Annotated in this window: 54 protein-coding genes and 1 tRNA gene (1 of these 55 running past the window's edge); 33 read left to right on the plus strand and 22 right to left on the minus strand. The window is 40.3% G+C overall.

Features of this window, described 5'->3' with window-relative positions:
- Positions 1–327: 327 nt before the first annotated feature.
- Together H6G74_RS18085 and rnhA are read left to right on the plus strand one after the other, a co-directional pair.
- On the plus strand, positions 328–1,878 hold the full coding sequence (locus H6G74_RS18085; protein WP_190968990.1) for a YcjF family protein: 1,551 nt from the start codon (positions 328–330) through the stop codon (positions 1,876–1,878).
- Positions 1,879–2,108: 230 nt separating this feature from the next.
- On the plus strand, positions 2,109–3,017 hold the full coding sequence (gene rnhA / locus H6G74_RS18090; protein WP_190968991.1) for a ribonuclease HI: 909 nt from the start codon (positions 2,109–2,111) through the stop codon (positions 3,015–3,017).
- Positions 3,018–3,115: 98 nt separating this feature from the next.
- Here rnhA and cruG read toward each other — a convergent pair whose 3' ends face one another.
- Positions 3,116–4,303 (minus strand): 2'-O-glycosyltransferase CruG, encoded by a 1,188-nt coding sequence (gene cruG, locus H6G74_RS18095; RefSeq protein ID WP_190968992.1) that lies wholly within the window; start codon positions 4,301–4,303, stop codon positions 3,116–3,118.
- 208 nt (positions 4,304–4,511) lie between these two features.
- Here cruG and pstS point away from each other — a divergent pair, with 208 nt between their 5' ends.
- From pstS to pstB, 4 genes are all read left to right on the plus strand, one after another.
- Positions 4,512–5,696, plus strand: coding sequence for a phosphate ABC transporter substrate-binding protein PstS (pstS, locus tag H6G74_RS18100; protein ID WP_190968993.1), 1,185 nt, complete (start codon positions 4,512–4,514; stop codon positions 5,694–5,696).
- A gap of 190 nt (positions 5,697–5,886) precedes the next feature.
- Entirely contained in the window at positions 5,887–6,837 is a 951-nt protein-coding gene (pstC, locus tag H6G74_RS18105; RefSeq protein ID WP_190968994.1) for a phosphate ABC transporter permease subunit PstC, read from the plus strand.
- A gap of 21 nt (positions 6,838–6,858) precedes the next feature.
- Entirely contained in the window at positions 6,859–7,740 is an 882-nt protein-coding gene (gene pstA / locus H6G74_RS18110) for a phosphate ABC transporter permease PstA (RefSeq protein ID WP_190968995.1), read from the plus strand.
- Positions 7,741–7,803: 63 nt separating this feature from the next.
- Positions 7,804–8,610 (plus strand): phosphate ABC transporter ATP-binding protein PstB, encoded by an 807-nt coding sequence (gene pstB / locus H6G74_RS18115; RefSeq protein WP_062294424.1) that lies wholly within the window; start codon positions 7,804–7,806, stop codon positions 8,608–8,610.
- Positions 8,611–9,562: 952 nt separating this feature from the next.
- On the opposite strand, the gene nagA is transcribed toward pstB, so the two are convergent.
- The gene (nagA, locus tag H6G74_RS18120) at positions 9,563–10,732 is read right to left on the minus strand and encodes an N-acetylglucosamine-6-phosphate deacetylase (protein ID WP_190968996.1); all 1,170 of its coding nucleotides are present in this window, start codon (positions 10,730–10,732) and stop codon (positions 9,563–9,565) included.
- 98 nt (positions 10,733–10,830) lie between these two features.
- On the opposite strand from nagA, the gene purE reads away from it, so the two are divergent.
- The 6 genes from purE to H6G74_RS18150 all read left to right on the plus strand — a co-directional run bounded on the left by purE (position 10,831) and on the right by H6G74_RS18150 (position 18,551).
- A complete protein-coding gene (gene purE / locus H6G74_RS18125; RefSeq protein WP_190968997.1) occupies positions 10,831–11,349 on the plus strand; it encodes a 5-(carboxyamino)imidazole ribonucleotide mutase in 519 nt (172 codons plus the stop codon).
- Positions 11,350–12,228: 879 nt separating this feature from the next.
- Positions 12,229–13,827: an ammonium transporter gene (locus tag H6G74_RS18130; RefSeq protein ID WP_190968998.1), complete on the plus strand. Its 1,599-nt coding sequence runs from the start codon at positions 12,229–12,231 to the stop codon at positions 13,825–13,827.
- Positions 13,828–14,048: 221 nt separating this feature from the next.
- On the plus strand, positions 14,049–14,372 hold the full coding sequence (locus H6G74_RS18135) for a YnfA family protein (RefSeq protein WP_190968999.1): 324 nt from the start codon (positions 14,049–14,051) through the stop codon (positions 14,370–14,372).
- A gap of 291 nt (positions 14,373–14,663) precedes the next feature.
- Positions 14,664–16,082, plus strand: a complete 1,419-nt coding sequence (locus H6G74_RS18140; protein WP_190969061.1) for an ammonium transporter — start codon at positions 14,664–14,666, stop codon at positions 16,080–16,082.
- Positions 16,083–16,405: 323 nt separating this feature from the next.
- A complete protein-coding gene (locus H6G74_RS18145) occupies positions 16,406–17,224 on the plus strand; it encodes an SGNH/GDSL hydrolase family protein (RefSeq protein WP_190969000.1) in 819 nt (272 codons plus the stop codon).
- 133 nt (positions 17,225–17,357) lie between these two features.
- Positions 17,358–18,551 carry a 4-hydroxy-3-methylbut-2-enyl diphosphate reductase gene (locus H6G74_RS18150; protein ID WP_190969001.1) on the plus strand — a complete coding sequence of 398 codons (1,194 nt, stop codon included), beginning with the start codon at positions 17,358–17,360 and terminating at the stop codon, positions 18,549–18,551.
- 79 nt (positions 18,552–18,630) lie between these two features.
- On the opposite strand, the gene H6G74_RS18155 is transcribed toward H6G74_RS18150, so the two are convergent.
- The 3 genes from H6G74_RS18155 to H6G74_RS18165 all read right to left on the minus strand — a co-directional run bounded on the left by H6G74_RS18155 (position 18,631) and on the right by H6G74_RS18165 (position 21,843).
- Positions 18,631–18,993 (minus strand): hypothetical protein, encoded by a 363-nt coding sequence (locus H6G74_RS18155; protein WP_190969002.1) that lies wholly within the window; start codon positions 18,991–18,993, stop codon positions 18,631–18,633.
- 253 nt (positions 18,994–19,246) lie between these two features.
- A complete protein-coding gene (locus tag H6G74_RS18160; protein WP_190969003.1) occupies positions 19,247–21,433 on the minus strand; it encodes a DEAD/DEAH box helicase in 2,187 nt (728 codons plus the stop codon).
- 92 nt (positions 21,434–21,525) lie between these two features.
- Positions 21,526–21,843 carry a type II toxin-antitoxin system HicB family antitoxin gene (locus H6G74_RS18165; RefSeq protein ID WP_242051272.1) on the minus strand — a complete coding sequence of 106 codons (318 nt, stop codon included), beginning with the start codon at positions 21,841–21,843 and terminating at the stop codon, positions 21,526–21,528.
- Positions 21,844–22,147: 304 nt separating this feature from the next.
- Here H6G74_RS18165 and H6G74_RS18170 point away from each other — a divergent pair, with 304 nt between their 5' ends.
- Positions 22,148–22,618, plus strand: coding sequence for a hypothetical protein (locus tag H6G74_RS18170; RefSeq protein ID WP_190969005.1), 471 nt, complete (start codon positions 22,148–22,150; stop codon positions 22,616–22,618).
- Positions 22,548–23,615, plus strand: a complete 1,068-nt coding sequence (locus H6G74_RS18175) for a WD40 repeat domain-containing protein (protein ID WP_190969006.1) — start codon at positions 22,548–22,550, stop codon at positions 23,613–23,615. Before H6G74_RS18170 ends, H6G74_RS18175 begins: the two co-directional genes overlap by 71 nt.
- A 24-nt stretch (positions 23,616–23,639) precedes the next feature.
- Here H6G74_RS18175 and H6G74_RS18180 read toward each other — a convergent pair whose 3' ends face one another.
- The 3 genes from H6G74_RS18180 to H6G74_RS18190 all read right to left on the minus strand — a co-directional run bounded on the left by H6G74_RS18180 (position 23,640) and on the right by H6G74_RS18190 (position 27,814).
- Complete coding sequence (locus H6G74_RS18180; protein WP_190969007.1) at positions 23,640–24,968, minus strand: ATP-binding protein; 1,329 nt, start codon at positions 24,966–24,968, stop codon at positions 23,640–23,642.
- A 55-nt stretch (positions 24,969–25,023) separates the two neighbouring features.
- Positions 25,024–26,295: a tellurite resistance TerB C-terminal domain-containing protein gene (locus H6G74_RS18185; protein WP_190969008.1), complete on the minus strand. Its 1,272-nt coding sequence runs from the start codon at positions 26,293–26,295 to the stop codon at positions 25,024–25,026.
- Positions 26,296–26,449: 154 nt separating this feature from the next.
- Entirely contained in the window at positions 26,450–27,814 is a 1,365-nt protein-coding gene (locus tag H6G74_RS18190) for an ATP-binding protein (RefSeq protein ID WP_190969009.1), read from the minus strand.
- Between the two features lie 87 nt (positions 27,815–27,901).
- Here H6G74_RS18190 and H6G74_RS18195 point away from each other — a divergent pair, with 87 nt between their 5' ends.
- From H6G74_RS18195 to H6G74_RS18215, 5 genes are all read left to right on the plus strand, one after another.
- Complete coding sequence (locus H6G74_RS18195; RefSeq protein WP_190969010.1) at positions 27,902–28,219, plus strand: TMEM14 family protein; 318 nt, start codon at positions 27,902–27,904, stop codon at positions 28,217–28,219.
- A gap of 104 nt (positions 28,220–28,323) precedes the next feature.
- On the plus strand, positions 28,324–29,178 hold the full coding sequence (locus H6G74_RS18200) for an Rpn family recombination-promoting nuclease/putative transposase (RefSeq protein WP_190969011.1): 855 nt from the start codon (positions 28,324–28,326) through the stop codon (positions 29,176–29,178).
- A 996-nt stretch (positions 29,179–30,174) separates the two neighbouring features.
- Entirely contained in the window at positions 30,175–31,413 is a 1,239-nt protein-coding gene (locus tag H6G74_RS18205; RefSeq protein WP_190969012.1) for a phosphotransferase family protein, read from the plus strand.
- A 43-nt stretch (positions 31,414–31,456) separates the two neighbouring features.
- A complete protein-coding gene (locus H6G74_RS18210) occupies positions 31,457–32,542 on the plus strand; it encodes a T3SS effector HopA1 family protein (RefSeq protein WP_190969013.1) in 1,086 nt (361 codons plus the stop codon).
- Positions 32,543–32,626: 84 nt separating this feature from the next.
- On the plus strand, positions 32,627–33,073 hold the full coding sequence (locus H6G74_RS18215; RefSeq protein WP_190969014.1) for an acyl-CoA thioesterase: 447 nt from the start codon (positions 32,627–32,629) through the stop codon (positions 33,071–33,073).
- Between the two features lie 202 nt (positions 33,074–33,275).
- Here the strand turns inward: H6G74_RS18215 and H6G74_RS18220 are convergent, their stop codons facing one another.
- From H6G74_RS18220 to H6G74_RS18230, 3 genes are all read right to left on the minus strand, one after another.
- On the minus strand, positions 33,276–35,330 hold the full coding sequence (locus H6G74_RS18220; protein WP_190969015.1) for a carotenoid oxygenase family protein: 2,055 nt from the start codon (positions 35,328–35,330) through the stop codon (positions 33,276–33,278).
- A gap of 24 nt (positions 35,331–35,354) precedes the next feature.
- Complete coding sequence (locus H6G74_RS18225) at positions 35,355–36,713, minus strand: AAA-like domain-containing protein (RefSeq protein WP_190969016.1); 1,359 nt, start codon at positions 36,711–36,713, stop codon at positions 35,355–35,357.
- Between the two features lie 621 nt (positions 36,714–37,334).
- Complete coding sequence (locus H6G74_RS18230) at positions 37,335–37,955, minus strand: tetratricopeptide repeat protein (protein WP_190969017.1); 621 nt, start codon at positions 37,953–37,955, stop codon at positions 37,335–37,337.
- Positions 37,956–38,095: 140 nt separating this feature from the next.
- Here H6G74_RS18230 and H6G74_RS18235 point away from each other — a divergent pair, with 140 nt between their 5' ends.
- From H6G74_RS18235 to H6G74_RS18245, 3 genes are all read left to right on the plus strand, one after another.
- Positions 38,096–38,581 (plus strand): MEKHLA domain-containing protein, encoded by a 486-nt coding sequence (locus tag H6G74_RS18235; RefSeq protein ID WP_190969018.1) that lies wholly within the window; start codon positions 38,096–38,098, stop codon positions 38,579–38,581.
- 165 nt (positions 38,582–38,746) lie between these two features.
- Positions 38,747–39,466 (plus strand): rhomboid family intramembrane serine protease, encoded by a 720-nt coding sequence (locus H6G74_RS18240; RefSeq protein WP_190969019.1) that lies wholly within the window; start codon positions 38,747–38,749, stop codon positions 39,464–39,466.
- 257 nt (positions 39,467–39,723) lie between these two features.
- Entirely contained in the window at positions 39,724–39,987 is a 264-nt protein-coding gene (locus tag H6G74_RS18245) for a hypothetical protein (RefSeq protein ID WP_190969020.1), read from the plus strand.
- A gap of 39 nt (positions 39,988–40,026) precedes the next feature.
- Here H6G74_RS18245 and H6G74_RS18250 read toward each other — a convergent pair whose 3' ends face one another.
- Positions 40,027–40,299 carry a Crp/Fnr family transcriptional regulator gene (locus tag H6G74_RS18250; protein WP_190969021.1) on the minus strand — a complete coding sequence of 91 codons (273 nt, stop codon included), beginning with the start codon at positions 40,297–40,299 and terminating at the stop codon, positions 40,027–40,029.
- Positions 40,300–40,930: 631 nt separating this feature from the next.
- Here H6G74_RS18250 and H6G74_RS18255 point away from each other — a divergent pair.
- On the plus strand, positions 40,931–42,082 hold the full coding sequence (locus tag H6G74_RS18255; protein ID WP_190969022.1) for a histidine decarboxylase: 1,152 nt from the start codon (positions 40,931–40,933) through the stop codon (positions 42,080–42,082).
- A 189-nt stretch (positions 42,083–42,271) separates the two neighbouring features.
- Positions 42,272–43,036, plus strand: a complete 765-nt coding sequence (locus tag H6G74_RS18260) for an SDR family NAD(P)-dependent oxidoreductase (protein ID WP_190969023.1) — start codon at positions 42,272–42,274, stop codon at positions 43,034–43,036.
- Positions 43,037–43,123: 87 nt separating this feature from the next.
- Here the strand turns inward: H6G74_RS18260 and H6G74_RS18265 are convergent, their stop codons facing one another.
- On the minus strand, positions 43,124–44,851 hold the full coding sequence (locus H6G74_RS18265; RefSeq protein ID WP_190969062.1) for a hypothetical protein: 1,728 nt from the start codon (positions 44,849–44,851) through the stop codon (positions 43,124–43,126).
- 686 nt (positions 44,852–45,537) lie between these two features.
- Here H6G74_RS18265 and H6G74_RS18270 point away from each other — a divergent pair.
- Entirely contained in the window at positions 45,538–45,981 is a 444-nt protein-coding gene (locus tag H6G74_RS18270; protein ID WP_190969024.1) for a hypothetical protein, read from the plus strand.
- Between the two features lie 162 nt (positions 45,982–46,143).
- Here the strand turns inward: H6G74_RS18270 and H6G74_RS18275 are convergent, their stop codons facing one another.
- On the minus strand, positions 46,144–46,473 hold the full coding sequence (locus H6G74_RS18275; RefSeq protein WP_190969025.1) for a low molecular weight protein tyrosine phosphatase family protein: 330 nt from the start codon (positions 46,471–46,473) through the stop codon (positions 46,144–46,146).
- A gap of 276 nt (positions 46,474–46,749) precedes the next feature.
- On the opposite strand from H6G74_RS18275, the gene lgt reads away from it, so the two are divergent.
- Together lgt and cobM are read left to right on the plus strand one after the other, a co-directional pair.
- Positions 46,750–47,631, plus strand: a complete 882-nt coding sequence (gene lgt / locus H6G74_RS18280; RefSeq protein ID WP_190969026.1) for a prolipoprotein diacylglyceryl transferase — start codon at positions 46,750–46,752, stop codon at positions 47,629–47,631.
- Between the two features lie 304 nt (positions 47,632–47,935).
- Positions 47,936–48,712 (plus strand): precorrin-4 C(11)-methyltransferase, encoded by a 777-nt coding sequence (cobM, locus tag H6G74_RS18285; protein WP_190969027.1) that lies wholly within the window; start codon positions 47,936–47,938, stop codon positions 48,710–48,712.
- A gap of 25 nt (positions 48,713–48,737) precedes the next feature.
- Here the strand turns inward: cobM and H6G74_RS18290 are convergent, their stop codons facing one another.
- Positions 48,738–48,938, minus strand: coding sequence for a hypothetical protein (locus H6G74_RS18290; RefSeq protein ID WP_190969065.1), 201 nt, complete (start codon positions 48,936–48,938; stop codon positions 48,738–48,740).
- 126 nt (positions 48,939–49,064) lie between these two features.
- Between H6G74_RS18290 and H6G74_RS18295 the strand changes: the two genes are divergently transcribed.
- Entirely contained in the window at positions 49,065–49,445 is a 381-nt protein-coding gene (locus H6G74_RS18295) for a hypothetical protein (RefSeq protein ID WP_190969028.1), read from the plus strand.
- Positions 49,446–49,634: 189 nt separating this feature from the next.
- Here H6G74_RS18295 and H6G74_RS18300 read toward each other — a convergent pair.
- A tRNA-Ser gene (locus H6G74_RS18300) sits at positions 49,635–49,721 on the minus strand.
- 96 nt (positions 49,722–49,817) lie between these two features.
- On the opposite strand from H6G74_RS18300, the gene H6G74_RS18305 reads away from it, so the two are divergent.
- The 3 genes from H6G74_RS18305 to H6G74_RS18315 all read left to right on the plus strand — a co-directional run bounded on the left by H6G74_RS18305 (position 49,818) and on the right by H6G74_RS18315 (position 51,886).
- Complete coding sequence (locus H6G74_RS18305) at positions 49,818–50,186, plus strand: 2Fe-2S iron-sulfur cluster-binding protein (RefSeq protein WP_190969029.1); 369 nt, start codon at positions 49,818–49,820, stop codon at positions 50,184–50,186.
- A 219-nt stretch (positions 50,187–50,405) separates the two neighbouring features.
- Entirely contained in the window at positions 50,406–50,969 is a 564-nt protein-coding gene (locus tag H6G74_RS18310) for a thermonuclease family protein (RefSeq protein ID WP_190969030.1), read from the plus strand.
- Between the two features lie 104 nt (positions 50,970–51,073).
- Positions 51,074–51,886 carry an inositol monophosphatase family protein gene (locus tag H6G74_RS18315; protein WP_190969031.1) on the plus strand — a complete coding sequence of 271 codons (813 nt, stop codon included), beginning with the start codon at positions 51,074–51,076 and terminating at the stop codon, positions 51,884–51,886.
- Between the two features lie 171 nt (positions 51,887–52,057).
- Here H6G74_RS18315 and H6G74_RS18320 read toward each other — a convergent pair whose 3' ends face one another.
- The 4 genes from H6G74_RS18320 to trxA all read right to left on the minus strand — a co-directional run bounded on the left by H6G74_RS18320 (position 52,058) and on the right by trxA (position 55,123).
- A complete protein-coding gene (locus tag H6G74_RS18320) occupies positions 52,058–52,756 on the minus strand; it encodes a glutathione binding-like protein (protein ID WP_190969032.1) in 699 nt (232 codons plus the stop codon).
- 98 nt (positions 52,757–52,854) lie between these two features.
- Positions 52,855–53,520 (minus strand): nitroreductase family protein, encoded by a 666-nt coding sequence (locus H6G74_RS18325; RefSeq protein WP_190969033.1) that lies wholly within the window; start codon positions 53,518–53,520, stop codon positions 52,855–52,857.
- A 334-nt stretch (positions 53,521–53,854) separates the two neighbouring features.
- Entirely contained in the window at positions 53,855–54,646 is a 792-nt protein-coding gene (locus tag H6G74_RS18330; RefSeq protein WP_190969034.1) for an SDR family NAD(P)-dependent oxidoreductase, read from the minus strand.
- Between the two features lie 144 nt (positions 54,647–54,790).
- Positions 54,791–55,123: a thioredoxin gene (gene trxA / locus H6G74_RS18335; RefSeq protein WP_190969035.1), complete on the minus strand. Its 333-nt coding sequence runs from the start codon at positions 55,121–55,123 to the stop codon at positions 54,791–54,793.
- 80 nt (positions 55,124–55,203) lie between these two features.
- Here trxA and H6G74_RS18340 point away from each other — a divergent pair, with 80 nt between their 5' ends.
- Complete coding sequence (locus H6G74_RS18340) at positions 55,204–55,542, plus strand: ArsR/SmtB family transcription factor (RefSeq protein ID WP_190591708.1); 339 nt, start codon at positions 55,204–55,206, stop codon at positions 55,540–55,542.
- Here H6G74_RS18340 and H6G74_RS31565 read toward each other — a convergent pair.
- The gene (locus tag H6G74_RS31565; RefSeq protein ID WP_277927164.1) at positions 55,529–55,657 is read right to left on the minus strand and encodes a hypothetical protein; all 129 of its coding nucleotides are present in this window, start codon (positions 55,655–55,657) and stop codon (positions 55,529–55,531) included. The two genes, H6G74_RS18340 and H6G74_RS31565, sit on opposite strands and share 14 nt — an antisense overlap.
- 46 nt (positions 55,658–55,703) lie before the next feature.
- On the opposite strand from H6G74_RS31565, the gene recR reads away from it, so the two are divergent.
- Positions 55,704–56,324 (plus strand): recombination mediator RecR, encoded by a 621-nt coding sequence (gene recR, locus H6G74_RS18345; protein ID WP_062294354.1) that lies wholly within the window; start codon positions 55,704–55,706, stop codon positions 56,322–56,324.
- A gap of 267 nt (positions 56,325–56,591) precedes the next feature.
- On the opposite strand, the gene H6G74_RS18350 is transcribed toward recR, so the two are convergent.
- Positions 56,592–57,671 carry the 3' portion of a hypothetical protein gene (locus tag H6G74_RS18350; RefSeq protein WP_190969036.1) on the minus strand. 42 nt of this gene lie beyond the right edge of the window, so only the last 1,080 of its 1,122 coding nucleotides appear in the window; its start codon lies beyond the right edge, outside the window; it ends in the stop codon at positions 56,592–56,594.

The following is a 57,671-nucleotide window of genomic DNA, read 5'->3' on the forward strand; positions in this document are numbered from 1 at the left end:
GAGGTACTCATTTTTTAGCATTTGAGCCTCTGTTTCACTCTATGATTCTGCTTTTATTTTCTGTCGAGAGTGATTGACTACTCACACCTTTGTAAAAAACCTACACCTGTCAGAGGTAGGGGGCTGGGGGACGAGGGGGACAAGGAGGACACGGAAGACACGGGGGACAAGGGAGACACGGAAGCAAAATTTCTACCTTGTCTCCGCCCACTCCCCCCTCTACCTTGTCTCTCCCAACTCCCAACTCCCAACTCCCAACTCCCCACTCCCCACGCCATCAGTTCTACTATTAAAAAAGTGCCTCTTGAATACTAACTACCGCTACCCATGCCTTTATCGCGCATAGTAACGCTAATTGTTGGTCTAATTGTCATTTTGGCAATGAGCCTATGGCTGATAGATTCCCTATCGCGCCTTTATTGGCAATTGTCTTATTCGCCATTGCTCGGAAATTTGCTGCTGTTGCTGCTAGTTGTCTTGATTGGTGGATTAGTGGCGGCGTTTGTTTATTACGTTTTGGTGCTTCAGGCTGGAGAAAAACGTTCTCGCCAAAAACGCAGGCGGGTGACAGCAGCCCAAATCCCGGCGGCGAAATCTGATGCAGCTTCCTCCACACTCCAAGCTGTGCGCCAACAAGTGTCGCAAATACAAGATGAAGTTGCCCGACAAGCTTTATTAAGCCGATCGCGGGAAATTGAAGCTAATTTAGCAAGGGGTGAAATTCAAGTTGTGGTGTTCGGTACAGGAAGTGCCGGTAAAACTTCCTTGGTGAATGCGATTATGGGGCGGATGGTGGGTCAAGTCAATGCGCCAATGGGGACTACCACAGTCGGCGAAACTTATTGTCTGCGGTTAAAGGGATTAGACCGCAAAATTTTAATTACCGACACACCGGGAATTTTAGAAGCAGGAGTCGCAGGTACAGAAAGGGAACAGTTAGCGCGAGAACTGGCGACAGCCGCAGATTTATTGTTATTTGTGGTGGATAATGACCTGCGTCGCTCAGAATATGAACCATTGCGGGGTTTAGCAGAAATTGGCAAGCGATCGCTGTTAATTCTGAATAAAACTGACCTGTATACAGATGAAAATCAAGAAGTAATTTTGGCGCGGTTACGTGAACGAGTCCGGGGTTTTATTTCCGCTCACGATGTGGTGGCGATCGCGGCTAACCCCCAATCGGCACAATTAGAAACAGGGGAACTTTATCAACCAGAACCAGATATTGTCCCACTGCTGCGGCGGATGGCTGCTGTACTGCGGGCTGAGGGCGAGGATTTAGTTGCGGATAACATTTTGCTGCAATCATTACGCCTGGGTGAAGAAGCACGTAAACTCATCGATGCCCAGCGTCGTCGCCAAGCCGATAAAATTGTTGAGCGATTTCAATGGATTGGGGCTGGTGTCGTTTCCGTTACACCCTTACCAGTTGTAGATTTATTGGCGACAGCCGCCGTCAACGCCCAAATGGTTGTAGAAATTGGCAGAGTCTACGGCTGCGAGTTGAACATGGAACGGGGACGGGAGTTGGCTTTATCTTTAGCAAAAACTATTGCTAGTTTAGGGATAGTTAAAGGCGCGATTCAATTAGTCTCGACAGCTTTGCAACTGAATGTTGCCACATTTATTATTGGCAGAGCCATTCAAGGCGTAACAGCCGCATATTTAACCCGCATTGCCGGCAAAAGTTTTATTGAGTATTTTCGCCATGATCAAGATTGGGGCGACGGCGGTATGACTGAGGTAGTACAGCGTCAGTTTCAAATGAACCGCCGCGATGAGTTTATTAAAGCTTTTATTCAAGAAGCGATCGCCAGAGTTGTTAAACCTTTACAAGACAAAGTAGAAGCCCTTGATCAAGATGAAGAAAGTCAGTAGTGCTGAGTGCTGAGTTGGATTGGACAAGGGAGAGGGGGTAGACACGGTAGAAAGATTGCTCCCTTCCCGTGTCTCCCGTGTCCCCCGTGTCTCCCTTGTCCCCCTTATCTCCCCCAGCCCTTTCAAACAAATACTTGCTTTTTCCATCAGTAACATATATATTGCTACCCATCTTTTGCCGCTAAATTTTTTTCACCTCTACGTAACCATGCGGTTTCAATATCTTTATCATGTCTAGCCAAAGCATAATTCAAAGTATATATACTGATGGCGCTTGTACTGGGAATCCTGGCCCTGGGGGTTGGGGTGTTGTAGTTTATTTCCACGATGGCTCAGTTCACGAAATGGGTGATGCAGCCTCCCATACAACAAATAATAAAATGGAGATGCAAGCTGCGATCGCCGCCTTAAAATATTTCCATACCTCAAAGCAATCCCAACCCATCACCCTTTATACCGATAGCGAATATCTCATCAACTGTGTTACCAAATGGGTGAAAAACTGGAAAAAAAAAGGCTGGAAAAAAGCTGATGGTAATCCTGTACAAAATCAAGACCTTTTAGAAATTTTAGATGAATTAAATACCCGTCAAATTACTTGGCAGCATGTTCGTGGTCATGCTGGTAACGTCGGTAACGAACGCTGTGATGCGATCGCCCGGAGTTTTGCTGTTGGTAAAGTCCCTGCACTCAAAGAATTATCTTCTACAAATGCTCACAAAACTTTACCTAGTTCTAATGAACTAAATGTAGCGGAAGTTTCTCAATATAAGGCAAACTCGACAATAATTAACAAAGAAAAATCGGAACCCATTACATCTGCATCAGAAATAACAGCTATGGAACCATCCACCGCACAGAATGCGGCCGCAATTGACACAACAACGCCTGGAATCAGGGTCGAACAACTCCGCAACTTAGTTGAAACTCTCCGCATCGCTGATGAAATTGCTGAAAAAGGCTATCTAATTACTAGTTCTGAATTAGCAGACTTAATGGATGTCCACGCCAGCGCCGTCACTAGTCGCGGGGATCAATGGCGCTGGCGGAACTGGATTGTGTCAAGAGTCCGCCGCGAAGGTAATCAAATTCTCTGGGAGTTAGAACGCGGCGATCGTGTGGGAGGTGAAGAGGAATAGGGAATAGGGAATGGGGAGTCGGGAGTAGAGTATGAAATTCTTTACCACTCAGCACTCCACTCTACCTTGTCTACCCTCACTCACCACTCCCAACTCCCTTAATCACCATACTTCCGTCCCCGCCATTCTTTAGGCGTGCGGGATGCAGATAAGAAGATGCGTAAGACAGCGATGGGATCGGCTAAAGGAGACAGCCAAAATAACCAGCCACCTTTAGCGGTTTTGCGATCATAGGAAGGTGCGATCGCTAGTAACATAGCAAAGCGAATCAGCAGCAAAAATCCATTCAACCCCAGCAATAAAATCTGCGGCAGCGAGACAGGTGTAGGCAGAACAATCAAGTAAGTTAGTAAAATTAGCAAGGGTAAACCCTGAACTGCCGAAAGTAGCCATAAATCTCCCCAAATTTGCCCAGAATTTGATGCGTCTTTAAGGTCAAGGCTGCGTCCCCATTCCTTCCAAGTTTCCAGCGCCCCCTCATACATTCGCACCTTCAGCACCTTTGCGCCATCTAAAAAGCCTACTTTATATCCTTGTGCCGCAATATACCGTGCCAAAGTCACATCATCACAAAAAGAACTACTAGCACTGCTATAGCCACCCACAGCCGCTAACACAGAACGACGACACAAAAAGCATTGACCATTAGCCATAACCCTTTCTGGTTGTTCAGTTCTAATTCCTGCCGGGTCGAAGCGATACAGCAATGTCATCAATAAAGCTGGTTGCAATAAACACTCACCAGGATACTGAAGAATGAACTGGGGTGAGAGGGAAACTAAATCATAACCTTGGGCGACGGCAGTTTTGACTAAACCCGCCACCAAACCTGGATGTGGTTGAGTATCTGCATCCATCCCCAAAAACCACTCACTATCCTCAGAACTATGCAAAAAGCCATTGTGTAAAGCCCAAGGACGACCCACCCAATTAGCTGGTAGGGGATCATCTGTCATCACATGAAAGCGGGGATCTTTTTGCTGTAAAGCTTTGACTAAATCAGGAGTTCCATCTTGGGAATTACTGTCTACAACAATAATTTCTCTCACTTCGTAACTTTGCTGACTCAAGCCCGATAATAAAGGAGAGATGCGACCAGCTTCGTTTAATGTCGGAATCACAACGCTGACATTACCAAAAATGTCTGGTGTAGGCTGTTGGGGCTGAATTGGCGGTAATCTTCCCGGACCCTTCAAGAGACGCGATAGCAAAATTGCTGTGGCTGGTAATTGAATAAGTAGCAATATAAGCGGTATAACGCTTTCTACTGTCAAAGCGTTGTTCATAAATCTGTATTAGCTGTACTCAGGCTCATCTGTAACTTCAAACAAAGTAAAGTATAAATTTTATCAATTCACAAAGTGAGAGAATTGTAAAATTTAGTTAAAATAATACACTTTTTTTCTTGTTCTTAACCTTTCGTTTACCTATACATCTCTGTATTAGGATTATCGTAGAGGCGCTTACCTGGAAAGTTACTGAAAATTAACACCGATGCGCTCACGACTAAATGCAATAAAAAATAACCGATTAGCCTCTTCAACAGCAGTGTTATTACTGACATTAAGTCTAGCTGCTTGTGGCGGACAGCAAGGCTCTGACAGTTCTGCTACCAAGGATGCACCCACTGGCACTGCTCAAGATGCTACAGCCTCCAGCCCAGCTAAATTGGATCTTGGTGGTAACGTTGCATTAACAGGTGCAGGAGCTTCTTTCCCAGCTCCACTGTATACAAGTTGGTTCACTGAGTTAAACAAAAAATACCCCAATTTACAAGTTAACTATCAGTCTGTAGGTAGTGGTGCTGGGGTTGAGCAGTTCATCAAAGGTACTGTTGATTTTGGTGCCAGCGATGTGGCAATGAAAGATGACGAAATGAAGAAAGTGCCTCAAGATAAAGGCGTAATTTTGTTACCAATGACAGCAGGTAGCATTGTTCTTGCATACAACTTGCCAGATGTGGCTGAACTCAAATTACCACGGGCAGTTTACACCGATATCTTACTAGGCAAAATCAAAACCTGGAACGACCCCAAGATTAAAGCAGCTAACCCAGAAGCTAAATTACCTGACCAAGCAATTACAGTTGTACATCGCTCTGATGGTAGTGGTACTACAGGCGTATTTACCCAACATCTCAGCACCATCAGTCCGGAATGGAAAAGTAAAGTTGGTGATGGCAAAACCGTTAACTGGCCAGTCGGCGTTGGCGGTAAAGGTAATGAAGGTGTAACCGCCCAAATTCAGCAAACTCAAGGCTCTATTGGTTACGTTGAGTATGGTTACGCAAAACAAAATCAACTCAAATATGCTGCTTTAGAAAACAAAGGTGGCAAATTTGTTGTACCTACAGACGAATCAGCAGCAAAAACTTTAGAATCAGTCACTCTACCTGAAAACTTGCGTGCCTTTATTACCGACCCAGAAGGTGCAGATTCTTATCCAATAGTTACCTACTCTTGGATTTTGGCTTACAAGAAATATTCTGATCCTGCTAAAGCCAAAGCAGTCGAAGCGATGATTGAGTATGGTTTAACGGAAGGTCAGAAATTAGCTCCAGAATTAGGTTATGTGCCTCTACCACAAAACGTTGTACAAAAAGTAGCAACTGCGGCTGACCAAATTAGCCCAGACTACACAATTGCCGTTACTGGTAGTGGCACTAGTGCTAGCAAATAGTGTTCAAAAATCACTAATCGTGGTGAGGCATCTCTAAGTCCAAAATTGCTTGAATTAATTTTAAGGTCAAGAATTTTTGATTCTTTATGACTTATTGATGTCTCAGTTTTTCAACACGCTGTAGTGGCACTTTGACTTAGCTGGTTTGTTCTCACATTTTTCTCTGATTTAATCTATCAAGTCAGTATTCATGGCTACAAATTCTCAAAATTTGCCATCAGCAGTTAAAGAGCGTTCCGAACTCGGTAGGTCTTTAGACCGAGGTTTTATTTTACTGACTAGGGTTTTTGCTCTAGCAGTTGCCGCAACTTTATTATGGATTGCGATACAGGTTGCCATTGGTGCTTGGCCAGCTATTCAAAAGTTTGGTGTTGGCTTTTTAGCACAAAGTACTTGGAACCCAGTTAATGATGAGTATGGGGTACTACCTCAAGTTTATGGAACTATAATTAGTTCTTTGATTGGGTTACTAATTGCAGTACCAATTGGCGTTGGGACTGCGGTTTTGTTGAGTGAAAATTTTCTGCCCTCCCAAGCTAAAGTTGTGCTGGTGTTCTTGGTAGAACTGCTAGCAGCAATTCCTAGTGTTGTTTATGGAGTCTGGGGAATTTTTGTCCTAATCCCGATTCTAAACAATATTGGTAAATGGCTGAATGCTTACTTTGGTTGGATACCACTGTTTAGTACTTCTCCTACAGGGCCAGGAATGTTTCCAGCAGGGATCATCTTGGCAATTATGACTTTGCCAATTATCACTGCAATTTCTAGAGATGCTTTGATTTCTGTACCACCCAGTTTACGCCAAGCATCAATCGGTTTGGGTGCAACACGGTGGGAAACAATTTTTCAAGTTTTGATCCCTGCGGCTTTTTCGGGAATTGTCAGTGCTGTGATGTTAGCACTCGGTCGGGCAATGGGAGAGACGATGGCGGTGACGATGTTGATTGGTAACTCCAACAAAATTAGTGCATCGCTATTCGCACCAGCCAATACGATTTCTTCTTTGTTAGCCAATCAGTTTGCAGAAGCTAGTGGTTTACAGGTTGCAGCTTTAATGTATGCTGCTTTAGTTTTATTTGTCTTAACTTTGATTGTCAATATTTTGGCAGAGTTTATTGTTCTCCGAGTCAAGCGAGTGTAGATTTAGTTGTGGGTTAATTTTATGACTTCTCATTATCAAGAAAGAAGTTTAACTCGTAGTTCTATGTCTCCTCGGACACTGTTTAATACAGTGATGACTGGGGTGGCAATTCTCTGCGGAGTTTTGGCACTAGTGCCTTTAGTAGCAGTACTGTCTTACGTTTTAATTCGAGGATTTAGTAGTCTCAACTTCAGCATATTTACAGAACTGCCACCTGCGCCTCTGCGTCCAGGTGGTGGTTTTGGGAATGCGATTGTGGGGACTTTGCTAATGGTAGGAATTGCAGCTTTAATCAGTATTCCTTTTGGTGTGATAGCTGCTATCTATCTAACTGAGTTTAGTTCTGGTAAAATAGCTAGGTGGGTACGTTTTGCTACGAACGTCTTGAGTGGAGTACCTTCGATTATTGCTGGGGTATTCGCTTATGGAATTGTAGTTTTAACTTTAGTAAGGCTGAATTTAGGCTCATATTCGGCAATTGGCGGAGGATTTGCATTGGCGATTTTGATGTTGCCAATCATTGTGAAAACAACTGATGAAGCTTTACAGTTAGTATCGCAGGATTTACGACAAGCATCTGTAGGTTTAGGTGCGACTAACTTTCAAACTGTTACACAGGTCGTACTGCCTGCGGCATTACCAGCTATTGTAACTGGATCAACTCTAGCGATCGCCAGAGCCGCAGGTGAAACTGCTCCTTTGATATTCACAGCTTTATTTTCCACTTTCTGGCCAAATAGCTTGTTTCAACCTACAGCTTCTCTAGCTGTGTTGGTTTTTAACTTTGCCATTTCTCCGTTTAAAAATTGGCAGTCGTTAGCTTGGGCAGCATCTTTAATATTGGTGTTAATGGTTCTAATCACCAGTATTATTGCTCGCTGGGCAACTCGCCAAAAAGCCTAGCTAATTATACATCAAATATACAGCAAGTTACATTGCCGTCCCAAAACTTACACTAGACCTTTTATGGCTACTAACATTAGCACAGCAAATAGCACAGATACCGTATTACGCACAGAAAATCTGAACGTTTATTACGGCAAGTACTTAGCATTACAGAATATTTGGCTAGATATCCCCAGAAATAAGGTGACAGCCTTTATTGGCCCTTCTGGCTGTGGTAAAAGTACATTGCTCAGATGCTATAACCGTCTCAACGACTTAATTGATTCATTTAGAGCCGAAGGAAAGGTTTTTTATTACGGTAAAAACTTATACGCACCTGATATTGACCCGGTAGAAGTGCGTCGCCGCATCGGGATGGTGTTTCAAAGACCAAACCCATTCCCCAAATCAATTTATGACAATATTACTTTTGGTGCCAAAATTAATGGCTACAAAGGTAACATGGATGAGCTGGTCGAACGGAGTTTGCGCCAAGCAGCTTTGTGGGATGAAGTTAAAGATAAGCTCCGTCAAAGTGGTTTATCTTTGTCTGGTGGACAACAACAAAGATTGTGTATTGCCAGAGCGATCGCAGTTCAACCAGAAATCATCTTAATGGATGAACCATGTTCGGCGCTTGATCCTATCTCTACATTGCGGGTTGAAGAGCTAATTCATGAACTGAAAGAGCAATATACAATTGTGATTGTTACTCACAATATGCAGCAAGCGGCGCGGGTTTCTGATAAAACAGCCTTTTTCAATGTACGTCCTACAGAATCAGGCGGTCGTATCGGTTATCTCGTAGAATATGACGCAACAGAAGTAATTTTCAATAATCCTCAGCAAGAAGATACCCGCGATTACGTCAGCGGTAGATTTGGTTAATTATTGTCAGTCAACTTAATATTTTTCAAATCCAGAATTAGGTATGCAGTGCATATCTAATTTTATTTTTGGCGTTGCTGATTAGAGGGATGTTTTTTGTTTCGCGCCTTTGCGCCTTTGCGCGAAACATCGATTGTCGCCCCTTGAATTAAAAAGCCGTTTGAAGTATCAATTTTATCGTCTGTTGATATTATCAACTGTGTTTAGTAGGCTATTACATACTTTTAATAAAGTATCTCAAATGTGGCGATCACGTTTTTGATTCCCAGTAGGGTTGCCATAAACTTTGATTCTGACTCAACAGGAAAGTTGATATGTACTGCTTTGGGGTGAGCAACACTCAACGTTTTTAGATAATGCCGAAAAACCTGCCAAACTGGCAACATAACCCCCATTAACTGCGCTAAATTTATGAAAGATAAACGACTTCAAGGGTTTTGTTATCAGGGTCTACCTAGCAAATGAACCACCGATTTTACTGTTGATTATTATATATATTTAATAGCAAATTATAGATAATTAATTTGCAAAATCTACATTAATCAATCAGGCTTCACATTTGCTGCAACCAGGGTTAAAAATGTGTAGACATTGCCATTTTCGCACAACTTAGCCCCCTAAATAAAAAGGCAATGTTCATACATTATCCTGGACGCTACAGCAGCAAATGTTGAGTGGGAGAATTAGGCGATTGGTATGCCTCCTCCCACTCTTTTTTTATGGGAGTAGTTATGGCAGGAGGCACTCCGGCAAAGCCGGAGAAGTCAAAAGTAAAAAACCAAAAGTCAAAAGTATTCTTCATTTTTCCTTTTGACTTTTGCCTTTTGACTTACCGCTACGCGGTTGAGGCAGGAGGCAGGAGGTAAAAGTTTTATTATTCCCGGCGCTCAAGCTTTCTGACTACCTCTATAACCAATTCAAAATCTACAATTCTGCTGTCGTTTGCCTCTACCTATAATCGCTGCCAAGTTAGTTCTTTGGTAGTTTCATCCCAATGCCAGCGTAATAAATTAGCAGGTTGCCCTGGAGAAATTACAGGCAAATTCATGGCTTTTCTGGGGGCATTAGTAGCTAAAGCGATCGCTCTTTCTACATCACAGATTCCCCATTTCAATAAGTTCTGTACTCCCACGAATAACGGCAAAGTCGTGCCTGTCAATGTGCCATCTAGTAACCTGGCTGTACCATTTTTAACTTCTATGTGGCGGCTATCCCAAGGATATATCCCATCAGGTAGCCCCAGAGGTGCTAGGGCATCACTGACTAAGAATAGTTCTTGAGTCGCCCGCAAGAGAATTTTTAGCATTGTCGGTGCGACATGTTGCCCATCGGCAATCAAACCACACATAACATTGGAATTGGTAATCGCAGCCCCTAATAATCCCGGTTCGCGGTGATGTAAAGGTGGCATGGCGTTAAAGGCATGAGTTACCATCGTTGCACCCAAATCAAAAGCTTGTTGGGCTTGGTCGGCAGTTGCCTGAGAATGTCCTAAACTGACGGTGATATCCAAAGAACGCAAATATGCTATGACTTCACCGCCAGGATCTAATTCTGGTGCTAGGGTAATAATTTTGACAATCGAGGTATAATCGCCTAACACCCGTTTGACTTCCTCAATTGTCAGAGGTAAGAGATATTCGGCTGGATGTGCGCCACGCTTACCATAATTCAAAAATGGTCCTTCTAGATGTACACCGAGAATTTTCGCCCCAGTTGTGGAACGAGACGCAAAATCAGCAATAATATTCAGCGATCGCTGAATATTTTCGATGGAAGTGGTGACTAAGGTTGGTAAATAAGCATCCACACCAGCATCCCACAAATATTGCGAAATTTTCGGCAACATTGCCGCGTTTTCTGGTGTTAATTCGGTAAACGCCAAGCCTAGCGCCCCATTAATCTGTAAATCAACACCGCCTAATGAAATCCAATCACCAGCTACATCCCATGTTTGTAAATCCGGTGGTGGAATTCGTTTGAATACCGTACCCATTGGCAAGATTTGTTCAATCACACCTTCGTGATTCACTAAGAGCATCTGTAAATCTTGATAACCAGGTACACGCGCATTGATAATATCTACATTTGAAGCGATGGGTTTGTGTGTTGCTTGGGTCATCACCTTGGACTGAAAGTAGCTAAGTCTAAGTCTGACACGATTGTAAATCTCGCAATCAGCCTTTAATCGAAAATCCCAAATCAAAAATCAAAAATTCTATGTCTCCCCTTGTCGGTATTATCATGGGCAGCGACTCTGATTTGCCCACTATGAAAGATGCGATCGCAGTTTGCACAGAGTTTGGTATAGAAACGGAAGTAGCTATAGTTTCTGCCCACCGTACCCCAGAACGTATGGTTCAGTATGCCCAAACTGCCCATGAACGAGGTATTAAGGTCATTATCGCTGGTGCTGGTGGTGCGGCTCATCTCCCCGGAATGGTAGCCTCTCTCACACCCCTACCTGTAATTGGTGTACCTGTGGCTACCCGCAATTTGCAAGGCGTTGATTCTTTATACTCTATTGTCCAAATGCCAGCCGGTATCCCCGTGGCCACAGTCGCCATTGGGAATGCGAAGAATGCTGGGCTGTTAGCTGTGCAGATTTTGGCTACTCACCAACCAGAGTTATTCGCCAAAGTACAGGAATACCGCCAATCTCTCTCGGAATTGGTGATGAACAAGCAAGCAAAATTAGCACAACTAGGTTATGAACAATATCTCAAAGAAGAACTTTAACCGCAGGTCAAAAGAGGCAGGGGAGCAGGGAGCAAGGGGGATAGTCTGAGACGGAGCTTGTATTCTGCCCAAATGAACGCCCTAGCAGTTTACCAACCCAATATTTCTGTGTAGACCTAGCTCTTGTGCAGGGTGCAGGAGGAATTGGGGAAATATTCTCCCCCTTGCTCCCCTGCTCTTGCCTTCCTCCCCCTGCCTCTTCAGTGATGATTGTCACTCCACTGAGTAAGTAACAATCAATTAATTTTTTTTATAAAAATTTAATATTATTCGAGGATTTTCTTGATCGGAGAGGATAAATCCAATCCCTGTAAAGGATGTGGTTTTTCCTTTCATTTCTTTTAGCGTAGTAAAAAACACAAACTTAAATAAACAGTATCTAAATATACAGAATTGCAATTTTGATAAATAGAAAATCAATCAAATTTATTTGTGAGTTAACCAATGTTTAGAACAAGTAGCGTTTGCAGAATTTCTGTTATGTGATTTTTGAGAACTTCACATTAGTATAGTCACCATTATCAGAATGTATTATGCGAATGGTGTGTTAATGTAGGCATATTTTCTGGTAACCATTGTGTTGACAATTGCCAGCAATTAAGCACGTCAAACATGATAATTCAAGATTAAAGATTAGGTGAAGAACACTTGACGGTTGCGGATAATACATAATAATTTCTTAAGGATAACAGCAAAAAATATTTACAATGAGTTTAGAAAAATTTCTAAACTCATGCTTGGGTTGTTTGGCTTTCTGGCGTGGAAACAAGTGGTTTAAAGATTCGGATCAAAAACCACTGCTTTTGACTGAGAGTATTAGTTTTTTTGCTCTAGATGTTTTTCCTTTCAGGACAGTTTGGAGGGTGAGGTTCAAAGCTCATGCAAAGACAAAAATCAAAAATAAAAATCAGGCGATCATCGGCCAGAAATTATGCTAAAAGCACAGGATTTAACTCAAAGGTCAAGCAGTTAAATTTAGCAATTAAGCGGCTGTCTCCCAGTTGGCGAGCTTGTTTACCTTTGGCTTGTTTAATTGTTTTGGGATGGAGTTATGTAGCGGTCGCCCAAACTCCAGCGCCTGCGGGGCCAACAACAGCAGATTTAAAAATTGCACTTGATACATTATGGGTGGCGATCGCTGCCTTTTTAGTATTCTTTATGAACGCTGGTTTCTGTATGTTAGAAACCGGGTTTTGCCGTCAAAAAAATGCCGTTAACGTTCTCGCCAAAAACTTAATTGTATTTGCCTTATCGACCGTAGCATTTTGGGCGATCGGTTTTGGTTTAATGTTTGGCGATGGCAATGATTTCATTGGACTCAGTGGCTTTTTCTTACCAGGTGATAACAGCCCTGCTACTGGGGATGCTTATAAAGGAGTATTTAGCGCCCTGAATTGGACAGGCGTTCCTTTAGCTGCCAAGTTCTTATTCCAGCTAGTGTTTGCTGGAACCGCCGCCACAATTGTGTCTGGAGCTGTCGCAGAACGAATTAAGTTTGTAGACTTCTTAATTTTCAGCTTATTACTTGTTGGTATTGCCTACCCCATCACTGGACATTGGATTTGGGGCGCTGGCTGGCTGGCAGATATGGGCTTTTGGGATTTTGCTGGTTCTACTGTTGTTCACTCAGTTGGTGGCTGGGCCGCATTGATGGGAGCCGCATTTTTGGGGCCACGCATTGGGAAATATCAAGATAAGCAAGCAGTGGCGCTTCCTGGCCATAATATGAGTATTGCCACTTTGGGTTGTTTGATTTTGTGGTTGGGTTGGTTTGGTTTTAACCCTGGTTCTGTGATGGCTGCTGATCCTAACGCAATTACTCACATTGCTTTGACAACCAACATGGCGGGTGCAGTTGGTGGAATTGCTGCTACTGTTGTGGCTTGGGTGTACTTGGGTAAGCCAGACTTGTCGATGATTATTAACGGAATCTTGGCTGGTTTGGTGGGTATTACAGCATCTTGCGCTTACGTCAGCATTCCTAGTTCTATTGTTATTGGCTTGATTGCTGGTATTTTAGTAGTTTTCTCTGTGCCATTTTTTGACAAACTCGGTATTGATGACCCAGTAGGTGCTACTTCAGTTCACCTTGTTTGTGGTATTTGGGGAACTCTTTGCGTTGGTTTATTTTCCGTCGGCCCTGGTGGTTATCCTTGGATGGTTGACTTAGCAGGTAAACCAGTCGGGCCACATGGTTTATTCGCTGGTGGTGGTTTCGGCACATTAATTCCCCAGATAATTGGTATTCTTGCTGTTGGGGGAATGACTGTTCTTCTTAGCACCATTTTCTGGTTAGTGCTGAAAGCAACTTTAGGTATTAGAGTTACCAGAGAAGAAGAATTAGAAGGCTTAGATATCGGTGAACACGGTATGGAAGCTTACAGTGGATTTTTGAAAGAAGCTAGTCCTAGTGGCTTTTCGGAAGGGACAAGTTCTGGAGAAATTTCATCAGGTGGTGATTTACCAAGTACCTTGTAAGTCTCTAGATTTCTCATCTTATTGCTGACTAACTATCCGCCTCTAACTTTTTAGCAGGCGGTTTTTTTATTCATGATGCAGGTCATAGGTTACAGATTACAGGTTACAGGTGATAGATAATATAGCAATCCTAAAATCTCTCTCCCTTGTCTACCCTGTCTTCCTTGTCTTTGTTGTTCATATAAATTAAGGGTTACAGCTTAATATTTGAGTTTTGGATAATGATTAAATCTCTAATATACTTTGTTTGGACTGGTTTATTTGAACTAGGAGGCTGTTATCTCATCTGGTTGTGGTTGAGACAAGGCCAGTCATTTTGGTTAGGAATTTTGGGTGGAATTACTTTAGTTTTATATGGTGTAATTTCTACTTTTCAACCTGCAAATTTTGGGCGAGTTTATGCGGCTTATGGTGGCGTGTTTATTGTAATGGCAATGCTTTGGGGTTGGCGAGTAGATAAAGTTACACCCGATACTTATGACCTGATTGGTACTTGTGTCGCATTACTTAGTGTTCTAATTATCATGTTTGCACCCCGGAACTAAGTGCAATTTCTCTTGTGAATTGATCACTAATTATGTGGTGAAGATGCTAACTCAAACTACAGCGTTTTTAAAACCCTTACAGAAATAAGGTGACTAGAACAATAATATAAAAATTTTATAGATACACATTAATTAATATCTGAGCAACTATCACAAGGATTATATTTTTGTTAATCTTTCAAAAATCAATGCTGTTGGGTATCTTTCACGACAAAAACCAATGATAAAAAAGCATGAAATGTAATTAAGTATACAAAAAAAATGACTGATGTGAAAAAGGGACAGAAACAAGTGTTCAAGAAAGTTTTGACGATCGCGGCTCTTTCCATATTTCTGTTAGGATGGCCGCTCATAGGTAGTGCTTACGCCCAAACATCAGCAGCCACACCACCTGCGGCTGATACAGGAGATACAGCTTTTATGCTGGTATCATCAGCACTAGTTTTGTTGATGACACCAGGATTAGCATTTTTTTACGGTGGATTTGTGCGATCGCGCAACATCCTCAACACCTTAATGATGAGCTTTGTGTTGATGGCGATTGTGGGTGTTACCTGGGTGTTGTGGGGCTATAGCTTGGCATTTGCACCCGGAAACGCGATTATCGGTGGTTTACAATGGCTGGGGTTAAACGGTGTTGGGTTAGAAACAACAAATTATCTCCAAGGTTCCGAACCACAAGAAGTAGTTTCTTATGCTGGGACAATTCCCCATCAGGCATACATGATTTATCAAGCCATGTTTGCCATTATCACCCCAGCTTTGATTTCTGGTGCGATCGCCGAACGGATGAGTTTTCGCGCCTACAGTTTGTTTGTCTTACTGTGGTCAACCTTTATTTATAGCCCCTTGGCTCACATGGTTTGGGCTAAAGGCGGCTTTCTTGGCTTATATGGCGGTTTAGGCGCTCTTGACTTTGCTGGTGGTACAGTCGTTCACATTAGTTCTGGTGTATCGGCCTTAGTCGCTGCAATTGTTCTCGGCCCCCGCAAAACTCACCCCGACCGCCTCAGTCCACCTCACAACGTACCTTTTATCTTATTAGGTGCTGGCTTGCTGTGGTTTGGTTGGTTTGGCTTCAATGCTGGTAGTGCTTTATCTATTGCTAGTGGAACTTCTGGTGATGTAGCGACAAACGTAGCGACTACCGCCTTTGTCGCTACTAATACCTCTGCTGCTGCTGGTGCTTTGATGTGGCTAATTTTAGAAGCATTTCTACGTGGTAAACCCACAGCCGTAGGTGCAGCCACAGGTGCAGTTGCAGGACTGGTGGGTATTACTCCCGCCGCCGGATTTGTGACTCCGTTAGCATCGATTTTAATTGGTTTTATTACGGCTACTGTATGCTTCTATGCGGTGAGTTTTAAACATAAACTCCAAGTTGACGATGCCTTAGATACTTATCCTGTACATGGTGTAGGTGGTACAGTTGGAGCAATCTTGACTGCTATTTTTGCCACAACTCAGGTTAATGCCGCAGGTAAAGATGGTGTACTCAAAGGTAACTTTGGTGAACTAGGAGTAGAACTAGCAGCAATCGTAGTGGCTTATGCGATCGCCGCAGTTGGTACATTTATTATTCTCAAAGTAATAGATGCTACCGTTGGTCTGCGTGTTAAAGAAGAAGCGGAAATTCAAGGTTTGGATATCAACGAACACGGTGAAGAAGGTTACAACTCTGAATTTGGTGGGGATAGACCTATTACCTAATTCCCCAGTAGCTTGCTCATCTTTGCCGATAGTGGTCAACCAATTTTGGATTTTAGATTTGCAATTTTGGATTGAACCCGACCACAAGGGATAAACAATTTTTGATTTTAGATTTGCGATTTTAGATTAAATCCAAAATTTAAAATCCAAAATCCAAAATTCTGCGGGGTGGGGCTTGTACCCTAAAGAATCCAGAATCCAAAATCCAAAATCCAAAATCTAAAATTCGGAGGGTCAATGTAAAAGTAATTACTAAAGATAGTGTGACTTTTGCGAACTAGCGGGTAAAATTTGAGTCAAATTATTGGCAAATTTCGCTAGTCGTGACCACTTCTGCAAAAACCTTCCCCACTTGGGCGTTGTTATCGTTGGCAACCAACGGCATACTGATGTTGGCGGTCATCCTGCTAATTTTGCAAAAGCAGAGATTGACCGCCGTTTTTAGTGGTTCGCCGTCACAACAAACAATCAATACATCCCAAACTGTCGCACCAGAGTTAGGCCGTCATCATCAACTTAATTACCAACAGTGGTTAGATATTCTTAAACAAGAAGCTCAAGCTGCTACTGAAAAAAATCCTGAGCATTTAAGTATCTTGGTGGGAGACTCTATCAGTCTCTGGTTCCCCACAGAATTATTACCAGAAAATCGATATTGGCTAAATCAAGCAGTTTCTGGCGAAAACAGCACAGGACTCTTAAAAAGATTAGATATATTTGATAGCACTAAACCAGAGGTGATTTTTGTCATGATTGGCATTAATGACCTCATTCGGGGAGAAAGTGATGAAGTGATTTTAGAGAATCTGCGGCAAATTATCAGATACCTCCGCAAAACTCATCCCACAGCCAAAATAGTTGTTCAGTCGATTTTGCCACATGGCGCAGAAGAAGCCACCTGGGAAGGACGAGACAAACTTTTAACTATTCCTAATAGTCGCATTCGCTTATTAAATGAACAATTACAACGTATAGCCACTAGACGTAAGGCAAAATATCTCGATTTATATTCCTTATTTGCTAATCAACAAGGTAATATCCGCCCGGAACTTTCCACAGATGGTTTACATCTCAGTCCCGCCGGCTACCTGGTTTGGCGTACTGCATTGCAGATTTATACTCAATCAGGGAGTGGGGAGTAGGAGAAGATAAGGGAGACAAGGAGGACAAGGGAGATAAGGAGGAAAATTTTAGACTTCATACTTTACACTTCACACTTCTAAATTTGGTCTTCACGCGCGAAAATCAGAAGGAGGAGACACCACAGAGTTAAACATGGATACAAAAGCTTTTAAACGTTCACTCCAACATTCAGAAAATTACAATCGCAAGGGGTTTGGCCATCAAGCCGAAGTCACAACCCAGTTGCAATCTGAGTATCACAGCAGTTTGATTCAAGAAATCCGCGATCGCAATTACAGTCTGCAACGGGGTGATGTTACCATCCGGTTAGCCCAAGCTTTTGGGTTTTGCTGGGGTGTAGAACGCGCTGTTGCAATGGCTTACGAAACTCGTCAGCACTTCCCCACCGAACGTATATGGATTACTAACGAAATTATCCATAATCCTTCTGTGAATCAGCGAATGCAGGAAATGGAAGTCAAATTCATTCCTGTAGAAACAGGCAAAAAAGACTTTTCGGTGGTGGACAACAACGATGTAGTTATCCTACCTGCATTTGGAGCCAGCGTTCAAGAAATGCAGATATTACACGATAAAGGCTGCAAAATAGTTGATACAACTTGTCCTTGGGTATCTAAAGTTTGGAATACCGTGGAAAAGCATAAAAAAATCGATTACACCTCAATTATTCACGGTAAATATAAACATGAAGAAACAGTTGCAACTAGTTCCTTTGCTGGCAAATATTTAATTGTTCTAAATTTAAAAGAAGCACAATATGTTGCTGACTACATTTTAAATGGTGGTAATCGAGAAGAATTTTTGCAAAAATTTGCTAAAGCTTGTTCTGCTGGTTTTGACCCAGATCAAGATTTAGAACGTGTGGGGATTGCTAACCAAACTACTATGTTAAAAGGGGAAACCGAGCAGCTTGGTAAGCTGTTTGAACGGACAATGATGCAGAAATATGGCCCCGACCAGTTAAATGATCATTTTCAAAGCTTTAATACCATCTGTGATGCTACCCAAGAACGACAAGATGCCATGTTGGAATTAGTACAACATGAATTAGATTTAATGGTGGTAATTGGCGGGTTTAACTCATCAAATACTACGCAATTGCAACAAATTGCCTTTGAGAAGGGTATTCCTTCTTACCATATTGATTCCGTAGAACGGATTAAATCTGGTGACGCTCTTGAACATCGCCAGTTAAATGGAGAATTAGCGATCGCCGAAAATTGGCTACCAGCAGGTAAAATCGTCGTCGGTGTGACTTCTGGCGCATCCACCCCCGATAAAGTTGTCGAAGATGTAATTGAAAAGATTTTTAGCCTCAAAGCTTAAAATTTTTGGATTTACGCACAAAAATTCTCTATTGAAGAAGGGTGTAAGGGTTTTAAACACCTACACCCTTCTTCAATACCTATCTTGTATTTTCATCTACACTATTGGCGCTGCGTTTAGCTGTATCGGGATAAACTGAACCCCATTGTTTAACCGCTTCTGCTGATTCTTTCGCAATTCTTTGAGTGCGTTTACCAGGCTCATCTTCGGTTTGACGAGCTTCTCTGTTCCATTCACCAGTAGTTTTTGGTCTATCAGCCTTATCCTGATGTACAACTCTATCAAGCTCTCTAGTTACAGCTTTGGTGTTACCACGCTCAATATTAGCGTTGGTTGTCAGGACTAAAAATCCTACTAGCACTACAGCGACAAACCGCTTTACTTGAAATTGATTTAACAGGGAATTAATGCGAGAAAATGCCTGAGAAATTAAATTGATCATGACCGGAATGTACTCCATTATCTTGAGGTTTTTGGAGTTAATTGGCTGACTTTAAATATAAGTTAGTGATGAAATTGAGCTAAAATCTAACCTATTTTGGAACCAATCAACTTTATCCAAGACATATCAAGACTATCTGTAACAAAGGTAAAGATTCCTCTAGCAGAAGTCAGAGCTTGATTTATGGCTAAAAGAGCATATTTAATGTTTTACAGTCCGACATCTGAATCGGTTGATTTAAAAAACATCTATCTTAAGTGCGATCGCATTCCGTAACTTTCCAAAGAGCAACTTGCTGTCTGAGTTCTTCTATATCTAAATAATCATAAGCGAAAGCTTTGCGTAATAAAGCATGGGGAATAAATTCATCATATTTTTGCATTTCTGGAGCTTCGGCTGTACTGATTAAATCTTCGGCGGAAATTCTTTGCTCACACAAAGAAGCAATTTCTGATTGCAGATATTTCACCTTACCTTTACCTAATTTCAAAATCATATAATAAGGATTCATCCCCCCCATACTACTAATTTCTAAAGATTCTCGACAAAAAGCATTCAGCAATCTTTCTAAAGTGCGATAAGCTACTGTTCCCATCCAAGGGAAAATACAACATTTATTTTTATCTAATGGCAATATATAAGATTTCGCTAATCCAGCAGACTGAAATAATTCTCTAACTGTTTTTAGGCGTTGTTGAGCATTTTTTTGTAAATAGCTATATTCAACATCTTCTATTAAAACCTGTCGCATTCGTTGTAAAATTTTAGTATGAATACTACCGCCACCACCACGCCAATAAACAGTAGCTTTACCATCTACCTGTTTAGCTAAAACCACTTTTCTTTTAAAATCAACTTCTACAACTTCCCAAGTGCGACCAGCTAAACCAAATTGATTCCCCACAGGTGGCGGTGTCACAATACTACCAATTTCTGTTGTACTTTGCTTTACGGTATATTCTTGATTATCAGCAAATACAGCATAAAATTGAAATCTCCCGACTATCTTTTCCCCAGACAAACCGATAATTAATTTACCCTGCTCAGTTTGTTGAATATGACCAATATCAATTAAATAACGTAACAATAGTTTAAAATCTGCTGGAGAAATCGCCGCAAAAGGTGGCATATTTAAAACTTGTTTAGCTAAACTCGCCGGGGATAATTCTCCCGCCGCTAATAAAATACTCATTGTCTGATGATAAAGCAAACTCAAAGGATATTTCGGTGGCTTTATTGGCTCAATCCAACGTTCTTCTAAATAAAGTTGAATAATAGCAATACACTGTAAAAGTTGCCAGGGAATTTGCTCAGGAAGATATGCTTCCGATAATGGTTCATCTTCAGCACAAACAAATCGCATATCCGCAGTTGCACCTCTTCTACCAACACGTCCCAATCTTTGTAAAAAACTAGCCACAGATAAAGGTGATTCTAACTGAATAACTCGCTCTAAATTACCGATATCTATACCTAATTCTAAAGTGAGTGTAGCCGCAGTCACAGCAGGATGATGGGGTTCTTGCATAGCTTTTTCCGCAGCTTGGCGCAAACTCGCCGAGATACTCCCGTGATGGACATGATAAATATCTGGTTGTGCTTGTGCTTGTGCAATTTGTCGTAAGGAAGCAATTACAGATTCAGTTTGAGTACGGTTATTTGCAAATATCAGACATTTTTTATTTTGGCTGAGGTTAAAAAGATAATTATCATATATTTCTGAGGAATTAATATCATCACGAAGATAAAAATGTTCAACAGCCAGTTTAATTTGACGTTTACCAGCTTCAATTTTAGGAGTAATGACTTGTTTATCAGTTCCCGAACGTAGCCATTCTTCCGCCATTGAATAATCGCCAAGGGTAGCTGATAGACCAATGCGTCGGGGTTGTGATTGAATTGCATTAGCTAAACGCTGCAATTGACAAATAATCTGACAACCGCGTTCCGAACCCATAAAAGCATGAATTTCATCAATAATGACAAATTTTAAATCTCCAAATAAGCGCACTAAATCATGATGTTTATTTATTAATAAACTCTCCAAAGATTCTGGCGTAATTTGAAGAATGCCTTGGGGATTTTTTAAAAGCTGATTTTTGCGGCTTTGCGCCACATCACCATGCCAATGATAAACAGGAATATCGGCTGTTTTAAGTAAGCCATTGAGGCGTTCAAATTGGTCATTAATTAAAGCTTTAATCGGGCCAATATATAATGCACCTATTGTATTAGTAGGGTGATTATGTAATACAGTTAAAACTGGTAGAAATGCTGCTTCTGTTTTTCCCGCCGCCGTGGCTGCCGCTACCAATAAGTGAGCATCAGTGTCAAAAATCACTTCACAAGCAGCAATTTGCACTGGTCGTAATTCAGTCCAATTGTGATGGTAGATATATTCTTGAATAAAGGGTGCAAGTCGGTTAAAGGCATTAGTCATGGTGAGTGTTCAGGCTGAAAATAATACTATCTTTTAGCACATAACACCCACTCTGGTGAAATTAGGAGAAATATTAGATATTGAACCAAGTGTTAAACTGATGCACTTAATAAAAACAGAATATACTGATTTAAACTGACATTTTCTTGTTCAGATGCTTCAGCTAAACGACGATGTAGAGATTTTGGCATTCTCAGAAGTAGCTTACCACTGTATTTATCATCAGTGATAGGTAAAGGGATTTCGTCTCCAGCTTCATAAGCCGTTTCAATCCATAATTCTCTGGCTTCATTAATATTTTCCATCGTTTCTTCTATTGTTTCACCTTGGCTGAGACATCCAGGTAAATCTTTAATTTGAGCAACATATCCTCCTTCAGAGTCAGGATAAAGTGTGATGGAATACTTCAAATTCAAATAGTACTCTAAAAAAGGCGAAAATCCTCAAACGTGACCTCTGGTGGTCGGTTGAGAAATTGCTTAATCAATTTTTTTAACTTGCTTATTGAGCAATAGTAATATATATAGTATCATAACTCATTTTTGATTTTTTAACGAATTGCCAAAAACAAAAAGGAAGATAAGAATAATTATTTAGTTCGATTTTAGAGAGTTTTAATACTAGTAAATAAGGGGATAAAATTTAATTTATTTAAATTAATATAAGTTTTTCAAATATCGCTATTATAAACATATTATTTTGGTTAACTCAAATATGAAATTAAATATTGAACAAAAGCTTTGGAATCTAGGTAAAGAGAATGAATCATATACAAAAGAAGATTTTTATGAAATTATCGATGCTCTATTGGATGATTTTCAGGAGTTTATAGGTCATAATTTTAAACGCGATACAGAAATTAATTTAGATATGAAAAAACCACATTCTCCTTCATTTGGTCGATGGATGTGGACAATGGAAACAGAAAACTCTCCCCTATCTACAGTTTGGTTAGCTGTCATAGGTGGTGATATGGTTGGTACTGAAAATAGAGACAATGTTTTTCATGTTAGCCTGACGCTATTTTTGTTTGATGCTATTAGCAAAAAGCGCCTGTGTCTTACAACAGGTGAAAGTGTCATTGAGTTTGTTTTTGAAAGACAATCTAATAGTCGTGGATGTTGGCGTAGTTTTGGGTGGTGTAAAGATGAATGGGGAGAGTGGGAAGATATTAAATATGAGTAGTGTATTTATCAATAGTCCGCTCGAATTAAAAATGATTAATATGTATGAAGCTTTTAAACACCAATTAACAATAAAATTTAATCAACGCCAGAATGCGATCGCACTTAGCACAGATGGAAATACTCTAGTAACAGGTGGGGCTGATGACCAAAAAATAAGTGTCTGGGATACCAACACAGGTAAATTAATTAGAACTTGGATGTTTGCACCTGATGAGCTTCTACATGGACTGTCAAACACAGTTGAATCTGTTGCTATATCCACAGATACTAAAATTTTAGTAAGTGGTGGTAGGTTAATTCAGATATGGAATTTAGAAACTGGACATAAGATTCGCACTTTAAAAAGCAGAGGTGCTATTTGTATCGTCATTAGTCCTGATATGACAAAACTAATAACTCATGGAAGTGGAAGAAGTCCCACAACTATTATCTGGGATTTGCATAAGGGTAGAAAAATTTATCAGCGCACTGGTCAATATGACTGTATTTTATCTTTTGTCATTAGTCCAGATAGTAAAATTTTTATTGGAGGAAATGGAACTACTAATAATGTAACTATTTGGAATTTGAATACAGGCAGTATAATAAAAGAAATGGAAAATAAAGGCGATATCCGAGTTCATAAACTTGCTATCAGTCCTAATGGTGAAACTTTAGCAGGAGGTGGTTACGATGGAATAAAAATTTGGGAAATTGCAACAGGAAAGCAAGTTCAAACAATAGATAAATTGAAGAATATACAATTTCATTCTCATCTTGATTTCATCAATAGTCTTGTGTTTAGTCCTGATGAAAATATGCTATTGAGTAGTGGTAGTGATGGCTCAATTCAGGTATGGAATGTGCAAACTGGTAAAAATATCTATACTTTTCCAAGTGAGCTAAGATTTAGCTCAATCGCACTTAGCTTTGACGGACAAACTTTAGTAGGTCATGCACAATCTAATAACACAGTTGAGGTTTGGAAGAATTCTACAGCTATAGCAACAATTTAGTTTTTAGTATATTTCTATCTTTGATTACAAACTAAATTCTGCTGCGTCATCTTCATCGATAGCTGCATTTTTACCAACAGATGTAGGTTTGAATTGAGAACCATGAATTAATTCACCAAATGCTATTTTCGGATTTTGATGTAAGATATTCAGCACGCTAATAAAGTCGCGGATGATTTCGCCGGGGGTGAGTAAGGCTTCAGCGCCTAAGCGACTGACAATTTCTTGTAAAAATTCTTGTAAGTTGCGATCGCTCAACGTTTTATCATAGCCATAGTGGGTTACATGAATTTCTTTCAGGCGTTGTAGAAGGGTGAAAATTTCAGCCTCACTCAAGGGGTTTAGCCGAATAACTGGCCCTAAAAATTCCTGAACATTCGCTTGAGTAGCAAAGCGACTTTCTTTGGTACGTCTGCGCCAAGCTTGGTCAGCAAATAGTCCCCGGTTTTGGTCTTCTAAAAATTTGGTTGTACCGCCAATAAAAATACCCAGATGTTCAGCTTTGCATTGCATGGTATCGTTAAACATTGCCAGCAATCTGTTATAGTTTTTTTCGCGGGTAACTGTGGTGGATATTTGGTACAAATTTACCGCTTCATCTAATAATACTAATAAACCTTTATAACCAATTTCAGCCACAAATTTAGCTAACAATTTAACGTAGTCGTACCAACTTTCATCATCAATAATTACCCGCACACCTAAAGCAGACCTAGCTTCAATTTTGGTGCTGAATTCACCACGCAACCACCGCAAAGCCGCATTTTTTAAATTATCATCATCTAATCGATAACCACGCCAATAAGCAATAATCACATTACCAAAATCAAACCCATGAACTAAGTCTTCAATATACTGCACAACTTCTCTAATTTTGGCTTCTACTTGGTCATCAAAACCTTCGTCGTTGGGACGCATATTAGTTTCTTTGGCAACTTCTTGTTGGATTTTATTAATCCAACCTTCTAAAATTGAAACTAAAGCACCGCCATCAGGACGGGTTTTGGTGGAAAGATGACTCATTAATTCTCGATAAGTCGCCAAACCTTCATTATTACTTCCCGCGAGGCGACGTTCATAAGATAAATCAGCATCAGCTACGACAAAGCCTTGTTCCATTGCACGGTTGCGAATCATTTGCAGGAGAAAGCTTTTACCGGAACCATAATTACCAATAATAAAGCGAAATGCTGCGACACCTTCGGCAATGTCATCTAGATTTTGTATCAGGCTTTTAAGTTCTTGTTCTCGACCAACTGCTATGTGTTCAACTCCTAGTCTTGGTACTACTCCCGCACCCAGGGAATTAATTAAAGCAGTGGAAATTTTCTTCGAGATTTTGAGCTTTGCCATGTACTTCACTAGATTTTAGATTTCGCGCAATAATAATTTTACGATAACAAGTAATTTAATTTGATGATGCTTGCCTGCTCATCAAGTCTTCGTACATAGCAATTATTTTGCGGACATTGTGCTGATGTTCTGGATACACTGAGGGAGTGTCTTCTCCTGGTTCGATGATTAATTCCCCAATGGTATCATTTGCCCGGTCGTTAATAGAATCAATCAAGAGATTAGGCATGGTAATATTAGCTTCGGCAATTTGTTTAATGCTTGCTTTGGGGTTATCTGCTTGTAATATTGCTCTTAATACTTCAATTTCATGACCTGGCAATTTTTCTAACAAATTAGTCCATTCTTCTGGTAAGTCTTCACTGGTATCTTCTGAAGGTGCAATTAAATCAGCAAATGGAAATAATTCGGGTTCATCTTCTAGGGAGAGATTTATTGGTATAGGTTCTAAATTCAGTGTTTCTGTTTGTTGCAGTAAGTCCCAAATTTGACTTTGTAATAAATCTCGTTCTCCTTGTAAGATTAAAATTTGACTATTTAACTGGTCGATTTCTGATTGGTGATTAATTTTTTGCTGATGTAATTCAGTTAAACTATTGGTGATGTTATTCTTTTCTGTAGTGATATCTGCCAATAATTGATTTTGCTGATTAACAACAGTTTCTAGCTCTTGAATTTCTACCCTGAGTTCATACATTTTTTCTTCTAGCTGCGGTTTGAGTCTACCTAGTAAGGTTAAGTTACTCTCAATTTCTTGCTTATCTTGGCGTAGTTCATGAAGTTGAGTTTGTAACTGGGCAATTTCAGCATGAGAAACATTACTATGTAACTCTAATCGGCGTTTTTCGGCTGTGAGGTTAGCACAAATGTTACTAAGTTCTGTATTAGTTTGCTCTAGTGTTTGAATAGTATTTTTCAGGTTATTAGTTTCAGCTTCTAATTGCTTTTTTTGTCCGGCAAAATTACTTAATTCTCGATGCAGACTATCTCTTTGATTGCGAGATTCGGAAATTTGATTTTGCAGTTTTTGGTTCTCAGCATATAACAAGTTATGATGTTCTTCAATTTGTTTGATTTCTCTGTAAATGCGATTTTTTAAAGATTCTTGCTCTTTAATGCGTTTACGTAAGGTCGTTAACACCAGCAGTTCATGATGTCTCCGGCGCTTATCGACAAATAATGCGGCGGTATATGTAGCAAGGACAGTAATTATGCCTGTTAAGAAAGCTTGACCAAAATTCCAATTAGGAACCAGACTAAGCCCAAAACTTACACTAAAGGCAACTACACCTAGAAGAAATCGATTACTGACCATTACTGCTTGCATATTGCTGGTGTGAATTCGTAATTAAGATTGAGGCTGAGGATCAGATTTATGAGGTAAGAATTCAGGAGTCAGAATTCAGAATGCAGAATGATTAATCAATATTGTTCTAGGTAGGGAGTCTAATAATTGAGAAGTATGAGTCATTATACTGTCTTCAATTCTGACTTGTGGATTCTGGATTCTGTATTCTTTCATTATTAGTTGTACCAAAGAGAGATAAATCTGCTTTTAAAAAATCAATAAATTGTCGTGCTGTGCGTCCAGAACGGCCATTATGACGGGTTGCCCACTGTAATGCTTGATATTCTAAATCTTCTGGGCTGAGATTAATTTTGGCTCGCGACGCTAAATGACGAATAATTGTTAAATAAGTATTTTGATTTGCTGGCTCAAAGGTTAATGTCAGACCAAAGCGATCGCTAAATGATAACTTCTCTTGCATCGTATCCCAAGCATGGATTTCTTCATTATCCTTGGGGGTGGGTCTATCAGCGAAATACTCTCGAATGAGGTGGCGGCGGTTGGAGGTAGCGTAGACAACTACATTTTGCGGTCGTGCTGTTAAGTTACCTTCTAAAACTACTTTAAGAGCTTTAAAAGCGTCGTCATCTTCCTCAAAGGAGAGGTCATCGACAAAAATGATAAATTTTTGTGGCAACCCGCGTAACTGTTCGACAATTTTTGGTAAATCATGTAAATCAGATTTGCCAACTTCTAGTAGACGTAGGTTGCGATCGCTATACTCATTCAACAAAGATTTGACTAAAGAAGATTTCCCCGAACCGCGACTACCATAAAGTAATACATGCAATGCTGTTTCACCCGCTAGTAAAAACTCTGTATTTTTCAGCAAAGCATCTCGCTGCCATTCATAACCCACCAGTGTACTTAACTTAATGGGGTCAGGATAAGGAATACCAACAAACTGTCCATCTTGCCAACGCAAGGCGCGATACTCAGCAAATAAACCTACACCAAATTTTTGATAATAAGCGGCTAATTCTTCCACCGCATCAGCCCAATTTTCCCAATCTGGCAAATGCAGGGTTTGGTTGCTGCTATGATTGTGTTCTTGATACCAAACTACAGGCGAAACTGGCAAATGAGTTACAGCTTGTACCCACTCGCTGAGAGATGCTGTACTGCATTCATAAAGACTTTGTAAGATGTGTAAATCATGTTTAGCGGCTGCAACTAAAGCTGGGGGTAATTCCTGGAAGTCTTGTTGCTGCGCCAGTTGGCTAAAGGGATTTTCCGCCAGGAGTATTTGGGAAATTAAATGGTCTTCCCAATTTTGACGGCTTGCGGCTAAGGCGTGGAAGTAATTGCCATAGGCTTGCAGACAACTCCTGCCATCGGCATCAGTGTAACGTATTGCTTGCAACAGTTCCAGAAAGGCGATCGCGGCTTCGCTCTGGAGGACAGATTGGTAAAGTAAAAGAGATGCTGCTTGACGCTGGAGGAATTGCACCTGGGCATAGGACGAAGTACTTGCCGTTGGCATTGCGGGAATATCCATCAATCAACTAGGTGAGATAGCTAAATAGCTATGGTAAATTGTCTGCCGACCTTGGCTGTAAAGTCAAAATCTACATAGGTTTTAACAATGAATTTAGGTATAATTGCTGCTTTTGCCTACGGTATCTTCGCAATTGTTGGTGGAATTATTGGCTACGTGCAAGCGCGTAGTCTGGTTTCACTTTTGAGTGGTGGTGTTAGTGGTTTGTTACTGATTTTGTTTGCTTACTGGCACTTGCAAGGGCAACCTTGGGGTTTAACTTTAGCTGCTTGTGTAGCTGGGGTTTTGGTGGTTGTGTTTGCTTTGAGGTTTGCCAAGACACGCAAGTTTATGCCTGCGGGACTAATGATTGTTTTAGGGGCGCTGGCGCTGGTGTTGATGGTGCATCAGTTGGTGGTTAAATAACATATAGATGAGTCTCCTGTTGTAGTACATTTATATTATTGTATAGCTGTGGCGATCGCTACAAATACTTTGATCAGGAAACATCTATTTATTTGAATGTCTAAATGCGACGAGACTCAATTTTTTATAAACTATTCCAACAATACCCTAGTTTATTATTTGAACTATTGACAAACCCACCAGCAAATGCAGATGAATATAAATTTGACTCAGTGGCTGTCAAAGAACCCAAATTTGAAATTGATGGCGTATTCCTTCCACCAGAAAGCGTCAGTCAGGGTGTAGTGTATTTTTGCGAAGTGCAATTCCAGAAAGACGAAAGGCTGTATGAACGGGTATTTGCTGAATCAGCATTATATTTCTACCGCAACCGCGACAGATTCGGTGATTGGCAAGCAGTGATTATTTACCCATCGTGTAGCATAGAACAAAGTGATACTTATCCTTATCGAGCCTGGCTCAATAGCGACCAATTACATCGGGTATATTTGGATGAATTGGGTGATATTCGTGCTTTACCAATTTGGGTAGCATTGATGGTGTTGACAACGATAGATGAAGAAATTGCACCCTCCGAAGCCAGATATTTGGTAGAGCGTTCAGCAACTGAGCAACCAGAAACCACCAGTCGCGCCATAATTGAGTTAGTCACAACAATCATGGTGTATAAGTTTGAGCAACTCAGCCGCACAGAGGTAGAAGCAATGCTAGGAATTACACTCAAGGAAACACAAGTTTACCGAGAAATTATAGAAGAAGGAGAACAAAGAGGAAGAACCGCAGGAGAGCGATCGCTTGTTCTGCGTCAACTAACTCGTCGTGTGGGAGAATTATCTCAAGATGTGCGTGAACAAGTGGAAACTCTCTCCCTAGAACAATTAGAAAATTTGGGCGTAGCATTGTTAGATTTTACCAGTATGGCTGATTTACTCTCTTGGTTAGCAGCCGCCTCAAAGTAAAAGTAAGTATTGTGAAAAACTTAGCTTGTTGCTGAATGTCATAAATAATGACTAATATTTGGCTGGAAAAAAGTCATCATCCTTTTGCCAAAGTATCCGGTTTTGCTGATTCAGCAGTGATAAATAAAAATAAGATTGCATGTAATTTTGATAGTTTTGGGTACAGTCGAGAGCTTACCCATTCAGCAACCGGGGTTTGTGCGTTCATATTCAAGTAGGAATTCAGTAACCAAGAGTCAGAAGTCAGAAATAATTATTCAGCACAATATTCTGATGTCTGAATTCTGACTCGTGAATTTTTACATATCACTTTGGTAAATTCTGCATATATTATTTCAATCTCATTTCAGGAATAATTAACCTCCTGAATTATTTCTGCATCCTAATATTTCAGTAATATCCATCTTGAGACAGTTATTTATAGATAAGTCTTAAATTATTGCTGTGAATGGATGAGTTACCTTAGTCATCAGGTTTATTTACTTCACGACAATGAAGCAACTAATAAATCATGTCTTTGGTGTTAATGAATATTTATGCTGATATTTAAATTCACTCAAAAGAGATGTAGTAATCAGGTATTAATAAACGCTAGAATTCATACATGGTAATATTTTTACCGATTTATCTGTTATCGAATTTAATAATTCTAACGTTGTTAGATTCAGAAGAAATTGGCAATCAGTAATTTAAATGATTTTTTGTTTTTTTGTTAAATCAGAAAATATCACTGCAACAAATAAGGCTAGTAATTTCCGTTAGTATATATTATGATTTTAAAGATTTGATAGTAAGCAATGGTAATTTTTAAAGCAAAAATAAAGTTATTGATGCCATTTTGGCAGTTCTAAGTATCAGAAATAAGATATTAGTGGAGAAGAAAGAATAATTGATTTTTAGATACTTATAGTTATCTACTTAAATTTCTCAAGTAACAATAATCCTGAAAATAAGTAATTGATTATCTCAGCAATTTTACGAAATAGGAAATCAAATATGTTATTACCATTATCTTCTCAAAATGTTACCCAGTATCTGCACGCAGCAGGGTTGTGTAGCTTAGAAGATGGCAATTTAGACTTATCTCAGTTGCCAGGAAGTAGCAAAAAGAATTTCAATTTACTAGTGACTCTGGGAAATAATCAGCAACTGCTAATTAAACAAGAACAGCGCCAGGAAAATGCGGGAAACCTGCATGAGTTTTTTAATGAATGGCTATTTCATCAATTACTCAAGCAGTTTCCAGTTTTAGGTAATATTGTAGCGATCGCATCATTAGTAGTACATTATGATGAGGAAAATTCCCTTCTTGTCCGCAATTATTTAAGTGAATATCTGGAATTAGGTAGCTTTTATCAACATCACCATAGCTTTCCTACAGAGATAGCCACTGCTATTGGTACAACAATAGCAGCTTTGCATCGCGCGACTTTCCAGCGCCGCGAATATCGTGATTTTATGGCTACAGCGCCACAAGGACAGTATCGCTATAACTTTTACAACCCAGCGCAGGGTATAGAATCACTAACACCAGATATTTTTGGTGCTGTGCCGAAATCAGCATGGCAATTTTATAGTGTTTATCAGCGTGATGAGAGTTTAGAATCTGCGATCGCAGATTTAGCTTATGAGTGGAAACCTTGCTGTTTAACTCACAACGATTTGACGTTAAACAATATTTTGTTACATTCCCGTTGGGATAAATTAGACAACTGCTTAGTACGCCTCATAGACTGGGAAGCCTGCGCTTGGGGAGATCCAGCATTTGATTTAGGTACTTTAATCGCCAGTTATTTAAATATTTGGCTTTCTAGCTTAGTTGTCGATGTCACACTGGAATTAGAGGAATCCTTACAGTTAGCAATCATCCCACTAGAAGCGATTCAACCTTCATTATTAACTTTAATTCAAGCTTATCTCAATACCTTTCCCGCTATTTTAGAACACCGCCCAGACTTTGTAGAGCGTGTCATCCAGTTTGCTGGGTTAGGACTGATTCACCACATTCAAGCAAAAATTAACTATCAGCAGCAATTTTGTAATACTGATATGTGTACCCTACAAGTAGCACAGAATTTGCTAACCATGCCAGAAAAATCTGTACACACGGTTTTCGGTGTTACTCAAGCAGAAATTATCCAACCGATGGCTACACAGCATCAGCTTACCCAACCGCAAAAATCACAAAAATTAATCCCCTTATATTACGAAAAAACCCGTTTACGCGGCTGTTAAAAATTTGCCCTTTCTCTTCATCTCCCCTATCTCCCCACTCCAAATGCTAGACACCTCTACCAACCCTCTGTTAAATTCTCTGTTTGATATTGCGAAAAATATCCAGATAGAATCTAACTTTTCCATTCATCATCCTGAGTATCAAACTTTTGCCTTACCAGCGAAGGTAGCAGAAAGATTTCGGCAAAATTCTGCGGCGTTACAGCAAAAATATCTGACTTTGCTACTGCGTAATTTCCTCTATGGAATTTATTACAACGGTTCTTTGCAAAATGCGTTAGCGGTGAATGCTGATACGCCTCATTGCTTACCACAGCAAAATTTAGCGAACCATTCTCATTTGGGTATTGATTGGGAATTTTACGCCCAACTGCACGCGAATAACCACGGTAAAGGATATTTTGATTCTAGTTGGCAAGTGTTACGTCAGGAACCTGATGGAAGTATGGCGGTAACAAAATCTGGTTTGACATTGTATATTGAACCAGATTGCCATCTCAAACCTCACAGCAAATCTGCTAAACCGGGTGAGTCAGTGTCCATTTGGATGCCAAAAAATCATTTGCAAAATGGCTGTTACGTGGCGGTAAGTGATGTAGGACAAGAACAGCAGAGTGTAGATGCAGAATTGGGAACCGGCAGAATTTATTTTAATATTACGGCAGATGGAGCGATCGCACTCATGGATAGTCTGACGCAACAACTTAACCAAGCATCTCTTCCTTTTACCTTTCAAGTACTTTACAATCCTAGAGCCTACGGACGCTACGACTCCGGCTTACTTTACTTTGAACGGGAAGACTACCCAACCATTCACCAAATTCTCCAGGCTGTCTATAAAGAACATCAATCGCATTTTCAGCCAGAAATACCTTTATTTACCAAATTTTTAGCCCCAGGCTTAAGTTTAGCGGAAGAACCAATTCAAAAATTCGCCATTCAAGAAACTTTTGGGATGAATCGTTGCCAAATTGTCGCTCATGCTTTACTGGAAGTATGGCAAAAAGGTAAAGATGCCATAGAAGAACGAATGAACTCTATTGAGAAACACTTTGCACTCCACTCAGTTGACTTACAACGCCCGTACTTAAATCCTAGTTCTGAAGATATATATTACCCCTTAAATTGATAACTCTCTTTATGACAGTGAGATAATTTGATATGGCAGGTTATTCGCCTGCTATTTTGTTTTTTAATTTTTAATTGTACAAAAATGTCTTTTATTTATAAACGTACTGTGCGCTTTGCAGATACTGATGCGGCGGGTGTAGTTTATTTCGCTAATGTTTTGAGCATTTGTCATGAAGCTTATGAAGCATCTCTCAACGCTTCAGGAATGAATCTCAAAGCTTTTTTTACTAAACCTTCAGTGGCTTTTCCAATTGTTCACGCCAATGTCGATTTTTTCCGACCAATGTATTGTGGAGATGAGTTAAATATTAGTTTAATTCCCCAAAAATTAAGTGCTGATAAATTTGAAATTGCTTACGAAATTACAATTGCTGATGTGTTAGTAGCTAAAGCCATTACTCGCCATGTTTGTATTGATATGAATAGTAGAACTAAGCAAGAATTATCTGAAGAAATTATCCAATGGTTGGAAACGAACCGCCGAGACGCAGAGGGCGCGGAGAGGAGGAAATCAAGGGAGGTAATGTGATAGTAATCCTCAATATCTCTCTCCCTTGTTTACAATGCTCAGTCCTGAGTGCTGAGTGCTGAGTAAGAAGAAAGAGGAAGGAAGTACTTCTGCACTATGGTAAAAGCCCCACCCCTTGTGGGTGGTCTTTTTAACTCAGCACTCAGCACTTTTAACTCAGCACTCTTCATCCCATCCTCCTTGTCTCTGTTACTACAGGTGATTACGGTTTACTCGCTTGTTCAAAATTAGGGTAAACATAATCTTCAAATAATTGCTCAATCTTCGGATGTTTTTTGGCTGCTTTTGCTACTAATTCTTGGTAATCTTGGCGGACATCAAGATAATAATTTGCTTGGCGTTTGCTAATTTTTGGTAGCCAAGCAGTATGTAAGGTCATCGCAAAATGAAGTGGCTGTTGAGATGGGGGACTAGATAATCTACATACAGGGCCTTTAGATAAATGATTGGCATCAAAAATCCAATATTCATTTTCTTGTCCATGCCAAACTGTGCAGACAATATAACCATCTGTGGGTTTTTTCGCACCACGATATGGCATAAACTGAGGCGAAAGCACTACATATCCTGGTGGTAGTTCGTAGCTATCAACAATTGCTGGTGATTTTGTGGATGAAGCATGAAGTCTAAACAAGTATGCTGGTACGCCACTACTTGCCATGTCTAAGACTTTTTCCAGAGGAATTAGGCGATTTTTGTAATTTTGATACTGAGTGACAACGAATTTTGTCATTAAGTCTTTCCATAGCCCAAAAGAACACCAATAAATATCATCTAGATGTTTTAAAGGTTGTCCTTGAGAATCTTGGTCAGGATAAGTATATAGGTCTGTACCCCAGGTATATTTAGCATCAGAAATAATGTGTGACTGGAGAATATTTCCGCTTTCTCCATGAATAACATAACGTCCCATCCGACCAAGATCAACTTGACCAGGTACCATTCCACACAAATCTTCTGGTTTATATTGAGGATAAGCAGAAACATCATATTGTCTTACCCATTCCGAGACATCCATACCAGAAATATGAGCGGCATTCAGTATAATATTTCCTTCAGGATTTTCGTAATCTACTAAAAAATGTGCTGCTTCTAATGGCAAGATAACTTTTTTGACTGTTACTGTTTTAGTATTTGGTTGCAACTGATTCCGTGGCACAATGTAAACTGCCGAGTATGGCAAAGGCGGCTCTTCTAATATATTTCTGAGTTGATTTTCTAGATTTTTATAATGGGGTAAAGGATTATTTAAGACTTGTTCTACCCCCATCGTAAAAGATGTATCCATAATCACGATATAGTCTTTCGTGACCCCGATTTGGTGTATAGTTTGTTCAATTTTTACGGGAGAACTATCAGGTAAAACTAATTGCCACTGTTTTAAAGATGTTGCCCCATCCCAACACATAACAGAAACAAAGTCTTTGATTTTTATTGGTGATTTATTGAACCATTTGAAGTAATTGCCATAAAGATAGCCAAATATTGATAATAAAGATTGAGATACAGCATTTAAACTATTTTTAAGCAGTTTCGGTCGCCAAAAGTTACAGATATTGTGTAGCCATTGATCAATTAGATGAATAACAGCAATTGAGTCTAAGAAATTAAATAATGATCTGCCATAGTTAACTGTAAACATCTCTTTGGTATAAGGGTCAAAACCAGGATGGGCAGTACTCAAAAATGGTTGAAAAGGGGCATTATATCCTTGTACTTCTGATTGCCACTCTTGATTAGAGCCTACTGGAGTAACAACATCGAGACTTTCAGTATCAATTTCATAAGGACGACCTGCGTCGTAGGTAACTAGTAACCTTGCCGGTGCATCTTCAGAAAATTTCATCGGGAGAAAAGCTGTGTTTAGCTGGTTACGAATACCCAAAGGTAAGGAAAATCTGGTCAGGCCATGATTGCGAAAACGATATTTTTGATACTGGGAGACAGAATCAGTTGCTTTGTCAGCGTAATAATCAGGTGGTTTGGCTATGCGCGTAGTTAATTTCACTTGATTTTCGGTATCAAAATCAAGCCGATAAATCATCCCATCGCCGCACAATAAAGAATCTCCATCAGGATAGGGTAAGCCGCCAGAATTAACGGTTCCTATAGAAGTAACCATAAAAACATGCCCCTGCACATCCATTGGGAGAGTTCCTTCGAGGACTTGCAGGGGTAGTTGGTTATATTCATATTGATTAGCATTTCTTATTGATGGTGGAACTGGTGGAGAGTCTTGGAAATTACTGGTAGACATAGATATTTATTACACCTGATGATTTTAGGAAACGATTGATTCTGGCTGGTAATGCAGGCGATCGCAGAAATATTCAGCATATAACCTACAACTGGGTGTAGCTTGATTTCCGTAGAGATTAACCAGCCCCATACTTTGCAACTTGAACGCTTGCTGTAGATGTAATTCCACTGGTTGAGGGGATTTAATCACCTGTGCAAATGCGTCCACTAGTTCTGGATTTTGTTGGAGATTCCACCACTGTTGTTGCAGATGTTCACGATAAACACCATCCGAACTCAGGGCAGTTGATAATAATTCTTCTACACTGATACGGTGTTGCCATAAATAATAACAAGCCAATCTCACAAGGTAGGGTTGACCACCAACTAAAGCGAAAAGTTTTTCTAATGATTGCTCACAAAAGTTCAAACCATAGCGATCGCCTAAAGCTTTTACTTGTGGTTGGTTGAGGCTTTGTAACTCAACTGGTAAACCCACATTAAAAGGTGACTTATTCACGCTCAAGGGAATATATACTTCTGTAGCGTGGGCTACAATTAGTCGTAATTTTTTCCAAATTTCTCGATTTTTCGCTTCTTCATGCCAAGCGCGTAACAACCCAAAAAAATCATCAGCTAAATCTGGATATTGAAATAAGCGATCGACATCATCTAAACCCAGAACAATTGGGCTAATTGTTTTTGCTAGAATATACTGCTCAAAGTAAATTTTGGCGCTAATTTTGCTTCCAAACAGCTCATCCCAATAGTCTGCTAGTTGGTTTTGTAACTCCAAACCCAGACTGACACTTGCACAAAACCAACGTAAGAATTTATCTAAATCTTGAAATATTGCTTTATCAGCGAGTTGAAAACTTAAAAATACAGTATGATAACCCTCATTAGTTGCAGACTGAAGAATTCGTGACATCAATGAAGTTTTTCCCATCCGTCTTGGGGCTTTGATTCGGATTAACGCTCCTGGTTGCAAAATAACTTTATAACAATTAGCTTCAATCGGAGGGCGTTCTACGTAAAATCGAGAATCAAGTGGTACTTGTCCTTCTGGTATTTCTGGTTCTGGTTCTGCTACCGACAAATTAGTGCTGAAGGCTTGACTTTGCTGTGGCAAATCAGGAAAGCAATAATCACTTTGTTCTAAAACTAAATTGAATGCTTGAAAACAGTGCTTTAAGGTTTGCTTGTCTACTCCCACTTCACAAGCAAATATTTTCATAATTGTATCGACTGACAAACCTGTTCGATCGCTCAATACTTCCAGAGTATACCGATGACCATTATTTTCTCGGATCTCTGCTTCAGACTTAGCTGTTTGAAGTTTCTTTAATCCTTGAGGTGTTAGAATTACACCTCGTCTGCGTCGAGCTTTAGTTGCGTACATGTTTATTATCAAGCCTGATCAGCAAAATCAAAAAGAACTAAAAGTTCTGTTCTGTATTTTCGCTTATTTGAGGATATCAACCCATACTTTTCGGTTAAGATCCTCCCGCCTACGACGACCCCTTAATAAGAGGGTGAAATGAGGTTATGAGCCGCCCCTTTTTAATGGGGGTTGGGTGGATCTTGAAAAGATTAAAATGTTAACCGAAATGTATTGGGATATCAACAGAGTAATCACTTAATACAGCTCAACCGCAGATAATTGAGCATCATGATTCAACATCTTTACAATTTTTTCACAAATATCTCAGATATCCGTATGTCTCCCAATGACATTTCCTATCCATCAGTTGATACTGGGTAAATAAGATACCAAATTATAGGGTTCCAGGTTAGTCATCTGGGCAGCTATCAGGGGGTAGATGCTTCGTCACAAGCGAATGTTATCTATCCCTTTATATATTTGTTACAGGTTTTATCTCAGCAGACTCAGAAAGGTGATAACACTAGTACAACAAGGCAAAAGTAAAAGGTCAAAAGGAAAAAGAAAGAATAGTGATACCACAAGCCTTTTAGCAATTTCTTATGGTCTGTTTATTTCCGCCGACCTATACTAGTTAAATTACAACCAACCACGTAGTTTTTGATGTACCTGCGCCAAGTACCACATATAATCATCAATTTGATATTGATTAGCAGCTTTGACTATATATTCTTGCGCTAAATTCAAATTATTTTCTGATTCATAAAATAATCCTAAATAAAGATGACTATAAAATTTACCCTTAATTCCTTCTGATTCACCAATCTTTAAAACTTCATTAGGTGTACAATCGCCAGCAAATAAACTATAAATCAATCGCAGAACTCTTCTGGGGTCATTTTTAACTTGTAATAGAGAATTACGTGCTGCTTCCTGACCTTGCCAACGAACTATACATAAATAGCGCCACACAGTTTCTTCAACATCATTAGCATTCACTGTTAAATCAATTTCAAATTGTTGAGCGCCTTCAGTAAATCTTTCTGCATAATAGTAAGATAATCCTCGTTGCCAGAGATATGGTTTAAGCCGAGGTTCAATGTTTTCGGCTGTGTCAAAATCTTGGATAGATTCAGCAATTTTAGCTAATTGAAATTTCACCATACCCCGCCGGATATAGGCTTTGGGATTATTTGGTTGACGGCGAATTAAATCATCCCAATGTTGAAGTTGATTTGTTAAAGAATTGCTAAAAAACATAGATTAGTTAAAATAACTTGCATTAATTTGCATCATTTCAGCAGAAGTTATACATCGTCAATCCCTATGGCGCTGAAATTTGAGTCAATAGGTAGCAAATTTTGACATACTAAATTCTGAAGATTTTATTTTCGCTTTTTATGGGCAATGCGATCGCCTTTCCTTGGGAACAAGAAGTCATCATTCACCACAGTCAACGCATCCTCAAGAGTTTTCAGTATTGGACAGGGAATTCTTTGCTGGATGAGAGTGATTCACCCAAGGAAACTGCACAGGCGCTATTTGAAGCACCTTTTGTCTTAGCTTCCCACGGTACAGAAGCAGATCCAATATTTAATTACGGTAATCGTCAGGCTTTAGCACAATGGGAATTGACTTGGGAAGAATTTACCCAAACGCCCTCTCGCAAAACTGCTGAAGAGATAGCACAAGCAGAACGCGATCGCCTATTATCAGAAGCAACTACTAAAGGCTTTTGCTATTTTTCTGGTGTACGTATTACCAGTACAGGTAAACGTTTTTATATCCAAGATGGCATCCTGTGGAATCTAGTGGATGAACAACATCAATATTGTGGTCAAGCAGCCGTGTACTCTAAATGTACATTTATTGCAGATGATAGGTGAAAAAATCAAGGGTTTGGGGGAGGGTATTCAAAACCCTGACATCCATTCTTAACAAATAACCTTTGTGCATCAGTCTTAATTAATATCCCAGCCAAGAGGTAGAAGAAATAACCAGCAATATTCGGTAATTTGGAGCTAGGTTCTCAAAAATTAGGAAAAACGCCCGTGGTTCCCCTTAAAGATAATAATCCTACACAAATTACCCCTTATGTAACTTATGGCTTAATTGCTGCTAATGTTCTGGCATTTATCTATGAAAGTAGTCTTCCACCCCAAGCATTAGATAGCTTTTTCCACCTAGCAGCTGTAGTTCCCCGTGAACTGAGTTTAAGCTTTGCTGGGGTGTCTTTGCATCAACCAGTACCAGAGTGGGCAACTTTAATCACCTCACAATTTTTGCATGGTGGCTTACTGCACTTGGCTGGAAATATGTTGTTTCTGTGGATATTTGGTAACAACGTTGAAGATAAATTAGGCCATGCCAAATATTTATTGTTTTATTTAGCTTGCGGTGTTCTAGCTTCTTTGACTCAGTGGTATTTCTCCCAAGATTCTAACATTCCGTCTTTGGGGGCTAGTGGTGCGATCGCCGGAGTTATGGGCGCATATATTCTCCGGTTCCCCAAAGCCGAAATTCTTGGTGTTGTACCTTTAGGTATTTTCTTCCCAACTTTCCGAGTTCCCGCCTATTTCTTTTTAGGATTTTGGTTTCTCCAACAATCTTTCTACGGACTTGCTAGTTTAGAAGCACCTACTAATATTGGGATGGAAAGCGGCGGTATTGCTTACTGGGCGCACGCTGGCGGGTTTATCTTTGGGGCTGTTCTCGGCCCAGTTTTGGGTTTGTTTAGCGACAAATCCCCTGAAGAATCATGGTACAGCTAAAACAAGTTTGGATCTTTGATTTTAGCTAATCTCTCTGTGTCTAGTTAAAAAAATTATGCGATCGCTTGCTACAAATAGTTAACTAAAAAATCCCCGACTTTTATAAAAAGTCGGGGATTTTTTAATTGCAAATATTTTTAAATTAGTAGTTGACTTGTATAAAATTATACTTTAATATAAAAGCATGAGAAAAGCGATCGCAGACTCTTGCCGGAGGCGATCGCTTTTCTTGAAACCCACAACAGGATTCAATTACCATGATTACACAAGTACAAAATTTTACTCAACAGTATTTACCCAGCGAAAGTTTTGAGATTCCCACACTCAGGCAATCTGCTGTATTTTCTACCAGAGAACCAGTTAAACATTTGTTGATTGGTTCCCCCAAAGCGGTGACTAGCTCAATTTACCGTTTGCAAGCAATTGGTTATGCAAGTGTTGGTGACTGGAGTCCATTACTACCCACAGCCAACCCTGGAGAAGTGATGAGTATATTAATTCGTCAAATTTTAATTGCATAACCTAAAACCACAACCCCGGCTGTTGAGTCGGGGTTAAAGCTAATTCCGATGTAAGCGAATTTTTGTCCCGTTCATTTCAATCATTCCTGCTTGAGAAAGTTTATAAAAAGCACGGGAGAGAGTTTCGGGAATTGTACCTAAAAGTGCAGCCAATTGGGCTTTTGGTAAATCGAGTTCCACGACATCAGTTTTACCATTGCGATCACTTAACTTGATGAAATAATTCAGCAATCGTTCTGGGACTTCCTGAAACGATAGGGTATCAACTAAAAAGGTTAATCTGCGTAAATGACGGGCAAAGGTTGATAGCATAGCGTCTTGTAGAAGAGGATCTGGGGGTGAAGTCAAACACTAATCAGCAACGCCATGATTCAGCAGTCCAATAAACGAGATTTTATCTGCGGTTTCATCCAAGCTTCAATGCAAAATCCTAGTCGCGTCAGTCCAAGATAATTTAAAGTTCACTTCATAAATCATCTCTCAGACTCAAAGTCTTTTCCATATATTTAACTAGGCGCGATCGCTAATCACCCAGAACTTGGCAAAAACTGTCCGTAATTTTTCTGTATTCCGTAAATAAAGTATATTTATTAACTTCGTATTTACTTTTAAGTATTAACTGAAATTTGTCTGTAATTATGCTGAATCTTCCGCAGGCATAGTTGAATAATTCAGTAAAACTTCTTATAAAAATGCAGTTAAATCTTGATATTATGCCTGAGCGAAACTTCTATTTTTGCTATCAAAACATAATGCAGCTATATATATGAAGTAAAACTTGCTTAATCCAAATATTTTCTTTAAATCTCCTACGTGTAATCACTGCTTCATAGAATCTTTAATTGTCATAATATAGTTATTAAGAAAAGCTAAAAATATTGAATCAATACTTGAGATTCAGTGTAAAACTTGCGTGAACTAAAAATATAAACAATCGAGAAATATGTTAGATACTGTGAGCAAAGAGTTAGCACTTTTTTGGCAGCAAATAGAACAGCGATCGCAATTTCATGCAGGTTATCCATATAATTTAAGTTGTGATTTTACTTATCTAACAAAATTCTTTAATTTTTTATTAAATAATGCTGGTGACCCTTATGTAGAGCCAGATTTTGGTCTGCATTCTCGCAAATTTGAACAAGAAGTTTTATCATTTTTTGCTCAACTATATAAAATTCCTGAAAATGAGTCTTGGGGCTATGTAACTGCTGGTGGAACAGAGGGTAATTTATATGGAATGCTATTAGCCAGGGAAATTTATCCCGATGGTATTCTCTATTCATCTCAAGATTCTCATTACTCCATCGCCAAAGCTGCTAGACTTTTTGGGATGCAGCATCAAGTCATTAATTCCCAAATTAACGGCGAGATAAATTATCAACATTTATCCCAAACAATTCAGCAAAACTCCCAGCGCCCAGTAATTATTAACTTGAATATTGGCACTACCGTTAAAGGTGCGATTGATGACCTAGATAAAGTTTTAGAAATTCTCAAGCAAAATCAAATTAAAGATTACTACATTCATTGTGATGCAGCACTTTCGGGGATGATTTTACCCTTTTTAGAAAATGCACCCCAAATTAATTTTCAAAGACCAATAGATAGTATCGCTATTTCTGGTAAATTCATTGGTTCACCCCTACCTTGTGGTGTAGTCTTAACCAAGAAAAAGTGGGTAGAAAAAGTAGAAACTATGATTGAATATATCGGTTCTAAAGATACCACTATTCTTGGTTCTCGTAACGGTCACACTCCTCTAATTATTTGGTATGCGCTCAAAACCAGAGGTTATGAAGGATTCGCCAAAGAAGCAAAAATATGTATTCAAAATGCCCAATATTTATTCCAGCAACTTCAATTGCGAGAATATCCCTGTATGCTAAATAAATTCTCGAATACTGTTGTGTTTCAAAAGCCTAGCCAACCGTTAATTAAAAAATGGCAATTGGCAACTATGGATAATTTGGCACATCTGATAGTCATGCAAAATATAGACCGCCACAAAATTGATACCTTCGTGAATGAGCTTGTATTCCAAGAAGGATTATTCCCAGAATCGGAATATTTACACCTACAACCAGTAAGCTGTTAAACATTTAAGAAAGCACATTGAGGCCGCAGGATAGCAGGGATTTGCAGCTTTTATTAGCATTAACATGATGCAATTTAAATGACGATGAGCTTACTTTCTTAATTAAGGCTTGCTGAAAAACTGATCATTAAGAATGGGTGTGGGGATTTTGAACACCTACACCCTTATACCAATAAGGATTAATAATTTATGGAATTAGCCAATAAAGTTGCTTTAGTGACTGGGGGTAGTTCTGGTATTGGTCGAGCCACGGCTAAACTGTTTGCTGCTGAGGGTGCTAAAGTAGCGATCGCAGATATTGATACTACTGGTGGTTTATCACTGCTGGAAGAAATCAAAAATAATGGTGGAGAAGCCACTTTTCACACCTGCGATGTGAGCGATGAAAGTCAGGTGCAGAATTGGATTGCAAGTGTTGTGAATCAATGGCAAAGCATAGATATTTTAGTTGCAAATGCGGGAATTTTAGCAATTGGTTCTTTGGAAAAAGCTTCCAACTTTGATTGGGATAAAGTCTTAGGAATCAATGTTAAAGGCTATGCTTTTTGTGCTAAATATGCCATCCCCCATATACGTCAGCGTGGTGGTGGTGCAATTGTCAACGTTGCATCCATAGCGGCTTTGATTGCCTTTCCCAATTTCGCATTGTATAACACTACCAAAGGTGCAGTTGTACAACTAACCCGCAGTCTGGCGCGTGATTTAGCAACGGAAAATATTCGAGTTAATTGTGTTTGTCCAGGTGTAATTAATACATTACAGGTACAACAATTTGCTGATTGGCAAGGTGTAACAAAAGAAGAAGCAATTAATCAACTCGCGGCGACAATTCCTGTACAGAGGGTAGGACAACCAGAAGAAGTAGCTCAAGCTATTTTATTTCTTGCTTCTGATAAAGCCTCATATATTACAGCAACATCCCTGGTGATAGATGGGGGTTATACGGTGCAGTAGTCATATCGTATCTGCTAAAGGACTTATCATAAAGACCGCAGGGGGCAGGGAGCAGGGAGCAGAGGGAAGAAGAGTTTGTCTTATCACTCACCTGCTTTGATTTTGCAACTCATATCCCTCGGCGTTAACTGTTAATTTACCTGATTTCCATCCTTGATAAATTGGACTTTTAACACCATCAGCACTTTGATAAACAGCAAAATGTTGTTGCCAATTATGTTGTTTGCCATTACGCCAAACTTTGGGTAAATTTACACCTTGATATTGCAGTTTTACCTTGCCAACAACACCTTGATATTCCACTTTCCCCTGATCTATCTGCTGTAGATTTAAGCAAGATTGAGAAATAACCGACTGTTGAAATTTCTCCCAACTACCGTGGGTTTCTAGTTCACCAACTTCGAGGGCAAAGCCTGTGAATTTTTTGCCATTACCTGTTGCAGTCAAAATTTGGTCATCAGGATATTGTTTTTGAATTTTTTGAGTTGCTGTTGCATTAATTCCTTCCACAACTAAATTAATTGGCGTTAATGCCAGCCATGTTTTTTCGTAATTAATAAAAGTTATGCCCTTGCTAGTTTCTACCAAGGCAGATTTAGGTAAAAAGAATTGAAATGGTGCTTTGGGTTGATGATTGAGCCAAATTACCAAATTACGATATTGAGCGATGTTTTCACCGCCAACGGAAGCAGTAGAGATTTTTGTCGGGTCTGTTCCTGTGGAAGCAATAAAATAATCTACCCCACGTTTGGAATTAAACGCCATCATTTTAAAACCGTTCCAGTCGCCGCCAGAACCTTGGGCTAATGTTCCTAATTGAAATGTCTGACCAAAATAAAGAGTTTCATAAAACTGTGGTGCAGTATCATTTCCCAGTTTCCAGTTTTCGTAAGTAGGTTTGGAATTAAGTAGTTCCACTGGTTTGGGAAATTGCTTTTTTGCTAAGGCCACAATTGCTGGTGGGGGACGGTAAGTGCTGGTAATGAGGTGTACTTCGTCTGGGGATGGGTTGGGATCTAAGATGGGAGAATCACCAAAATATAGTCCTAATTCATGAGTTGCTAAGGCACACCAAACGCAGTTACCACCACTGTTGTCACGCTTTGAGGGGCCACCAAAACCACCCCGCCAATATTTCAGTGCGCCGGATGCAAAAAACCAATCAAGTGCAGACTTAGCCAGAGATTTGGCTTCTGGATCTTGAGCGAAATCATAGAGGTTGATATAGCCAGTAATGGTATGTCCCAGGTAGTTTTCTGAGTCCCATTCGCCTTGACCAATTTGGTAAAGAGTGCGGATATCGCGCCGAATACGTTCTTTATAAATTTTGCGTGTGGCTTCGTTACCTGTTTCTTGAGCAAATAAATAAACTGCTACATTCCGCATTCCTTTTAAATTATCAGTGTTGCGGCAGTCTACCCAAGTATTGCAGTTATCAGATGATTTCAACCAAAATTTGCGCGGCGTGCTGAACTTGCGTGTCAATGGGTCTTGTTTGGTCAAAATTGCCATTGCTTTTTTCATACGCTGACGATAACTTGGGTCAAGATATTTGCCAAAGTAGAAGTATTTACGGACTTGACCTTTGAGAGTAAAGCTAGAGTAAAAATCAATACCCAAGGTATGTTGATGAAGCTGCGGATCAGCGTCTTCAGATTGTAAAAAAGCGATCGCCTTTTCTCGATTACCTGCTAAAAAGTCTATCATCGCCTTTGGATAAGACCTTTTTTCATTCTCAAAGGCAGTCGAACCGTATTTTTGACCAGCAAATTTAGCAATCGTTTGTTGAGAACGTTCTTTAAACTCAGCTTCCATCTGCGGTGTCCATTGCGGCTCAGATTTAGGCTGGGTAGCGCCCAGACATAGCAAGCAGATGATAAAGGCTAAACCTGGATGTAACTTGTTCGGTGAAAGGCTGATCATAAAGACTGCAAAGGGGCATGGTGCAGGGCTGGGGTAGAGGAGGAAAAAGAGTTTTATCTTTCTGCACAGATGTACCGAATCATAACTGATTAACCGAATAAGTAGGTGGACACAATTATTTAGAGTTTGCTGAAAAAACGAAAAACCAGATAAATTAACGCCATTTAATTTGTCACTGTACAGTTTTTATAACAAAGTATTTCTTGATACAACAAATTATCTCAATTAATTAAGATTTGCATCACATTTGGTTTACCAAGCCAAAACTCATTCAAAACTATCTGAAAATTTAGTCATTAGTGTTGACAAAATGACTAGTTACAAGGCTTGTATAGTCAAGCGATCGCCTGTGATTTTGCTCAATCTAGAGATATAATTTTAAGTTTTGTTAAATTAGTAACCTTTAATACGCATCTTCCGAAACATGCAGTATAAATTAGCAGGGCGAGAAGTAAGTTAGACACAAAAGTTAAATCATTAATTTAAAACTTATAGCTTTCAGAAGTATGTTTGCTGTATCTAATTTGCTTTATCTGCCCCTTGTCTGAAATTAAGATATCTGTAGGAGACCCAAAAAAATGCAAAGTATTGTTAAAAGAATTATTATACTTTCTACTACAGCAGCGATCGCAGTTACATTTACAGGTTGCGGCGAAAGCAAAGTTGCTCAATGCAATAAAATTATCAAAGTTGCCAATCAAGCAGTAACCTTAAGTCAAGAATTTAGCAAAAATCCGCAACGAGAAAAAGGTTCTAAAGCATTAACAGAAGTTGCAGGTAAAATTGATAGTTTTGCTAATGAAATGAAAGCCTTAGAAATTAAAGATGAAAAATTACAAGGCTTTCAGGGGCGATTTATCAAGTTATATCAGGATACCAGCAAAGGTTTACGTGATACGGCTGCTGCTGTGGATAAAAAAAATCTCAAAGCCGCAAATGCTTCACTAGCATCTTTAAAAAAGAGTGGTAGTGAAGAAGGTGCAATAGTGAATGACATTAATAGCTACTGCTCTGGTAAGTAATATTTATTTCGTTCCATAAATAAGTTTAGGAACCAGTGTGTGGGCAATTTCTACGACTTGAGCAAACTTGGATAGGCTTGTGATGATTATTATGCTTCTTTCTTTTGCCTTTTAACTTTTTACTTTTGACTTGTTCGGTTATTTGCCCTTGCACCTCTTGATTTAATAAGCTCCTAAAAGGGGAATTACCTTTTTCTTTAAAAGCTCAATTAAGGCTGGTTCCATATATTCAAAATCATCTGGTATATCTAAACAGATGATTTTCTTATTTTTAAGAAAAGGTTGAAAGTTTTTGGTCAACTTGCGTTTATGAGACTGTTCCATCACAAAAATAATATCAGCCCATTCAATTGCTTCTGTGGAAACTGGAACTTCTGCATAATGATCTAATCCTGCTGAGTCAGTTTCTAGTCCTTCATATTCTGCAAACACTACCTCAGCCGTAGGACTCCGCAATCTATTTTGGCTACAGATAAATAATAGCTTTTTCATCAATCAATACTATCATATAGCAATCTTTTGATTTCTCAAGTACTGCTTGAGGCAAGGAATAGGGAGTAGATTGTTTGTAATTCATTCAGAACTGCTACATAACGATCGCTAGACTTTTAAGACAGTCGCTACGGAACTGAATGAAGCAGAATATTTGATGAATGTGAGCCTCTACAAACAAAACCTGCTCTAATGGTTGATAGACAGAAATACCCTCCCAGTGATAGGGTTGTCAGCTGCTCAAGCTAAACACTGTAATTCTCTAGGTAGTTTTGCATGGTACTGGATATCTCTTCTTTGCCGTTGGCATTTCAATTTACTTCTCCAGGCCCGATTTTGGTGAAAATCGGCCCATTAACTATCCGTTGGTATGGCTTGTTGATTGCTACGGCGGTGTTAATTGGTGTCAGCCTTTCTCAGTACTTGGCAAAACGCCGTAATGTGAATCCAGAATTGCTGAGTGATTTGTCAATTTGGCTGGTGCTGGGGGCAATTCCCGCCGCACGACTATATTATGTTTTGTTTGAATGGGCGGAATATGCCAAGCATCCCGAAAAAATCATCGCTATTTGGGAAGGTGGTATTGCCATTCACGGTGCAATTATCGGTGGGACGATAGCAGCTTTAATTTTTGCCAAACTCAAGCGGGTTTCTTTTTGGCAATTAGCAGACTTGGTTGCACCTTCTCTAGTTTTAGGACAAGCAATCGGAAGATGGGGTAATTTCTTTAATTCTGAAGCTTTTGGTCGTCCTACTAATCTACCTTGGAAACTTTACATTCCATGCAGATTTGATCCAGCTAAAAACCTCTGTCTTGGTCGTCCTTTAGAATATCAAAGTTTTGAATACTTCCATCCCACTTTTTTGTATGAATCACTGTGGGATTTAATGGTGTTTGCCTTGCTGTTAAATTTATTTTTCCGCAGTGTCTCTGGCAAGATCAAGCTGAAAGTAGGCACGTTAATTATGGTTTACTTAACAGCCTACAGCACTGGTCGTTTTTGGATTGAAGGCTTACGCACAGATAGTTTATTGCTAGGAAATCTGAGAATTGCCCAAATTGTGAGTTTAACAGGTATTATCGCAGGTTTAGCAGGTTTGGCTTGGCTATATTTTCGGAAACGCCCGTTACCGGATGTGGTTGCTTCGAGTGATTAGGAGAGGGTTTAGGGGAGACAAGGGAGACAAGGGGGATGACTCAATTTAAAACTCCTTATCCTCTCTGCGTCTCGGCGACTCGGCGTGAGAAAATTCATCCCGCAATTATGCAATGCCAATGATTAATAACCAAAAATAAAAAATGCCCCAGATTTGACTCTAGGGCTTAACCAGGGTGCATCTACCATTCCATTCTTCTATAGCTAGAGGGTTAATCCGGAAGGATACTGAGAAAATGCCAAGAAATTTTTGAAAAAAGATTTTTATTACGGGTAAATACGGAAAAGTAATTGAAGTTTTTTGTATGGAAACTCAACTAAATTTAATCAAACCAGCAGTTTATATTGTGGGGGCAGGGACGGGAGACCCAGATTTATTAACGGTTAAGGCGCAAAAACTCCTTTCTAGGGCAGATGTAATTTTATTTGCTGATGCTTTAGTCCCGGAACAAATATTAAATTTGTGTCGCCCAGATGCGGAAATTATTCCAACTGCGGATAAGACTTTAGAAGAAATTGTATCGCTGATGGTGGAACGGGTGCGATCGCAGCAAAAATCTCTTGTCCGTCTCCACTCTGGCGACCCCAGTCTTTACAGTGCTATTCACGAACAAATGCAAATGCTGGCTGAGGCTGATATCCCCTTTGAAGTCGTCCCAGGAATTAGCGCCTTTCAAGCCGCAGCCGCCAAACTCAAGGTAGAGTTAACAGTCCCCGGTTTAGTTCAAACTATCATCCTGACGCGCATTAGTGGACGTACGGAAGTCCCCACCAAAGAAGAGTTAGCCAGCCTCGCTACCCATCAAGCTAGTTTATGCCTATATTTAAGTGCGCGTCACGTCGAAAATGCCCAAGCCAAATTACTCGAACATTACCCCAGCGATACACCTGTGGCTATTTGCTTTCGACTAGGTTGGCCTGATGAAAAAATTCGTGTGGTTCCCCTTAACCAAATGGCGGAATGCACTAAAACAGAAAATCTGATTCGCACCACACTTTATGTAATTAGTCCGGCGCTAAAAGCCACAGACGGGCGATCGCACTTGTACAATCCTGAATATCATCATTTATTCCGTGCTTAACTCTGTCAGGACTTATGCACAAAGTTTAAGTATCTGATTTTTTTTGTTTGTCTAGTTTCTCTTGTATCGCTTCACGACAGAACTCTGGAGGGTCATCTTGTTGTGATAATTCCTCTTTCATACTTTTGGTGATACGGAGATTTAGACGTTCAGTTAATGGTTCTTCCCTGTCTGTCTTAAAACCATGATTTTTGATATCTGGATTACCGCGATTATCTTTAGACACTTTATATAACTTAATAAGTCTAGACTAATTGGTATGCACATTGAATAATAAGTAATTACTGGGTAACAAGTTTCTCAGGCTTACGTACCCAGCAATACCACTTTTAGAAAGAGGCATATCTATTTTATGTTCACAAGGTCAGAATTAGGACTGTTGACGATTCCACAATTAAAGGTTTTGTGTCAAAGATACGGGTTAAAACCAACTGGAAATCCAGGTTATAAAGACCCTTACTTAACTACCCTGTTAGCATTCCCCACACTTGCATTAAACCAGTTAGAGGAAGGGAGAGGGTTAAAGCGTCCGAGTTTTGCTAGTTTTGAGAATATCGGCATTGCTTTAGATGAGATGAGTGAGTTGACGGTTGAACAGAAAGCACTCATCAAAATCACAATGGAGGGTAGAAAGATGGAATATCCCCAGAGATATGACCAGGAAAGATTACTTAATCTATGGAAAGTCAGAAATCATCTGTCAGAAGTCATTGATTTGCTAGGGCTGCAATAAACAAGCAGCTTAATTCTTTCTCAAGCACTCCTGAAAATGGTGTGCTTTTCTTTTATCTGTATGTGTTTCTGATGAATGTGAGTATTACTCCAATTAATCTTAGAGTAATAAACAAAAGTGGAGAAAAGCTCGAAGCAATTTCCTCATTTGTTTCCTCAAATTCTATCAAGGCTAAAAGCCCTGTAAAAACGGAGAGGGAGGGATTCGAACCCTCGTTGAAGTTGCCCCCAAACAGCATTTCCAGTGCTGCGCCTTCAACCACTCGGCCACCTCTCCAGGTGTCACAATTTTTTATTGTAATATAAACTTATAGAAAATGCAAATATCTAGCAAGACATTTTAGAGTAGAGAAAAGCCAAATTCAAAATCAAGATGTCCCGTACATACAAAATTAAAATCCGCGATCGCGCCACTGGTAAAGAATACACTCTTCAAGTTCCAGATGACCGCTACATCCTACACTCTGCCGAACAACAAGGCGTGGAATTGCCTTTTTCTTGCCGTAATGGGGCTTGTACAGCTTGCGCTGTCAGGGTTTTGTCGGGAGAAATTGACCAACCAGAAGCGGTTGGCTTGTCGTTAGAGTTACGGCGACAAGGTTACGCCTTGCTGTGTGTGAGTTACGCCCGTTCCGACTTGGAAGTAGAAACACAAGACGAAGATGAAGTCTATGAACTCCAATTTGGGCGTTACTTTGCTAAAGGTAGAGTAAAAGCGGGTTTACCGTTAGACGAAGATTAATATTGGGACAAGGGGATAAGGGGATAAGGGGACAAGAGGGATAAGGGGACAAGAGGGATAAGGGGACAAGAGGGATAAGGGGACAAGGGGGACAAGGTGGACAAGGGGGACAAGGTGGACAAGGTGGAAACTATATTTCTTCTCCCTTGTCTACTCCTCTCCCTTGTCTCCCTATCTCCCCAACTCCCTCGTCTTCCCAAAGGGTGCAAAGGAGTCACAATGCGAATCTCTACTATGATTTCAGGGCGTTTTAGATTTTGGACGCGAAAAATAGCGATATTAGCTTGCTTATTACTATTGGTAAGTTGTCAAGCCAAAAATCAGCCTACGGACAATCAAATATTGGTGAAAGTGGCGCGTGTAGTGAGTGGGCAAAGTTTAGAGGTGTTGGGTATGGGTGAACAACCTAATTTTGCTTCGCCAGTGCGCTTAATTGGCCTTGATGCGCCAGATTTGCGGCAAAATCCTTGGGGTGATGAAGCGAGACAAAGCTTAGAAAAGTTAATTGGTGGTGTAGAACAATCAATCAAGCTAGAGTTTGATATTGAAAATAAAGATAAACTGGGGCGGACATTAGCTTATGTCTGGAAAGATAACCAGTTATTAAATGAACAAATAGTCAAACAAGGATATGCGCTGTTTGTGGGGCGATCGCCTAATCACAAATATGACCAACGTCTAGAACGCGCCCAACAATGGGCAAGAATTATGGGAGAAGGAATTTGGAACCCAAAAAATCCTATGCGCCAAACTCCGGCTGAGTTCCGGTTTTTGAATCGATGAATTGAGGGATCAGCGATCGCGCCTTTGAATGTATGATTCAGTGTTGAGTCGTGAGTGCTGAGTGTGGGACTATTGACTCTTGACTATTGACAATTAACTCACCCATGACTCAACTACAAATTTTTCTCGATATTGCTACCGAGGCGGCTTTAACAGCAGGTGCAGTTTTACAAGGTTATTTAGGCAAATTAGAAGATGCTGTAACTGAAAAAGGTCGCCCCGGTGATTTGGTCACAGCTGCGGATAAAGCCTCCGAAGCAGTGGTGTTAGAAGTTCTCCAGCGTCATTTGCCGCAGCATTCTATTTTGGCAGAAGAATCAGGTAAGATTGGCAATCAAGATAATGAATTTTTATGGGCGATCGATCCCTTAGATGGTACGACAAACTATGCCCACCAATATCCTTTTTTTGCCGTTTCTATTGGGTTATTAATTAATGGTACGCCGCAAGTAGGCGTAATTTATGACCCACTGCATAATGAATTATTTCAGGCGGCGGTTGGTTTAGGTGCAACTCGTAACCGCCGCCCCATCAAGGTTTCCCAAACCAATGAATTACGTAAAAGCTTGTTAGTCACTGGCTTTGCTTACGATCGCCGCGAAACTCCAGATAATAATTATGCCGAATTTTGTCACTTGACTCACCTCACCCAAGGAGTTAGACGTAGCGGTTCAGCATCCATTGATTTAGCTTATGTCGCCTGTGGTCGTGTCGATGGTTATTGGGAACGAGGACTCTCACCTTGGGATATAGTTGCTGGCATCATTTTATTACAAGAAGCGGGCGGTAAAGTCACAGCTTATGATGGTAGTCCTTTACAAATCAATTCAGGACGCATTCTCGCCACTAACGGTTACATTCATGAAATTCTCAGCCATGAATTAACACAAGTTCCACCTTTATCTTCTTGGAAATAATTAACGAAAATATATCAATATTTTTGACTGCGAGAGGGGCTTTTTATTACCAAGCAGAATTGGAATATTCCATGTGTAGGGAAAATTATCCCCAATATAAGCTAAGGCCAGTAAAGGGTTAAGAGTGCGGATTTTTCCTTACACCCCTAAACCCATACACCACTCAATAATTTAATGTGTCACGGTTTTTGCTGATTGGTTAAACAATAAATTGCGGGATTTTTCCACATCTAATGCTTGATTTTTGAAAGCTTCGGCTTTCTCGTAGGCGCGAATTGTGGCGGGACGAGCTTTAATAGTTTCAAACCAGCGTTGGATATTGGGGAAATCTTCTAGTTTTTGACTTTGCCGTTCATAAGGCACAATCCAAGGATAAGCAGCGATATCTGCAATAGAATAATCGCCAGCAATGAATTCTTTATCTGCTAGTTGCTTATTCAGCACAGCATATAAGCGTCCCGTTTCGTTGACATAACGGTTAATTGCATATTCAATTTTTTCGGGAGCATAGCTGCTAAAGTGGTGATTCTGTCCCGCCATTGGCCCCAAACCTGCCATTTGCCAAAACAACCATTGCAGCACTTCTACTCGTTTTCTGAAATCAGCAGGAATTAATTTCCCGGTTTTTTCTGCTAGATACAGCAAAATTGCCCCAGATTCAAAGACTGAGACTGGCGCACCACCATCTGCTGGTTCATGGTCAATAATCGCCGGGATACGATTGTTAGGAGAAATCTTGAGAAAGTCTGGTTGAAACTGCTCCCCAGCACCAATATTTATAGGCACAATTTTGTAGGGTAATTCCGCTTCTTCCAGAAACATCGTGATTTTATGACCGTTGGGCGTTGTCCAATAGTAAAGTTCAATCATAAATTTGATTCTCCTGGGAATTTGAGTCAAATGAATTATGAAGTGTGAAGTATGAAGTCTGAAATTTCATAATTCATACTTCACACTTCATACTTTTTCTAACCTTGATATGGATTACCAACTCTATCTACGAACACGTTGTAAGAAAATGGTAAGCGGCCGGGATTTAAGCGAGGTTCTGCGGCATAACCTACAGGAACGATAACAGCGATCGCTAAATTTGGATCATCTGCTGCACCAATTACTTCTTTCACTTTCTCTTCAATCCAGCCATTCATAAAGCAGGTGGACAACCCCAAGCTTTCGGCGGCTAATACTAAATGAGTAGAAGCAATAATCGCATCTTTGATGGCGTATTCCCGGCGCTTATCTCCTAAACCAGCTTGGAATTGCGGAATAGAATTTCTAAAATAGTTGACTGTACCTTCATTCCAAGCACCTGTTTGTAATCCTTGTTCTAATATCGGAGTCAAATCTTGTTCACCAGCCGTAACATCAGCCGCAAATACGAAAGTTACAGGTGCTTCAATAACTTGCTTTTGATTCCAAGATGCTGCGGCTAAGGCTGCTTTTTGCGCTTCATCTTGCACCAAAATAATTCGCCAGTCTTGAATATTAAAGCTGCTGGGGGCGGCTACAGTTAACTCTACCAGTTGCTTGAGTAATTCTGGTGCAATGGGGTCTGTTTTAAAAGTTTTGATCGAACGACGCTGAAGAATAGCGGTAGGTACATCTAAAGCTTTTGTTTGAGTGATTGGATTCATGAGATTTTCCCCTGAAAGATAGGTTACAGGCATTATATATTTGGCTACCTGCTGACTGGCAGATTTAACTATTGATAAATATTTGTCTATTGGGCGTAAATATCTATCGACAGAAGAAAGCAGCAGTAAATTTATGGCAGTCTAGATACTTAGAACATTGGTAAATAATCAAACTGAAATAGCACTTAGCCCTCAGACTTCAGACTGAAGCTATACAAACCAAACCCGCCTGATCAAGTTTTTAGATAGTCCGCGTGGTGCGCCAAGCGGGACTTTGTTTGTGTGCAAGATGAACCGCGATTTCCAATCGCCTGATGTTTCGCAGTACTCAGCACTAAATTGACCGAATTACACCACCATCAACTCGCACAGCCGCACCATTCGTTGCCGACGCAAGAGGACTGGAAAGGTAAGCTACAAGTGTGGCGACTTCTTCGTTCGTTGCAAAGCGTTGGATAAGAGAACTGGGACGTACTTTTTGAAAAAATTCCGCCTCGACTTCACTGGCGCTAATACCCCGTTCTTTTCCCATTTGGGTGATAAATTCCTCAACGCCTTCTGAACGTGTAGGCCCTGGTAGCACAGAATTTACTGTCACGGCTGTACCAACGGTCAGTTCTGCTAAACCCCTGGCGAGAGAAATTTGAGCCGTTTTCGTCACCCCATAGTGAATCATTTCTACAGGGATTTGAACACCAGACTCACTGGAGATGAAAATCACTCTTCCCCAGTTTTGTGCCAACATTTTTTGCAGATATTTGCGACTTAAACGCACTCCGCTAAGTACGTTTACTTCCAATATATGCAGCCAATCTTCATCAGTAATCTCGAAAAATGTTTTCGGTTCGTAAATTCCCAGATTATTAATCAGGATATCAACTTGCGGAAATTGGGCAAAAACTTGCTCAACTCCGGCTGGTGTTGCTAAATCGGCAACAATACCTGTAACTTTCGCATCAGGATTGGTTTGCTTAATCTTGTCAATCGCCTGGGTGACTCGTTGTTCACTGCGGCCATTGACAATCACTGCTGCGCCTTCTTGTGCTAAAGTTTGGGCGATCGCAAAACCAATACCTGTGGTAGAACCACTAACCAACGCCGACTTATTATCTAATTTCAAATCCATATTGCTTCCCCTCTACAGGTGAAGTGCTGAGTACCGTACACTGATCGTAGTTGAAGTGTGAGTGCTGAGTTAGAATTTTACCCCTACACCCACACACCCCTACACTCTCACCCTTACACCCCTACATCACCACACTCCTGCCTCTTATTCCTGTGGAATATGCTGTGCTAAAGTCTTAGTTAATGTAGATTTCGGCACTGCACCAACCACCGTATCTACTTGCCGCCCATCCTTAAAAATCATGAGTGTGGGTATGGTGCGAATTCCGTAATGACTGGCAACAGTAGGATTTTGATCGGTGTTCACCTTTACTACTTTTACCTTTCCTTCGTATTCGCTGGCAACTTCATCGACTACTGGCGCAACCATCCGACAAGGGCCACACCAAGGAGCCCAAAAATCTACCAAAACTGGAACTTCACTTTCTAAAACTTCTGGCTTGAACGTGGCTTCTGTGACATTTGTAACGGATGACATAGTTGCCTTCCTGTTTTAATTCGTTTATTCGATTTTATCGAATAATTAAAATATACGCTAGTTTAAGAGATAATACAAGTATGAGATTTTTATATCATCCAGACAGAAAAGATATATCGTTACCGGCGGTGTTGTATGCTTTGGGCGACCCAGTGCGGCTAGAGATTGTGAGATTATTAGCGAGTAAAGGGGAGCAATGCTGTGCAGATTTTGATTTTGCGATCGCCAAGTCTACCATGTCCAACCACTTCAAAATTCTGAGAGAGTCAGGAGTAGTTTTGACTCATAAAGAAGGAACCCAGCACATTAATCAGTTGCGGCGCGAAGATTTAGAATTGTTATTTCCTGGTTTATTAGAAGCAGTATTGCGATCGGCTCAACCATTATTGTGTCAAAAATCAATGGTCAAGAGTCAATAGTCATTTGTCCTTGGTCATTTCCCCCACTCCCTCCACTCCCCACACTCCCCACACTCCCCACACTTCCCACACTCCCCACACTCCCCACACTCCCCACACTCCCCCCTACTCCCAACTCCCCATTCCCTACTCCCTTTCACCCTATGTCATCATAGTTAAGGTTGAGCAATTCTGGAGATAAGACTACGGTTTACGCACGTCCCCTAGCACGGTTAATTGAGCAGTTGCAACGCCTACCAGGAGTTGGCCCCAAATCAGCCCAGCGACTAGCTCTGCACATTTTAAAGCGCCCAGAAGCAGAAGTAGAAGCTCTGGCGCAGGCTTTGGTTGATGCCAAAAAGCAAGTAGGTTTATGTTCAGTCTGCTTCCATTTATCTGCGGAACCAGTTTGTGAAATCTGCCGCAACCCTAACCGCGACAATCAAACTATCTGCGTTGTTGCTGATTCCCGTGATGTAATTGCACTGGAAAAAACCCGCGAATACAAAGGTAAATATCATGTTTTGGGTGGAGTAATTTCGCCGATGGATGGAATTGGCCCAGAACAATTAAATCTCCAACCCTTAGTGCGGCGGGTGAGTCAGCAAAAACCCCAGGAAGTGATTTTAGCAATTAGTCCCAGCGTAGAAGGGGAAACCACCACACTATATATAGGTCAACTACTCAAACCTTTTACAAAAGTGACACGCATTGCCTTTGGCTTACCTGTAGGCGGAGATTTAGAATACGCCGACGAAGTAACCTTAGCCAGAGCCTTAGAAGGACGGCGGGAGTTAGATTGAGATGGGTGTACTGATTCAAAACCCCTATAGTTACATCTTGCACCAAGCGACTGAAGTCGCGGCTACACGAACAAAACCCGCCTGCGCGGGTTCAAAACCCTTGACTTTACATTAGTCCGCGTAGGCGGACTTCGTTTTTATAGCCGCGAATTCCATTCGTCGAGGCTAGGTGCAAGATATGTGTATACCGTTCGGCTGACGCTCACGGCGAAGCCCTATACCCCTACACCCACTCTTAACAGACAATCTTTGTGCATAAATCCTGAACTATTGACTATCAGCCAAAAGTTGATTCCAAGCTTTAATGACTTGCTGTAAATCTTGAGGCAAGTTGCTTTGAGAAATATCGTTATACTGCACAGTACCCTGTCTGCTGGTAAGAGTGTAGGTAATAAAATCGGCTGCACCCCTGGGCGCGGGATAACTGCGGTTGTTAAATTCCTTGCGGGTGCGTTTGAGTAATTGTTGAAATTGTCGCAGTTGTCGGCGCGAAGTTTGCTTGACACTGCGTTCAGAATCATTCGCATCACCAATACGCACCCGAATCACGCGACCATCATTGAGTAATACTGTTTGGTAAATTCTCCCAGCAAAACCACCGCTAGAAATTTGGCGGAAGACTACACCTTGATCTAATGGTGGAGGTAATTCATTGGCGGGAATGGGAATTGATTGAGCTGTGTTAGTTTGGTTTTCACTTGAAGCCAGCTTGACGCGCGAACCATCGTTATCTGATAAAAACACCCAACGCTGATTTGCTGCGCCTACGGTTACTTGCCAACCATTAACTGATATGGGGTCACAAGGATAAGGAGGGGTGGAGCGATCGCAACCATCTGCCCAATTTTTGGCGGTAAAATTGAGGATAGATAGCGATCGCACTGATAATCCTGAAACTGTTTGCGCTTCTTGTAAAACTCCATCCCGCACTTTTTTCGGCAATTGTTTCTGTGACGAATTAGTTGCTGAAGCTAAACGCAACGAACGCCCATTATTATTAGTGTGATAAGTCCATTTCTGCTTACCATTCGATACCACAACCAACCAACCAGGAACTAATGCTTGAGTACAAAGTTCATTCGGTTGTGGTAGCTCCAAACAACCATTACGCCAAGTCTTACGACTATAGTTAATAACTTGCAGTTCTCTCCTAGATCCGCCATTTCTGCTCACTATATCTTGAAAAACTGCATTAGTAACTAATGTGGGTAAGTTATTAGATTGATTTTTATTTGCGTAAACTTCATTTGTAGTTGTTGGCGAAAAACTAGCTGGATTTGCTGTGGCACTTTTAATCAACGTTAGCCCACTACCAACAGACAAAATACTAGTCAAAACTAAGGCAGT

Source organism: Nostoc spongiaeforme FACHB-130, from assembly GCF_014698475.1.
GTDB lineage: Bacteria > Cyanobacteriota > Cyanobacteriia > Cyanobacteriales > Nostocaceae > Nostoc_B > Nostoc_B spongiaeforme.

Excerpts from the sequence above, each read along its gene's own strand:
- H6G74_RS18325 (WP_190969033.1), bottom strand. The coding sequence starts at position 53,520 with ATGAATCCAATCACTCAAACAAAAGCTTTAGATGTACCTACCGCTATT.
- pstA (WP_190968995.1), top strand. The coding sequence starts at position 6,859 with ATGACTTCTCATTATCAAGAAAGAAGTTTAACTCGTAGTTCTATGTCT.
- H6G74_RS18170 (WP_190969005.1), top strand. The coding sequence starts at position 22,148 with ATGAAATTAAATATTGAACAAAAGCTTTGGAATCTAGGTAAAGAGAAT.
- H6G74_RS18085 (WP_190968990.1), top strand. The coding sequence starts at position 328 with ATGCCTTTATCGCGCATAGTAACGCTAATTGTTGGTCTAATTGTCATT.
- H6G74_RS18250 (WP_190969021.1), bottom strand. The coding sequence starts at position 40,299 with ATGCTATCAACCTTTGCCCGTCATTTACGCAGATTAACCTTTTTAGTT.
- H6G74_RS18160 (WP_190969003.1), bottom strand. The coding sequence starts at position 21,433 with ATGACTAATGCCTTTAACCGACTTGCACCCTTTATTCAAGAATATATC.
- H6G74_RS18215 (WP_190969014.1), top strand. The coding sequence starts at position 32,627 with ATGTCTTTTATTTATAAACGTACTGTGCGCTTTGCAGATACTGATGCG.
- H6G74_RS18130 (WP_190968998.1), top strand. The coding sequence starts at position 12,229 with ATGCAAAGACAAAAATCAAAAATAAAAATCAGGCGATCATCGGCCAGA.
- pstC (WP_190968994.1), top strand. The coding sequence starts at position 5,887 with ATGGCTACAAATTCTCAAAATTTGCCATCAGCAGTTAAAGAGCGTTCC.
- H6G74_RS18220 (WP_190969015.1), bottom strand. The coding sequence starts at position 35,330 with ATGTCTACCAGTAATTTCCAAGACTCTCCACCAGTTCCACCATCAATA.
- H6G74_RS18320 (WP_190969032.1), bottom strand. The coding sequence starts at position 52,756 with ATGATTGAACTTTACTATTGGACAACGCCCAACGGTCATAAAATCACG.
- H6G74_RS18310 (WP_190969030.1), top strand. The coding sequence starts at position 50,406 with ATGCGAATCTCTACTATGATTTCAGGGCGTTTTAGATTTTGGACGCGA.
- H6G74_RS18155 (WP_190969002.1), bottom strand. The coding sequence starts at position 18,993 with ATGATCAATTTAATTTCTCAGGCATTTTCTCGCATTAATTCCCTGTTA.
- H6G74_RS18275 (WP_190969025.1), bottom strand. The coding sequence starts at position 46,473 with ATGAAAAAGCTATTATTTATCTGTAGCCAAAATAGATTGCGGAGTCCT.
- nagA (WP_190968996.1), bottom strand. The coding sequence starts at position 10,732 with ATGACCCAAGCAACACACAAACCCATCGCTTCAAATGTAGATATTATC.
- H6G74_RS18330 (WP_190969034.1), bottom strand. The coding sequence starts at position 54,646 with ATGGATTTGAAATTAGATAATAAGTCGGCGTTGGTTAGTGGTTCTACC.
- H6G74_RS18305 (WP_190969029.1), top strand. The coding sequence starts at position 49,818 with ATGTCCCGTACATACAAAATTAAAATCCGCGATCGCGCCACTGGTAAA.
- H6G74_RS18180 (WP_190969007.1), bottom strand. The coding sequence starts at position 24,968 with ATGGCAAAGCTCAAAATCTCGAAGAAAATTTCCACTGCTTTAATTAAT.
- cobM (WP_190969027.1), top strand. The coding sequence starts at position 47,936 with ATGGAAACTCAACTAAATTTAATCAAACCAGCAGTTTATATTGTGGGG.
- purE (WP_190968997.1), top strand. The coding sequence starts at position 10,831 with ATGTCTCCCCTTGTCGGTATTATCATGGGCAGCGACTCTGATTTGCCC.
- H6G74_RS18235 (WP_190969018.1), top strand. The coding sequence starts at position 38,096 with ATGGGCAATGCGATCGCCTTTCCTTGGGAACAAGAAGTCATCATTCAC.
- H6G74_RS18255 (WP_190969022.1), top strand. The coding sequence starts at position 40,931 with ATGTTAGATACTGTGAGCAAAGAGTTAGCACTTTTTTGGCAGCAAATA.
- H6G74_RS18205 (WP_190969012.1), top strand. The coding sequence starts at position 30,175 with ATGTTATTACCATTATCTTCTCAAAATGTTACCCAGTATCTGCACGCA.
- H6G74_RS18185 (WP_190969008.1), bottom strand. The coding sequence starts at position 26,295 with ATGCAAGCAGTAATGGTCAGTAATCGATTTCTTCTAGGTGTAGTTGCC.
- pstB (WP_062294424.1), top strand. The coding sequence starts at position 7,804 with ATGGCTACTAACATTAGCACAGCAAATAGCACAGATACCGTATTACGC.
- H6G74_RS18225 (WP_190969016.1), bottom strand. The coding sequence starts at position 36,713 with ATGTACGCAACTAAAGCTCGACGCAGACGAGGTGTAATTCTAACACCT.
- H6G74_RS18340 (WP_190591708.1), top strand. The coding sequence starts at position 55,204 with ATGAGATTTTTATATCATCCAGACAGAAAAGATATATCGTTACCGGCG.
- H6G74_RS18245 (WP_190969020.1), top strand. The coding sequence starts at position 39,724 with ATGATTACACAAGTACAAAATTTTACTCAACAGTATTTACCCAGCGAA.
- H6G74_RS18265 (WP_190969062.1), bottom strand. The coding sequence starts at position 44,851 with ATGGAAGCTGAGTTTAAAGAACGTTCTCAACAAACGATTGCTAAATTT.
- H6G74_RS18150 (WP_190969001.1), top strand. The coding sequence starts at position 17,358 with ATGGATACAAAAGCTTTTAAACGTTCACTCCAACATTCAGAAAATTAC.
- rnhA (WP_190968991.1), top strand. The coding sequence starts at position 2,109 with ATGTCTAGCCAAAGCATAATTCAAAGTATATATACTGATGGCGCTTGT.
- H6G74_RS18135 (WP_190968999.1), top strand. The coding sequence starts at position 14,049 with ATGATTAAATCTCTAATATACTTTGTTTGGACTGGTTTATTTGAACTA.
- trxA (WP_190969035.1), bottom strand. The coding sequence starts at position 55,123 with ATGTCATCCGTTACAAATGTCACAGAAGCCACGTTCAAGCCAGAAGTT.
- cruG (WP_190968992.1), bottom strand. The coding sequence starts at position 4,303 with ATGAACAACGCTTTGACAGTAGAAAGCGTTATACCGCTTATATTGCTA.
- H6G74_RS18200 (WP_190969011.1), top strand. The coding sequence starts at position 28,324 with ATGCGACGAGACTCAATTTTTTATAAACTATTCCAACAATACCCTAGT.
- pstS (WP_190968993.1), top strand. The coding sequence starts at position 4,512 with ATGCGCTCACGACTAAATGCAATAAAAAATAACCGATTAGCCTCTTCA.
- H6G74_RS18260 (WP_190969023.1), top strand. The coding sequence starts at position 42,272 with ATGGAATTAGCCAATAAAGTTGCTTTAGTGACTGGGGGTAGTTCTGGT.
- H6G74_RS18195 (WP_190969010.1), top strand. The coding sequence starts at position 27,902 with ATGAATTTAGGTATAATTGCTGCTTTTGCCTACGGTATCTTCGCAATT.
- H6G74_RS18210 (WP_190969013.1), top strand. The coding sequence starts at position 31,457 with ATGCTAGACACCTCTACCAACCCTCTGTTAAATTCTCTGTTTGATATT.
- H6G74_RS18295 (WP_190969028.1), top strand. The coding sequence starts at position 49,065 with ATGTTCACAAGGTCAGAATTAGGACTGTTGACGATTCCACAATTAAAG.
- H6G74_RS18270 (WP_190969024.1), top strand. The coding sequence starts at position 45,538 with ATGCAAAGTATTGTTAAAAGAATTATTATACTTTCTACTACAGCAGCG.
- lgt (WP_190969026.1), top strand. The coding sequence starts at position 46,750 with ATGGTACTGGATATCTCTTCTTTGCCGTTGGCATTTCAATTTACTTCT.
- H6G74_RS18315 (WP_190969031.1), top strand. The coding sequence starts at position 51,074 with ATGACTCAACTACAAATTTTTCTCGATATTGCTACCGAGGCGGCTTTA.
- H6G74_RS18190 (WP_190969009.1), bottom strand. The coding sequence starts at position 27,814 with ATGGATATTCCCGCAATGCCAACGGCAAGTACTTCGTCCTATGCCCAG.
- H6G74_RS18230 (WP_190969017.1), bottom strand. The coding sequence starts at position 37,955 with ATGTTTTTTAGCAATTCTTTAACAAATCAACTTCAACATTGGGATGAT.